This window comes from Pseudoalteromonas sp. SWYJ118, assembly GCF_015864505.1.
In the GTDB taxonomy this organism is placed as follows: domain Bacteria; phylum Pseudomonadota; class Gammaproteobacteria; order Enterobacterales; family Alteromonadaceae; genus Pseudoalteromonas; species Pseudoalteromonas arctica.
Genome location: NZ_JADYXC010000004.1, coordinates 173,014 through 230,684, shown reverse-complemented (window position 1 = coordinate 230,684; position 57,671 = coordinate 173,014). Strand labels below are relative to the sequence as shown.

The following is a 57,671-nucleotide window of genomic DNA, read 5'->3' as shown; positions in this document are numbered from 1 at the left end:
ACCTGTATCTGCCGCATAAATTCGGTCTATATATCCATCATAATCTGAGTCAAGCGTGGTTATATCTGCAGCAATACTATGCTTACCTTTAAAGCCATTAATATCGGGTGTTAATGCCCATACTCTTTTACCTGTTTCGGCTTCAACAATATAGATACCTCGCCCTGTACCATCTTCACTACGGATAGCTGCGTCTTTATTAGTATCATAACCAGCACCAAAAACTAATAAGGGTTTATCCCCAAATGCTTTAATGTAGGCTATTTGTGGCTTTGACCAGGTTTGTGCAAGCTCTTTAAAATCACCTTTACCACCTTCGATTGGAGCGTCCCATAATTTTTTCGGTATGTTCGGGTTTGTTATATCAAGTCCGTAGTAATTTTTACCACCGCGACGCATCCCCGCAAAAGCCCACACTTTATCGTCGCCACTCGCATCAATAATACCGTCATTTAAACCATCACTATTTAAGTTTTTATTATCAAAATAAATACTAATAGGACCATCCATACCATATACTTTCGTATCGGCTTGATTTTCACGTAGAGGTTCAATAATGTTGTATAAAGCAGACGGTATAAATGCCCAACTTTCACTTACACTATCATCTGAATCCTTAAACATATGTAAAAAGCCAGCATTAGTTCCTATCAAAACTCGAATATCATCATTACCATAATCGATTGCAACAGGTTTAGAATGCAGAGGGTCACCAAAAATATCTTTGCGCTGGTCAACCTTAGACCCATCGCCATCTTCATCATCAACGTCTATACCCATTGCCCATTTGATATCATTACTCGATAAGCTTAGCGGATTGTTATCGACTAAATTGAGAATATCACTCACAACTGAGGTATTAAAATTTACTATAGATCCCTGATTGTCAGTGTATAAATTACGGCTATCTGAATCTAATGTCGTTAAATGAAGGTTCACACCACCTTGTGCAACTAAGTTACCATCTGCTGGCTCCCCACTTGGCAACCAAAATGTTTCTGCATTTTCGTCAATTAAACCATTCTCATCAAGTGCCGACAATCCTTTTGAGTCAACAATTTGATTCCCTGATACTTTCAGTTTTTTTAAGTTTCCACGCCAGCGAGCACCGGTTTCAGGGTAAAACATGGCAAAATAAACAGCATCCCGGCTACGAGTTTGATCTACATTATTACTCGCAACTGAAGGCGATGAAAAACTATCATTTACTTCTCTAATTCTTGAAATAGTATTTTTTAATGCTTCTGAAAGCGCTTCTGCAGTTCTTGCTTCTATATACTGCCCTCCACCAACACTTGCCGCCTTGTCTAGTAGAGCAATTCCCCCTTGACTCATTCCTGTACCAAAACCTATTGTGTATACACGGCCTGTATCTAATACATCACTTGTTGGAGTGTATAAATCCACTTTCGTGTCCGAGGTACCATGTAATATTTTAGCCATTGCAACTAAATAGCTTCCGCTATAGCGACCACTGTCAAAAGGGATGGCATCAGTAAAAAGGTTGTTATGGACAGCTGCAATTGAAGCGTCCCTTCCATCATCATTAGTTGGATCACCATCTGTCATTAAAATAATATTAATTGAGTTATCACAGCGTAATGGTTCACCATTACTCTGCTCAAAAGGTGATCTATAAGTTACATTGTTATCGATACTTTTATCTCGATCATTATAGAATCGACCATAATCAAGGTTTTGCCCTGTTATATAGCGATAAGCCTCCCATAATGTCTCTGTTATTGGAGTTCCACCACTGGCAGGTAAATCATCAATGTCTTGTAAAATATTTGATTTATTAGCTCCAACCTTAGCTACTACATACCCTCCAGCACTATCCTTAAATCGCATCAAACCAAAATCAATATCATCATTATCATTGACTAATTGTGTCATCGCATTTTTAGCTACATCGATTCTTCGGTCATGGCAATCTGCAACTGCAACGCCATTTACACCTATATAGCATTGCTCATTGTATTCATTATATTCTGGCTTACTTGCAAAGCATGTAACCTGTTGGTAAGCATCATATGTAACAGTTTGACGATTTCTGCCACGTCCAGTTGTCTCTTCATATTGATACTTTGTGTAACAGACTTGATCATCACCATTGATAACGCTCCAATCCATACTGCCAGAGGTATCAAATATCATTAACACTCTTGGATTTTCGTCTGTCTCTACATCATGATTTACATAAAGCTCAATATCCTCAGCGAATACCGACATACTTATTGTTAAGCCAAGCAAAGAGGCTAACACTTTGTTTAATTTAAATTTCATCTTAAATCCCCTTGCTTACGCTGGCCATTTCTTGTGCTATACCTGTAACAATAGTTAGTTCATGTTTACTTTTAGATCCATATTCTATTGTTGTGGCAACCTGTAACATATTGCACGATATACCTGCAGTAAAATTAAAGCGTCGAGGACATTCTAAATCTAGCGCCCCCTTGTTCAGGTTAGTCATTTTGCTTTGCATATCTGCATGATTTGCAATCACCATACCTTTGTCATCACCATCCGCGATTGCAGTTACTTCATCGGGAGTCAGGAAGAACTGATTATTAGCGCCTTGATTTGCCTCATCAGAGATCATGCGCTGCACTTCACCAATGAGTTCATTCTCGGCCACTTCGCGCTCTTGTGCTGCATTGGTAATTTTAATATCAATACTACTACTGCTCATAAGTGTCACAGCAATACCGGTCACTGCAATAACCATTATTAAAGCTGTAATTAGAACTACACCTTGCTGTTTTTTTTGTGATTGTTTTAGATACGCCATAAATTTGATCCAACATTATTTAATCGAATAGTAGTAGTAAACACAGTACGTCTGAAATTATCGGTAAATGTTAATACACGCTTATCTTCATCCTCACCTAATGTATAAGTTTGGTTTTTAATTTTAACTCCTGGGTCTGGTTGTAATGCGCGTATTAATAAAAAAACCTGAACAGTTAAAATACCTTTACGATTTTCCCAATCTGTATACTTCATATCTTGAATACTTCGGTAGGTATCTACACGATTATCACTGTTAGTATCAAGACCAAAAACAAACCGCATGTTCTCAACACCTTCCATAATAGTTTCTGTGTTGATGCTTCCACCAACCAGGCGCTTTCTCATTAATGCAGGTACAGTTAAATTTTTATTATTAACTTTATAAGTTTGTTCTGATAGATAATAAACATGATGGCTGTATGGCCAAACGGTTGCATTAACATTAAGAGTCGCAGCGTTAACCGTTCCACGGAAAAATTGAGCTTTCTCTTGCTCAGCTACAAAGTAGTTTTCATCGGCCTGAGTCTCATTAGTTACTGTATTAACTGTTAAACTCTTACCTTGTAAAAATTTTAATTGAATAATGTCAGTGCTTTTAATTGGATTATTTAGGCAGTTAAGCTCTTTTGATTCTCCAGCAACCTTTGCGTAAATAGTTCTAAAATTACTAGCTGTAGCAAAATCAGGAAAACTCCCATTATTTAATCCTTCAAAGCAGTCTGTTCCAGGGTTTGCTAGTGTATCTGTATTTACTGCAGTGAACGAATCGTCATAATAAGTTCCCCAAAAGCCAATTTGTTCAATATCACGTTGCATTATGTTAATTGCAAGGCGCCCTGATTCTTGAAGTTCACCAATAGTCATCGTATCTTTAGTGGTTACTTTCATACCTATATAGGTGAACATAACGCCACCTAGTATTAATCCACCAATAAATAATGAAATCATCATTTCTACAAGTGTAAAACCTTTTTGCTTCATGTTAGCTCCTAAGGTAAATGTAACTAGTTAATACAACTAAGCGGCGCTTTTTGTCAGCCGTTCCACACTTTATTGCGCCAGTAGCATCATTTGCATTAAACTCTTGTCGACCTTGCCACGAAACAATTACTTCTAAATTAAATGCCTTACCACCCGAGCCAGCAACTACTGTAGGTGCAATACATACGGTAGCACCATCTAAAGACCCCGTATTTTCTCGAGCTCTTATAGCCCTTTTCCACTGCTCAAGATCTAAGGCCGCAACTTGCGCTGCGCTACAAGTGTTTGTGAAGCACGCCTGCGAGGTTGTCGTAGCAGTTTCACTATCAAATGTTTGTGTGTACAGCCCGGCTATTTGAGGGGTATCGTTAGCACGGATACGCTGCACAATATCATTACCAAGTGCAACTGCAGCAGCACGCTGCATAGAATCAAAGCTTGCTTGCTTTGCTTTTGCTTGCAGGGCAACTGCGCCTAGAAGGCCAAAACTAAGAATAATAAATGCAATTAACACTTCAATTAGAGTGAAGCCTCTTTGCACTTTTGTTTGAGATGACTGCATAGTAGAACCAAATAAAAATTATCTGATTATAAGTTTATGCTATTTATTTGAGGAATCAATGAGGACTAAGACAAGCGGTTATATTTGTTGATAAACGGTTAATTAAATCGGCTCATTCAACAAAACAGTAGTAATTAAGCGTAAATGCATTTAAGTCAGAGGCAACTTAATTGCGAAATAAGTCTAAAGCGTATTTTTAACTAATTTAAGCTCGCGGCGGCTCACTGGCAATAACTCACTGCACCCTTGTAGCTCAATCATATGATTGCCATTCCCTTTTGAATGCAAGGCTATTACTTTTTGTTTATTCACTAAAGTATTGCGGTGAATTCGTAAAACATATGCGGGATATTGCAGCTCTAATTGCTTTAGGCTTTGCTCCAGTAAAGCTTCTCCACCCGAGAATATCATTTTGGTATACTTTTCTTCGGCACTAAAATACAAAACATCATTTATATCAACACTACGTAGAGTACCCGCTAACTGATAAGATACTTTTACATTTTGTTGTTTTTGAATATGTACTTTATTTAAACGGCCTACTTGCTTAAGTACCTTCTGCAGTGATTGCTCTGAAATAGGTTTAACTAAATAACCTGCAGCGCTTAATTGTAAAGCATCGAAGGCATGCTCAGGGTGGGCAGTTATAAAAACAATAGCAGGAGGTAGAGTTAGACTATTGAGCTCATTAGCAACTTGTAAACCATTCATACCAGGCATATCTACATCTAAAAAAATCAAATCAGGTGTTTGCTTTTTAGCAAGTACTAGAGCTTCCTTACCATTACTTGCCTCACCTTGTACAACTATGCTTTTATCATGTGCCAACAAACGGATTAAGCGAGATCTCGCAAGAGGTTCATCATCAACAATGAGTACATTCATACACTGCCCTCAATTAGCTTAGGGATAACGACCTTGACCCTAAACACATCATTTTTATTAGTAATTGTTAGCTGCGCTTTATTTTTATAATAAATATTTAATCGCTGGCGAATATTTTCAAGCGCCATTCCGTTATTAGGCCTAGTTTGAGCATTAGAAATTGTTATAGGGTTAGAAACAATCATGGTTATATAGCCGGTAGTGATATGTAGCTCTACTTTTATTTCTGCACCATGCTCACTTGTTTCAACGCCGTGGCATACCGCATTTTCAATTAATGGCTGCAGGGTTAAGCAAGGAATACTCAATGCGGGTAGTTCATTAGGTATTTGCCAATCAACTCTTAAGCGATTACCAAAACGCCACGTTTCAAGTGCGATATATTGCTTACTCAGCGTTATTTCATCTTCAAGAGATACATTCTTCCCCGAGTGCATTGCAGCCTGCGATAATGCGGCTAATGCTAAAATAGCCTGTTCTGCCGCATCGGCATCATGATGAGTAAGTTCTGCAGCAGTGTTTAAACTATTATATAAAAAATGAGGACGTATTCTAGCTTGTAGGGCATCAAGCTCAGCACGAGAAAGAGCTTTAGTTTGCTGCTCTTTTTCAAAATGAATTAATAAAAACTGGACGAATAAAGCCGCCAGTAAAGCCACTATAATGCAATTGCGAAGTGTGAAATAAATTAGGTTATTTGTATCATCTATATCAAAAGCAAAATGAGAAAATAAAATACTAAAAATACAGGTAGATAATAAAAAAAAGGCAAAAAATAGACTTAATTGAAAAGTTTGAGTACGTTTTTGTAAGAAAAATCTACAAAAGTATAAAGAAGAAGTACCGACTAAAACAATTAAATGCATAAACAAACTAATGATCCCAAGTCGTAGCCAAATATCTCCTTCTACATTAGGTGCAAAAGCTAAAACAATAGCAATAACTTGAGAAACAATAAGCGTGGCTAATACGCCTCGCTCATTAAAAAGAGCCGAAAAAAGCAAACCATCATTTTGAAGTGACTTGCTCATAACGACTCTCCTTTAATCTAAATGTTTAATATATTTAAATTAACGTAGCTCTACAGGAACAGCAAATACTATATTTTCTACTTCACCTGGGTTCTCAACAACCTGTGTGCCACCAAGCTCTTTTAATCGGCTTATTACTTGTTGTACAAGTACTTCTGGCGCAGATGCTCCCGCAGTTACGCCAACTGATTTAGAGCCTGAAACCCACTGCTCTTGTACATCAGTTGCGTCATCAATTAAATAAGCAACTGTGCCCATTTTATCTGCAAGTTCACGTAAGCGATTAGAGTTAGAGCTATTTTTAGCGCCAACAACTAATAGCACATCAACTTTATCAGCTAAGTCACGAACAGCGTCTTGACGATTTTGCGTTGCATAACAAATGTCATCTTTACGAGGTCCGTCAATTGATGGAAACTTATTGCGTAGTGCATCAATAACATCTGCTGTGTCATCAACTGAGAGTGTTGTTTGGCTGCAATAAAAAAGATTTTCAGCATTTTTTACATTAAGCGCAACAACATCATCAACGGTTTCAACAAGATAAATGCCACCGGCTGAGTTATCATATTGTCCCATTGTTCCCTCTACTTCAGGGTGGCCATGGTGTCCAATTAAAATACACTCAATACCTTTACGACTCGCACGTGTAACTTCCATATGTACTTTAGTTACAAGCGGACACGTTGCATCAAATACTTTTAAATCACGACGTTTTGCTTCACTGCGAACAGCTTGCGAAACACCATGTGCACTAAAAATAACAATGCTGTCGTCAGGTACTTGATCAAGCTCTTCAACAAATACCGCACCACGACTTTTTAATCCATCAACCACATAGCGGTTATGTACTACTTCGTGGCGCACATAAATTGGCTTTTCAAAAATATCTAGGGCGCGCTCAACAATACTAATAGCACGGTCAACACCAGCGCAAAAGCCGCGTGGATTAGCTAGTAATATTTCCATTAACCTTCCACCTCAATAATATCAACTTCAAACGTTAAACGTTGGCCAGATAAAGGGTGATTAAAATCAATCGTTACCGACTCACCTTGCACTTCGCGAACTAATCCAGGAAGCTCAGTACCGTCAGGTTGAGTAAACGCAATAATTGCACCTACTTTGGCTGGTGTTTCTGGGCCAAATTTACTACGGTCAACGTAGTAAATATTATCTGGATTTGGCTGACCAAACGCATCTTCAGGTTCTAATTCAAACGTTTTACTTTCGCCTGCAGTTAAACCTAATAAACACTTTTCGAAGTTTGCCGTTAAGCTGCCATCGCCCATTGTTAATTTAGCAGGTTTGTTGTGCACCTTGGTAGAATCAGCGGCAGAGCCATCTTCTAATTTAATAGAAAAATGGAAAATAACTTGCGAGTTTTCACCAATTACAGATTGGCTCATGCTTTATGCTCCTTCGGACTCTCGCCGGTAAAGGCATCAAATAACAATAATGCTGCGCCAATACAAATAGCGCAATCAGCAATATTAAATACAGGAAAATGTGAGTCTTTATAAAATACGTGAATAAAGTCGATTACATAACCATACGCAATACGATCGTATAAATTACCAATAGCGCCTGCAAGTACCAGTGCATAAGCACCGCATAGTACTTTGTTTGTTGCAGGTAAGCGTTTTAGCCACCACACAAGTAAAGCACTAATAGCAATGGCAATCGCACTTAAAAACCAACGCTGCCAACCACCCGCTTCACTTAAAAAGCTATAAGCAGCACCATAGTTATGCACATAAGTAATACTAAAAACAGGGAGTAAGTTTATCGACTCTTGATAAGCCATAGTCCCTACAACAAGTGTTTTACTGGCAAAGTCTATTACTAATAGTAATAGACTCAACCAAAGCCACACTAAACCACTTTTTTGGGCTAGTTTGCTCACTAAGAATAACTCCTAAGCGAATTGACGCTTTTCGCCTTCGCCGTCAACATTACTTACACAACGACCACAAATTTCAGGATGAGCAGGGTTAACACCTACATCTTCACTGTAATGCCAACAACGCTCACATTTAGCAGCATCTGTTGCAGCAACACTAATGAATAAACCTTCAATTTCGGTAGCTTGTGTATCAGCTGGCTGACTATCAACTTCAGAAACATTTACGGCCGATGTTAATAATACAAAACGCAGTTCATCACCAAGCGCATTTAATTTAGCGGCAAGCTCTTTACCCGTAAATAAATTAACTGTTGCTTGAAGCGTTGCACCAATGACTTCTTCTTTACGTGCAGCTTCTAATAAACGGTTTACTTCGTCGCGTACTGTTAGAATTTCTAACCAGTCATCGTTACTAAATTGGCTATTTGTTGGCGCTTGTAAGCCATCATACCAAACAGATGTAAATACGTAGTTACTACGCTCACCCGGTAAAGCTTCCCAAATTTCTTGTGCGGTAAAGCTCATAATAGGTGCCATCCAGCGCGTCATTGCTTCTGCAATATGATAAAGCGCTGTTTGACAAGAACGACGTGCATGGCTGTCACTTTTAGCTGTGTACTGACGATCTTTAATGACGTCTAAATAGAACGAACCAAGCTCACCCGTACAGAAGTTCATTAGCTTTTGCGTTACTAATAGCATTTGGTAGCTATCGTATGCGGCTAAAATTTCGTCTTGCAACTGAGCAGCACGACCAACAATCCACTTATCAAGCTCAACCATATCATCAACAGCAACTTGATCAGTTTTTGGATCAAAACCATTTAGGTTAGCTAGTAAGTAACGGCTAGTGTTACGAATACGGCGGTAGCGATCGGCAGAGCGCTTAAATATTTCATCCGACACAGTCATTTCTGCCGTGTAATCGGTAGAGGCAACCCATAAACGTAGAATGTCGGCACCTAGTTTATTCATCACATTTTGTGGAGAAATAACATTGCCTAGCGACTTAGACATCTTGCGGCCGTTTTCATCAACGGTAAAACCATGAGTCAATACTTGGCGGTATGGCGCATGACCATTAATAGCCACTGATGTCATCATTGATGACATAAACCAACCACGGTGTTGATCAGAACCTTCAAGGTATAAATCAGCTGGACCAACTAGGTCTTCACGTGCGTCTACAACACATGCATGTGAAACACCTGAGTCAAACCATACATCAAGCGTATCTTGTACTTTCATGTATTGCTTGGCATCTTCTTCACCAAGTAATGTAGCAGGGTCTAAATCGTACCATGCCTGAATACCAGACTTTTCAACTAGCTGTGCAGCTTGCTCAATTAGCTCTTGAGTATTTGGATGAAGTGCACCGGTATCTTTATCTGCAAACAATGCAATTGGCACACCCCAAGTACGTTGGCGAGATATACACCAATCTGGGCGGCTTTCAACCATGTTCGAAATACGGCTTTCGCCCCACTCTGGCAACCACTGCGTGTTTTTAATTTCTTTTAAAGAATCTTCACGCAAGTTAGCCTGATCCATACTTACAAACCATTGTGGTGTAGCACGGAAAATAATCGGTGTTTTATGGCGCCAACAATGTGGGTAACTATGAGTTATAGCATGATGATGCATTAATGCACCGTGCTCTTTTAATACTTCAATTACGCTCGCATTTGCTTTAAATACATGCTGACCTGCAAAAAGTTCAGTATCTGGTAAATAAACGCCATTAGCGCCAACAGGGTTAGCTACTTCAAGGTTGTAATTTAAACCAGCCACGAAATCTTCTTGACCATGCCCTGGTGCTGTATGTACAACACCGGTACCTGAGTCAGTCGTTACGTGTTCTGCAACAATCACGGGTACATTAAAATCATAAAAAGGATGGGCTACTTGTAAGTTTTCAAGTGCAGCACCTTTTACATAACCTAATACGTGGAAGTGATTAAAACCAAAGCGGTCCATTGCATCTTTAACAAGCTCAGAGCCTAAAATTAGACGTTGTTGTACGCCTTCATCTTCAACCTGCACCAATGCATATTCTAAATCGGCATGCACAGCTACTGCGCGGTTTGCTGGAAGCGTCCACGGTGTTGTTGTCCAAATAACAGTACCAACACTGCCTTCACCTTTATGACCATCAGCCAAATCAAATGCACTAACAACAGCATCTTGATCAACAAATGTAAAACGTACATCAATCGCTGGTGATTGCTTGTCTTGGTACTCAACTTCAGCCTCTGCTAATGCAGAACCACAATCTGTACACCAATGAACAGGCTTAGCACCTTTATGCAAATGACCCTTTTCAATAATACGACCAAGTACACGAATTGCATTCGCTTCAAAGTCAAAGTTCATTGTTAAGTAAGGCTTATCCCAATCTGCAAATACGCCTAAACGTTTAAAATCAACTTTTTGACCTTCAACTTGTTTTTTAGCGTATGCACGGCATTTTTCACGAAACTCGCTCGCGGTTACTTTTACGCCCGGCTTGCCTACTTTTTTCTCAACCATTAATTCAATTGGTAAACCATGACAATCCCAACCTGGGACTAATGGTGAATCAAAGTCAGATAATGTTTTAGACTTAACAATAATGTCTTTTAATATTTTATTAACTGAGTGGCCTAAATGGATATCGCCATTTGCATACGGAGGGCCGTCATGCAAAATAAAGGTCTTTTTACCTTTCTTAGCGCTGCGAATTTGACCGTACAGGTCGTCTTCATACCATGCTTTAAGCATTTTTGGTTCACGTTGTGCCAAATTGCCACGCATTGGAAACGGTGTTTCCGGTAAGTTCAAAGTATGTTTATAGTCGCTCATTTATCCTACATTCCGTCTCTATCGGCTACCTGATTTAAACCAAAACACTGCTTAGCGGCAGCAACATCAGTTGCTATTTGCGCCGTTAATTGTGTTAATGTCTCGAATTTTTTTTCATTGCGAAGTTTTTTTATTAACTCCACATGCATAAATTGTCCGTAAATATCCTGTGCAAAATCAAAAAGGTGAACTTCTAATAATGCACGAGTTCCATTAAATGTCGGCTTATTGCCTACATTTGCAACTCCAAAAATCTGTTTTCCTGCAATCGTTGCTTGCACTGCAAACACCCCGTTGACAGGACATACTTGGCGTTTTAGGGCAATATTTGCCGTTCTAAAACCGAGTTCACGTCCTCTTTTCCAGCCGTGTATAACACGCCCAGAAATAGCATAATCGTGACCAAGCATTATTTTAGCACTTGCTAAGTCGCCAGATGCTAAAGCATCTCGTATTAAAGTGCTGCTTACTCTAGCATTTAATTGACGAAAACTCGCGGTGCTTTTTACGTCCATGCCCGCTTGCTTGCCCATGCTAGCAAGTAAGTCAAAGTTACCTTGGCGCTGCTTTCCAAACTTAAAATCATCGCCAACAGTGAGAGCTTTAACACCTAACTTTTTAATCAAAATATCATTAACAAATTGCTCAGCATGCATGTTTGCAAATTGCTGATTAAAGCTAATGCAAATAACTCGCTCAATACCTAAATCACTAAGCAAACGTAGCTTATCTCGTAAGCGCGTTAGCCGTGCTGGGGCATTGTTTTTAGCAAAAAATTCTTGTGGCTGGGGTTCAAATAGCATTACAGTGCTAGACAAACTATGCGCTTTAGCATCAGTAAGTAAGCCTTTTAGTACTTCTGCGTGGCCTAAATGAACACCGTCAAAATTACCAATAGTTAACACACAACCAAAGTGGTGTGGGCGAATATTGTGTATACCTCTAATTAACTCCATGCCACCTAATGCCTTGTTTAGCGAGCTATTAATTACGACTAAAAATTAATTAAAGCCGCAGAGTTGCCGATTATAATCTTTTTTTTAGTTTGATTCAGTAATTGCTACACTTTTTATCGTATTTAGTCTAACGCCCATCAAAAATAGCATTGCAAAGTAACTAATACCTGCCAAAGCCACGAGTGCTATTAATAAGACTACCTGCTGTGTAAAAGCCCATGTAGCCCAGTAATAGTAACTGCTCACAAACCATGTAACAGCTCCCATAACCATACTTGCAACAACACATTTAAGTGTAAAGCGCATACTCATTGATGAAAACTGATACACATTTTCTTTTTTAAGCTGCCTATACAGCAAAAATGCATTACAACTAGCCGATAGCGAAGTAGCGAGTGCTAACCCTAAATAACCAATGAAAGGAGCCAACATAATATTAAATACCATATTCAGTACCAAGGTAATAATACCAATACGCACCGGCGTTTTAGTGTCTTGACGAGCATAAAAGCCAGGAGCAAGTACTTTAATCAGCATAAAGCTTACAAGCCCTACTGAATATGCGACTACGCCTAAACTTACTGCTTTAACATGATCAACACTGTCTTCTTTAAACGCACCATGGTCGAACAATACGGTGATAATAAGCGGGCTGATGATCATTAGACCTATCATTGCTGGCAGGCCTAAAAATATAACAAAACGCACTCCCCAGTCGAGGGTATGCTGAAAGTCACTACTTTTTTTACTGCTATGTAACCTAGAGAGCGCCGGTAAAATAACTGTCGCAATACCAATACCAAATAAGCCCAATGGAAATTCAATTAAACGGTCTGAATAATAAAGCCATGCAATCGAGCCTGTCATCAGTAATGAAGCAATCATGGTATCAAGCAACAAATTAATTTGGCTAATAGATACGCCAAACAAAGCAGGAAGCATAAGTTTACGTACTTTTTTTACGTTTTCGTCTTGCCATGCCCAGCGTGGACGCGCCAACATTTTTGCACGGTATAAAAATGGAAGTTGAAACAATAACTGCACAACGCCACCAATAAATACGCCAATTGCGAGAGAATAAGCCCCGACACTAAATTTATCATGTAAAAAAATTGCACACGTAATAATAGAAACATTGAGTAAAACAGGTGTAAATGCAGCAACAGCAAAACGGTTATACACGTTCATTACCGCACCACTAAGCGCAACTAAGCTTACAAAAAACAAATAAGGGAATGTAAATTTAAGTAATGAACTTGCAAGTTCAAACTTTTCGGCATTGGGTCCGCCCTGCCACCAATCTATAAACCAACCGGTGCCAAACAATGCTGCAATAACGGGTGAAGCAACAACACCTATAATAGTGACAATCAGTAAAATGGTTCCTAATGTGCCTGCTGCTTGTGCAACAAAAAGTCTGACCTTGTCGTCGCCTTGCTGTTCTTTAATTTCACTCAGCACGGGTACAAATGCTTGTGCGAAGGCACCTTCTGCAAATAAACGACGTAAAAAATTAGGAATACGGTTAGCAAATAAAAAAACATCAGCCGCCGCACTTGCGCCTAATAAATTGGCAACAACAGCATCTCGAACGAGCCCTAAAATACGCGATATCATAGTCATACAACTAACAATCATACCGGAGCGAAATAAACCTTTTGACACCTTAAACCTACTCAAAAATCCTCAAGATAAGCGATTATGCCACAGTCTTTTTTATAAATCGCTTTAAAGCACTAGGCTGGGGGTCTGTGCTTTGTTACAATGTCGGTATTAACTGCTAAAGCGGCAAATTGATGCTCGTTATATGGTGCAGTTTTTCTTGGATTGTTAAATTTAAATTGACATCCATGATAGAAACAGGCATATTCCACGGCCTTTAATTTAAGCTTTATTTTAAGATTGTTAGGAGCAAACCTTGGCTAACATCAAGTCTGCAAAAAAACGCGCTATCACAAGCGAAAAAAACCGTCAGCACAACGCAAGCCGTCGTTCAATGATGCGCACTTACTTCAAAAAAGTAATTGTTGCTATTGAAGCGGGCGATAAAGAAGCTGCACAGCAAGCTTTTTCTGTTGCTACACCTATCCTAGACCGTTACGCAACTAAGGGTCTAATTCACAAAAACAAAGCAGCTCGTCATAAGAGCCGTATAGCAGCTAAGATTAAAGCTCTATAATTTGTTTTTGATAGAATATAAAAAACCGGCTTTTGCCGGTTTTTTTTTGTTTAAATTTTAAATGTACTTACTTTATTAGACATTTTCTAAATCTGGATAAAACTTCTTAAGCATTGCCGCTATTTTTTTAGGTGTAAATGGCTTTACTACAAACCCTTTAGCGCCTTTATCAATTGCATCCTTAACATTCTCAATACCTGAATGTGCAGATACCATAACCACATTTGTCTCTGGGCTTAATTCATTGATTTGTGCAATCAAATCTTTACCATCACCGTCTGGCAATTCAATGTCTAAAAAAATGATATTATAATTTGCAGCTTGGCACTCACTAATACATTGTGAGGCAGTAGATGCTTCCTTTACGTTATCTATCCCTAAGTGCATGAGCGTTTGGCTCAAAAAACTACGCACTGTGCTAACGTCATCTACAATTAAAATTGATAGCTGCGTATTCATCTTTATTCCTCGTAGGCTATAAGCTAACTTTAAGTTATCATAATAATTAGCTTAGTATATAAATTTACTCATTTAATTATAGAGACCTACGGAAAAAAGGCCAGATTTGCTTTATGTCTAAAACCCCAAATAAACAATCGTTGCTAGGTAAAGCACCGGCAAGAAAAAAAACAGCGCAAAAAAGAAAACCTCAGCGTTCTACTCAGCGCCCTTCACCTGGCGAGTTAAATTCCAGTGCAAAGAATGATATAAGCCAAAAAACAACGCAAAAAAAAGGACTGTTTATATCACTCGCTGTCGTTGCTGTAATAATTTTAGCTTTTCCAAAACCTACCTTACTCACCTATAAAAAATTAGGGATGGTAAGTGAGAGTGTTTACTGGCCCGGATTCTTTGGCAAGGGGGCTACTTTAATTGATTCAAACCTACACCCCACCTATGATTCTAGCCGTGAGTCCCTTTATTTATGCAGTGACTTACAAAAACCGCAGAGCTGCCAAAAGTATCAAGTAATTGCTGATAATGGTTTATTTTCAGCAATCGGTAGCTACTTTTAGCATTAAAAAAACTAATCTGAAAATTTAAAATTACTTGGTTGAAAGGTGCGCAAAAGATCAACATAATGGCGCTCCTTTTTTCAACAACTGAACTATTGAAACGACCATGCTAAACGAGCTAGATTGGCTTTTAAATACTACACTACTTGCACTAGGTTTAGGTGCATTCTTTATTAACCAGATAACACTGCTGCGCGTTGCCGCCATTAGTGCGTGTGGTTTATTATTCTTATCATTTAGCTTAGATCTTATGTCGTCGAGTGTTATTTCAAATATGAGTTTAGTGTTGATCAATACTTTTTACTTGTTTAAAGTTTATACATTTGGGCAATTTAATGTAACCCAAAGTTAACAACTTTTCCCTAGAATATTTAATAGCCCAGCATTACTGGGCTTTTTTTTGTTAAGAATTTAAAAATATTAAAAAGCACTTTCAATCAAGATGAAAATTAGAGCTTCAGGGGCACACAAGCACTACTGTGAAAATAATGCTTGTATACTGCTAAAAAGAGTCACGAGAAGAAACACGAAAAAAGAGGAATACATAGTAAGTAGGTTAGTCCGCTATTGTTAACTCGCTTTGGGTTTGTATTTTAGAAGGAGTATCCTCGGCATTAGCCTGATTAAACCAAGCTGAAACACCAAGTATAATAATTGAAATAATAACTAGGCTTAATTTAACGCCACTTTGACTCGATTTCATAACACCCTCTTTGTATTTTTTATTAGTGAGAATACCTTTTACACTAATGAAAATTACAAATGTTAACAAGCTGTTTTTTAAACTAATTAGCTATCAGCTAATAACCTTTAGTTCTATCTATTGGATTATTAAGTACTAACCCCTTATTCAAGCATTCAATATTATCGGCTATTTGCTCTATAACACTATTTAAATCAGAAATCGCCGCGCAATGTGGTGTAAGCGTTATTTTGGGGTTTCCCCAGTAAGGGTGATTCGACGCTAAAGGTTCTTGATCAAATACGTCGAGTGTAGCTGCGCGTAAGCTATCGTTATTTAATGCACTTAGTAAGTCTTGCTGAACAACATGAGCACCGCGTGCCACATTAATAACAACAGCATGTTTAGGTAGCTTTGCGAGCATTGAGTGATTAATAATGCCTGTCGTTGCTTGCGTAAGGGGTAATAGACATACAAGGTAGTCAACATCAGAAAGCATACTATTGAGGCCTTCCTCGCCATAAAAAATTTCGACATTAGTCGCGTTTTTATTACTTTGCGCCCAGGCACTTACCTTAAAGCCATTATTTATAAGCTTTTGCGCGCATGCTTTACCTAATTCACCAAACCCAAGTATGCCGACATGTTTATTACTATGCGCCCGCTTTGGCTTCCATGTTTGCTGTGTTTGTTTAATGTAATACTCTTTTAAACGTAACTTTTGAGCTAACACATGTGTCAGTACATATTCCGCCATATCTTCAGCTAGTTGCTTGTCAACAATACGTACTACTTCAACACTTTCGTCGAGTAATGTTAAATCGATACTGTCTACGCCAGCACCAAATGACGACACAGCCTTTAAGTTAGGTAGCTGTGGCCACATAGATTCTGGCGCTTTCCACGCAAGTACAAAATCCACATCATGTGCGTTTTTGCAATCAGGCCATTGCTCTATCAGCGTATTTGGTAATCGCTCTTGTAACTTCGTTATTAGTTTTGTGTTGTCACGCCCAGTTATAGCAACCAATACCGACATAAATTCTCCTAACAATACACAGTTTATAAGTTAGCACTTTAAAAAGTCACACTACTGCAAAGTAACTGTCACACCCTTTTTTTAATCTTACATGTATGGCGAATAGGCCAAACGGAATATGAGGTTAATATGATAAGTGTTGATAAAGTAATTGCTGCAAACTTACCACAACTAGAGAACTCTCCAAAAGTAAAAGGTTTAGTAAAAAAAGGCCTAGGCTACTTATTACATGAACAAGAGTTTGTTGCTTTTGGTGATGCCTACCCTCACCTACAAGGATTAGAATTTGTTGAACAAGTGCTCGATGAACTCAATTTTGATACGCGCTATAAACCTAAGCAGATAGAACATATTCCTAATGAGGGTAAACTTGTTATCGTTGCTAACCACCCTATTGGTTCATTAGATGCTTTAGCACTTATCAAAGTACTTTCAACTGTAAGACAGGATTTAAAAGTAGTGGCAAACCGCATGTTGATGTCGGTTACTCCAATGCACTCACTTTTACTCCCCGTAGATAACTTATCAGGCATGAGTAAAAAACAAGAGCTTAGTAATATACAAAACCATTTAAAAAATGATGGGGTATTACTTATATTTCCAGCAGGAGAAGTGTCACGATTAGGGCCAATGGGCATTAAAGACTGCAAATGGAATAGTGGCTTTTTACGTATGGCAAAAAAAGCTAATTGCCCTATTTTACCTATTTATATTAAAGCCAAAAACAGTCCGCTTTTTTATGGCACATCAATGATTTATAAGCCGCTAGCAAGTTTACTATTAGTGGCTGAAATGTTTAAGCAGCGCCAAAAATCTTTAGAGTTTGAAATTGGTGCATCTATCCCTCCTGAATCTTACTTAATAGAAAACCTTAAAGATAAAGAAGTTGTAAACCTTATACGAAAACAGCTTTATAGGCTTACCACTAAAAAAGCCTTGCCGCTTAAAACACAAACCCCTATTGCGGTTCCTGAGTGCAGAAAAGAGCTAAAAAAAGCAATTGAGCAATGCAAACTTCTTGGCAAAACACAAGACGGTATGCATATTCATCTCTATCAATATACAGGAAGCTCCCCTATTTTTAGAGAGCTTGGACGCCTTAGAGAAATTGCATTTAGAGCAGTCGGTGAAGGTAGTGGTAAGCGTCGTGATATAGATAAATACGATATGGATTACCAACACCTTGTACTGTGGGATCCTATGCAACTAGAACTAGTTGGTGCTTACCGATTAGCCTGTGCACAAGACATTATAAAAAAACATGGCCGCGAAGGCTTATATACCGACAGCTTATTTACTTACACCGATGCTATGACGCCCTATCTAAAACAAGGAATTGAGCTTGGTAGAAGCTTTGTACAACCTAAATACTGGGGACGTAAGAGCCTCGACTATTTATGGTATGGCATTGGGGCTTTTATAAAAAGCTATCCACAGTACAGATACTTGTTTGGCGCTGTAAGTGTATCAAATGCTCTGCCCGAGCAAGCAAAAGCCATGCTCGTTTATTACTATCAGCATTACTATAAAAGTGGTATTGAATTAGCAACACCTAATAATGAGTTTAAGTTAACTGAGCAACAGCTAACCCAGTGCCATGCTCTTTTTAACGGAGATGACGTTAAAGAGGATTTTGTAGAGTTAAAACATGTGTTAGCAAATATGAGTGCTCAAGTGCCTACTTTATTTAAGCAATACACTGAACTTTGTAAACCAGGTGGAGTGCAATTTTTAAGTTTTAGTATTGATCCCGATTTTAATAATTGTATTGATGGATTGGTATTAGTCGATCTTGAAAATATAAAAGAAAATAAAGCTAAACGTTATTTAGAATAACTATTAATAAGTAATAGCCAATTCACCGGGTACTTTCATAACTGATAAAGTACTCGGTTTATATTTAGGGTCTGTTGATCTTTGCGCATTAAAATTCGTTCAAATTAGGGGCTATTTAATTCCTAAAATTTATTAGGTATTATTACAGATTGGTATAAAAACCTGCTTAATAGCATTTTTAATCTTCTAAAGCTTTTTAAGTACCCATCGCTTTTAGTGCTTTTAAAATTCTGATAAAAAATACTTTGTTGTTTATTCAAGAGTCTTTGATAAAACGCGAGTTTATGACTAAGCAATGCCTGCCTTAATTTATTCGTGTGACTGTTAATCAAATAAATATGTCAATCTTTACAAAAGCAGAACGACACTAAAATTAATCTAAATCAATAAAACACTTCACAAGGTTCAAACATTTTTGAAACTTTGATCTAGAACAGGTTTTCATTTTTATTGCTCGGTAATAATAGCGCCAATCAAACAGTAGTTCTTGGAGAACAACATGAAAACTCAAATTAGCATCGCATTATTAACCTCTTTATTAGCACTCTCTCCAGCTGCACACGCTAACTTTAGCGTAAATGTTGGCGCCATTAACGTAAACCCTGATAACAGTAGCTCAGCTATTAATGAAGCACCTACGCTGGGCCTTAAAGGTGATTCTGATACTCAACTGGGTATCACCGTAGATTATGCATTTAACGATCAATGGGTGCTAGAGTTGATAGCAGCAACACCGTTTTCACACGATGTGAATGGCACAGGCGGTTTAGCCGGCAACAAAATTGCTGATATAAAACAACTTCCTCCTTCATTAGTTGCGCAATACCACTTTTTAGATACAAGTTATGCGCTAAGACCTTTTATAGGCGTAGGCATAAACTACACCGCATTTTTTGATGAGCAACCTTCTCAAGCACTTAAAGCGACGCTAGGTACAGACGATGTAGAAGTAAAATTAGATGATTCGTTTGGCTTTATGGCTCAGGTAGGTGCTAACTATAAGATTGATAAAAATTGGGGTCTACACGCCATGGTATCAATTATGGATATTGATACCGATGCCACCGTTTATGCTAATGGTGCAAAAGCCCTCACATCAACGGTTGAGCTTGACCCTGTTGTTGCTATGTTCGGTGTTAGATACAGCTTTTAAAGCATGTAACAAAGCCATGCGTAGTTAACCAGCTTATAATGTGTGTTGAAAGGCCGAAAGGCCTTTTTTTTCATTTGTAAAAACTATAAGTTACTTGGGTAAGTTACTTAACTTTTTCTGCTCTAGCATTTCTTTCCAGTGCATAACTTCACTTGGCAATATAGGTGTTTGTCCATCAAAACCAGCAACTTCAAGCATTTCTTCAATACTTATAATACCTTTTTTACTTTTAAATACACCGCGTACATAAGCTATAGCATGTAAGCCACGTTCTGAATGAAACTTTTGCTCAATATAAAAGTATTTATGATCCCAGCCAACTAACTTAGTACTTATTGTATATCGCTGCATAGGTTTAATATCGCGGATATAAGTAATGGCAGTCGCATTAACAATCGGAAACCAACGACGCTTCATTATTTGCTTTAGTAAGCCAACTCGTTCAGTCATCCACGTGCGAGATAAATCCATCATCGCGAGATAACGTGAATTAGTTAAATGTAGATTAATGTCGCAATCAGTAGGTAAAGCTTTGTAATCAATATCTACCGTATCAAGTAAATTTTGATATTGTGTGTTTCGTTTGATTTTAAAAAACAGTAATAAAAGTCGAATATATAAGTTCACAAAAAAGGTCTTACCAGTTAAATTTATTCGAGTGTAGCATAGCCCCTTGCTAAGACGAATATTCTACTTTAATCTTAAATCATTATTATAATAAAAAGATAACTCATGAAATTAAAACTAAAAATTATCACTGCGCTAGTTTTATTAATACCTAGTTACAGTGCATTTGCCGACTTTTCACTACCAGGTAAAGGCTCTGTTACTTACCCTACCGGTGTGGTAAAAGAGTTTAAATTTGGTTTTGAGTGGCAACAAAAAGCTGAAAAATTCACTATTGGCTCTAAGAGTTACAACATGGAGCAAATTCCTAGCTCATATTCAGTCGCTATCACCCTTTCAAAAGATGACAACCAAGTATGGGTGCAAGAATTTAACAATGGATTTATTAAAGAGTTTGAATGGCAAATTGGTGGGCATAAAGTCACTTTAAAAAAGCAGCAATTTAGCGACCCCGTAAAAGGCGATTATGTGATTGAGCTTAATGGCCGAAGCTATTTTTTCACTCGTAATAACGCCAGCATTGTAATGAACTTTAACGAAGAAGGTATCGAGACGATTGCTATTGATGGAGTAACAAAAAATATGGGCACTAAAAATTAGCCCCCATATTTTAATTACTTTATGTCAATTACACTTTTACTGTTTTTCGATTAATACCGTAATCACGTAGCTTGTTAGCTACAGCCGTGTGGCTTAGGCCTAATCGTTTAGCTAACTGGCGTGAACTTGGATACGCTGGATAAAGCTTACGAAGTAAAGTCGCTTCAAAACGTTTAACCGCTTGATCTAGTGAGCCTTCAAAATCAGACTCTAAATACCCTAAATCATGGGTGAAAGTGGGTAACTGTAAATGCTCTACGCGAAGTTCACTGTCATCTAATAAGGACACTGCACGGTAAATTGCATTTTCAAGCTGACGAACATTTCCAGGCCACGGATACGCTTGTAAAAAGCTTAAACACTCTTGTGATAAAACAGGAATTGCATGACCATTTTGTTGTGCATATTTTTGAATAAAATGCTCAGCCAGCGGTCCTACGTCTGCTTTTCTATCTCTTAGTGGCGCTATTTCTAAAGTAAGTACGTTTATACGGTAATATAAATCTTCTCTAAAAACCCCTTCTTGTACCATTGCAGGTAAGTCTTTTTGAGTAGCGGCAACAATACGTACATTTACTTTAACTTCGTTCTCATCGCCTACTTTTCTAAATGTGCCATCTTGTAAGAAGCGCAGTAACTTTGTTTGTAGTTGAGTCGACATTTCGCCAACTTCATCTAAAAACACAGTTCCACCATCAGCTTGCTCTAATACGCCACGTTTTGGTGCTGCATTTTCTTCGTATCCGGCATAACCAAATAACTCAGATTCAGCAACATCATCGGGAAGCGAAGCACACGACAGCGCAATAAAAGGTTTAACTGAGCGATTAGATGCGTAATGACACGCACGCGCGAGTAGTTCTTTACCTGTACCAGTTTCACCGGTAATCAAAATAGGGGCTTCTAGCTGCGCCATTTTGCGTGCTTCACGCACCACTCGGCGCATTGCCGTACTAAAGTTATGAATAGTAGCAAAGCTTTCTTGCCCGTAACGCCTAAATGCACTGACTTGCTGTCCTAACCGACTTTGCGATTTAATGTTAATAACCGCACCCGCAAGTACATCACCTTCACTACCTTGAGGCACTGCAATTGGCAAAATGTCTGCAATAAAATCCTCACCAGCTACTTCAACGCGTGTGGTTTGCCCAAGCACTTCTTTACCCTCTAACCAACGTGTAAAGTTAAAGCCTTTAAGTAAGTTATTAATATTTGCACCAATAACTTCTTTTTCAATTAATTGTAAGTCTTTACATGCTGCATCATTACATAAACGTACCCAGCCTTTAGCATCAATAGAGATGACTCCATCAGGCAATGCACGTAGTAAAGTATTTAATTCGTTGTGTTCACGCTCAGAGGGTAAAAATGCAGTAGTACGCACGTCATGTACACCGTCGATTAAACGTATCGATGGCATAATTTTTTGGAATTGTTCAAATTCAATTTCGGGAAAACTAACGTACATTCGACAATTAACGGAATCGACTTCAATTCCTTTTAAATCAACGCTGTAGTTAACTAATATATTAAGGATTTCTTGAGCAATACCAATTCGATCAGCACAGTGAATATCTAGACGCATACATCCTCAAAGAAGGAAAAACTATATTAGCCGAATAATACGCTAAGTCGCTTTGAGAAGGTAGTTTATTGTAAACATTTTTGGACGAAATAGCTTTTAGAGCCAAAGGGTGGGATGTAATTAAACGAAGAAAAACAGCACTGATATTTATATTTAACTATACCAGTGCTGTTTATTAAATCTTATTATGAGACTACTTACCTTGTGGGTAAGCTGACCAATCACCGCCATCTAACTGTATAAATGGTCGTTGATTAACATACATCATTATAGTGCCTTCATTTTCAGCCACTTTAGGCGCTATAGGTAAGTTTTCGAGTAAATTAGCAACACTGTTATTGCCACCAAACACATCAGTTTGCAGCGTCTTACTTACTAGCTCCGAAAGCGCAAAGTAACTTGTAGAATTATTAACAACAATTTGCGAGTAATTTTGCACGTCTGGGCCTATAAATTTAATCGCAACAGGTACAGACACAATAGCAGGGCTCGGAATTTCACGTAAACCTGCAAATTGTACTTTATCACCTTTTAAATTAGCGCCATGCTCAGGCACTATCATCAACATAACGTTGCGACCACGCTTTTCTAATTTTTTTACAAACTGGTTAATATCAGCAAACAAGTTTTTATGCCTGATTGGGTATGTATCTTTACTATTCACCCTTGGTTGATTCTCTAGCTGATTACCGTCATGTAAACTTGTGGTGTTGTAGTACATAGCACACGGCTTACAATCATCAGCTTGCTCTAACCAACCATCCAGCACAGCTTCATCTGAGTAAATAGGGCTATTATCAAATCCTCGAAGTGCCACTGGCATTGAATCAATATTAAATGGTGTGCTATCTAGGCCACCGTACTTATTAATTAAGCCTTTAAACTCATCAAAATGTCCGTCGTGATTCATCACAACATTGTTTTGATAACCTAGTTTTTCTAGGTTTTTAAATAAGTGACATTGTTCAGGTGCCTCTTTAAATAATGCGGTTTGGCTAGTTTGCCCACAACTAGCACGCAGTAGCCTTACCGCAGCTGGTCCGCTGTATGATGTAGCCGAGTTAAAGTCTGAAAACACCACATCAAAGTCTTTATACATATCAGTAACACTTACACCAATGGCATTTAAATCAGCAACAGCCATTGAGCATATGTTCAAAATAATTACATCAAACAGTTCACCATTTACCTGGCTTGGAAAGTGACTCATTAATAAGCTTTGTTGTTGATAAAAATCAGCTAATTTTTGATCAGGAGATTGCGCTGCCTGAGTGATCACTTGTGTTTGAGTATTATTTTGGCTTTGTGTAGCAGCGACAGGATTAGCCACATTATTAACGAATTGTGATTGAGAGCTATCGCCTTGCCATCCTACAACTAACAGCCCAACAATAGTGACTGTTGTAAAGCGTATCCATTGCGATGTGTACCAAAAACATACACTAATTACGAACAAAGCCAATACCATATCAGTATTAATAACACGGGTTAATAACTCAATAAAATAACCAAAACTAAAATCTTGAACGTTACCCGCTTGTTTAGTCAACCTGTTTATTGGTGGCAACCATGAGTCTTGATAAAGTAATACGACTGCAACGACTCCACCCAATAGGTGTTTTGCTTTTTCTATTAATGGCTGTTTAAATTTAATCGCAAGCAATGCAGCAAAGGCCGCATTACTAAGTACGTTAAAATCAATTGCACCGTAATAAAACAGAGCAAATTTAACTAAAAAATAAAGGTTCCAAACCCCTAAACCTGATAATTTCACTGCTTATCCTTTTTTACTGTATTTGGTGTATAAGGCTCTAGTACTTCATGTTTAAAAGTAAGCTTATAATAATATTTTGTTATTTGAGATAAAATGTATTTGCCTAGTACACAAAGCACCGCGCCAAGCAGCATTGCAAAAAACACGGTAATTAAGAGCTGATTCATACTCATAAGTTATCTCTTAATTTCATTATAAAGGGCTTAGCATCTGGACGACTTTTGCTAGAGAATTCTGGCGTTTTAATGTTTTCAGTAATACTGTTTGCTATATCAGGTGCAAATTTATAGCTATCATTCTCAGCAAGTTTTTGTGAGAAATCTACAACACTCTTACCTTTATAAAAACGCCTTAATTGCTTACATTCTTGTTGAATGTAAAAGTGATCAGAAATTACATTTTGCTGCACAAAAAAATCACTCGTTTTTAATTTAAACAAATGCTTAATTGCATTATCAACGTCATTCTCTCTACAAGCATGCAAATATAAATAAACTGTATTATCTGCAATACTAAATACATCACCTTCGCGCTTAATATGAAATAAATGCAAAGGGTGAATAGGGTCTATTCTTGGCAGTAGTTCAAGCTTCACTAGCACACCACTCACACCTAGATTAACGGCTGAGTCACTATGAATTTCTACTTGTTTTGTAAACTCAATGAAAGGTAAATACCCCTTTGAAAAGGTATTTTCAGTGTATTTTAACACATCTTCAACAGAGGGAGGTAAAGGTCTTGAAAACTGAAAACCTTGAATAGATTGAACTTGTGAGAGCAACCGAGAAGGCTCTGAAAAACTATATAAAATAAGGTTTACACCCAAGGTTAAAAATAAGCATTCATCTTGATGACGAATTACACCGTCTACATTTTGAATAACAAGTTTTAACCAGCGTCCACAGTTTTTTCTAAGCTCAAAACACTGCTTACCTAATAACGCTAAATCGGTATAACGCGTTACTGCAAAAATTAATGTAGCTGCCTCTACCTTTGGGCCTTTATTAAATAAGTCATTATTATCTTTCACACTTTTATAGTGCATCGGTAGTTTAGTACCTTCGGGCACCGCACCTTGCACTAGCCATACATCATCTTCATCAGAAAAATCTGAACTTTTAGCCGTTTTACTCTCGCTTATTATTCCCTTTTGAACAACAAACTGGTTTTTACTTAGCAATAACTGATAATGTTCACCAGCGATAACACCGGTACTATGACGCCAGTAGTCATATTCAAGTACTCGCACCGCAGCATCGTTATCAACAAAAACTAGTCCATCAAATACATTGTTTAATCGTCTAACTAAAAAACGATAATTAGCAATATCAGGTCCAGATATTAAGAGTAATAATGTAGCACCCGTCTTTTGAGTGAAATCTCTATACTCTTTCATCATCAGCTCTAAGCTTTTTTCGCTAGCACTGTTTAGCTGTGTTGTACTAAAGTGAACAAAAACAAGTGCCGTGTTTAGACGTTTATAAGCACTGATTTCTTTTATAATAGCTGAATTAATTTTCTCAATTGAATAATGCTGTGTTTGTGGGGCCAACGAAAAAGGGTGAACTCGATTATGTTTATAAGCATAGTTTAACGGTGCAGAAAAAGAAGAATCAAAAAATGACTCAATCTCTTGGGAAACTATATATATATCATTAGCCAAGCTTTGGTTAATTGAATGTAACGCCAATTCGATTGAAAAATTGTCTAAAGGGGCTAAAACAGCGTAACTTGAAGCCCATTTTAACTCTTTTGCAGCAGGCTCTAATCCCGTTATGTTAAAGTTATGCATTTAAAACGCCCTATAAAAAATACTTTTTTACTAGTTTTAACCGTTATTCTATATATAATAGCCAAATATTGTCCACATTTAATCAAAATAATTAACGTAACTGTTAAGGTAAAGATGAACAACTTAACATCTAAAAACTCACAAACGTTAACATCAAGCGACATAGAAAACCTTGCACTGCGTTTTGGTGGTAAAAGTGATGACTACATAGAAATTGTAAACAAGCAGCAAAATAATAATACAATTAATAAGTACGCATTACTTAAAGAAATAAACAACGAACTAAACATGTAAGCTAGTTCAATTAACAATAGGTAAAACATCAGTTGCAAAGAGTTTTCATTAAAGGTGTCAAAGGCGGTTTAGGCAGTACCTCTGTGGTTGCAAACCTAGCGTGCGTACTAAAAAAATCTGACGTTGATGTTATTGCAATCGATCTAGATGCAAAAAGTGACTTAGGTTTACATTTTGGTTTGCCATGGAAATACACCAAAGGCTGGAGTAATGAAGCAAGCTTTGAAGATGCAATTGCGCATTTTCACCAAGATAACGATGGCATTGTATTTTTACCATTTGGTGATAGTGATGACACGAGCACCAATAGCATCACTAAAATGGTCGATAAATGCAAAAACCTAAATTATAGTGACGAAGCTTGGGTGCTTTTTGACTGCCCTTCACATATTAGTATTTCTCATTATCCGTTAGAAAAAAAAGATATTGTTATTGAACTGGTAAATTGTGATGCTATTTGTCACAGCTTAATTTATAGGCGCCTACAAACACTCAAAAATTCAGATACCGACTGGAAGCATTACTTTTTAGTTAACCGATATAACTCTGCATCTACGCTAGAATTTGACTTGTTTTCTCTATGGCAATCAACGCTTCCGCTTATGGCTCCTTTTTTTATTAACAGTGACGAAGTTATTAAAGAGTCAACCGCATACAGAAATGTAGCGCTTAACTGCGCGCCATATAGTGTCGCAAATGATGACTTTGAAACGCTAGCTGGTTGGCTAGTTAGTAAAGTAGCCTTATAAAATGAGTATTACATTATTTTATCAGCGCCCTATCCACTGTACTTTATACTTGCTGCTGAGCATTTTATTTACTGATAAGTTAGTTCGGTACATATTATTTAAGTTTCACAGCTACTTTAATCAACATAAAGTAAATGTAATTGAAGCTTTCTTAATGCCTTTTATTACACTTTTAAGCTCGCTATTTATAAACATTAAACAGCATAAAATCAGCTTTGAGTTTACCCTTTATGACTACTACCCTCATTTAAGGTTGCCTTATCGAACCTATATTTACTCAAATATATTACGCTTTGTTATCCAAAGTATTTTTTTAGTATTTTTTAAAAACCAGCTTAAACCGAGTTCTGTAAAAGAAGATGCGGTTAATTATTTTTATGATGGCGTTAGTTACCTTTTAAGGCAATTACGTTGGTTTGATTTAAAGTTAGGTAAACTATTAAAGCGCCTACTATCAAAAAACAAAAAAGGTCCTAAAAAGAGTGCTTTTAAAGCGATGGCTGATGCACGTGTATGGCAAAATAAATTAGTTAAATACGTCATCCTCGCGTTTATTTTATTTTTATTAGCAATATTCATTACAATTCCTTTTAGCTTGGAAGCTCAAGCCGTTTTTATAAGTTTTATTTTATTAGTTGCGTATGCACTTAAGCGAGTAAAAGGCCAAATGGCAACCATTGTCATGATCACCTTGTCAGTAACTACGTCTTCTCGTTATTTATGGTGGCGTTACACTGAAACTTTAAACTGGGATGACCCGCTTGCACTTGCGCTAGGTGGGGGCTTATTACTTGCTGAAACGTATGCCTGGCTTGTGCTTATTTTAGGTTTTTTTCAAACAATTAATCCACTTGAACGAAAACCAGTTCCTTTGCCTAAAGACACTGACTTGTGGCCAACAGTTGATGTATATATTCCAACTTATAACGAGCCGTTAAGCGTTGTAAGGCCCACTACGCTCGCGGCTTTAAGTATCGATTGGCCAGCCGATAAACTAAATGTTTACATATTAGATGATGGTAAGCGCTCAGAGTTTAAAGATTTTGCAGCCGAAATTGGAGTGGGTTATTTAGCGCGTTCGGATAACAATCATGCTAAAGCCGGTAATATGAATAGCGCTATGCGCTATACCGATGGCGAATATATCGCAATTTTTGACTGTGACCACGTTCCTGCTCGCTCATTTTTACAAATGACAATGGGGCAGTTTTTAAAAGACAGTAAAGTGTGTTTAGTGCAAACACCGCATCACTTTTTCTCAGCCGATCCATTTGAGCGAAACCTTAATAACCACAGCCAAATTCCTAACGAAAATATGTTGTTTTATGGATTGATTCAAGATGGTAACGACATGTGGGATGCAACCTTCTTTTGTGGTTCTTGCGCCGTATTAAAACGAGAAGCGCTTGATAATATTGGTGGTTTTGCATTTGAAACAGTAACTGAGGATGCACATACGGCTCTTCGTATGCAACGCGCTGGTTATAAAACAGCTTATATAAACATTCCACAAGCCGCAGGCCTTGCTACCGACAGTTTATCAGCGCATATAGGTCAACGTATCCGCTGGGCGCGTGGTATGGCGCAAATATTTAGACTTGATAATCCGTTAATGGGTAAAGGTTTAAGTATTCCTCAACGATTATGTTATATAAATGCAATGCTGCATTTCCTATCGGGTATTCCTCGTATTGTATTTTTAACCGCTCCTTTAGCGTTGATATATTTTAATGCCTACATAATTTATGCCCCTTTTATCGCTATTTTTATCTATGTGGTACCGACACTAATTCAAATAAAAGCAACTAACTCACGCATTCAAGGTAAATACCGTTACTCCTTCTGGGGTGAAGTGTATGAGTCAGTACTTGCTTGGTACATATTAAAACCAACAACCGTTGCTTTATTTAATCCTAATAAGGGTAAATTTAACGTAACCGAAAAAGGCGGTTTAAATGATGAAGAGCATTACGACTGGGGTATTTCTAAACCGTATTTAATTCTCTTACTTATTAATTTACTAGGCATAATAGTCGGTATATTACGTCTGTTTTTAGGTGACTCAAGCCAGATTGGCGTACTGATAATAAGTATGGGTTGGGCTTTTTATAATATTATTATTTTAGGCGCTGCGGTTGCGGTTGCTGCCGAAGCACGCCAAGTTAGGCACTCGCATCGTATCAAAGCAAACTTCCCTGCCGGCGTTCGTTTAGCAAATGGTCATACTTTAAAAGTAAAAATAACGGATTATTCAGATAACGGTGTAGGTATAGAGACTGAACACGCACATTTATGCCGCGTTAACGATAAAATTGAATTATTAATGAGTCGCGGTAACAAGCAATTTTCGTTTACAACTTATGTATGTAATACCCGTAAAAAACAAATTGGCCTTACACTTAAAGATTTATCGCTAGAAAAACAAAGAGCTTTTATACAATGTACTTTTTCAAGAGCAGATGCATGGCTAGATTGGCAAAATAACTTTAGACATGACCGTCCATCGTATAGCTTTAAAGAAGTGCAAAAAACAAGTTTACGGGGCTTTAGTAATTTACTATTTCATGCTCCAAGAGCGTTACAACCAATAATTAAGTTTATGACTAATACCGTCATTTACATAAATTCATTTACTCCAAAAAAACCGATAGTGCATAATAATTATGATTAAAAAGTTACTTAATACATTTCTAACATTGTTGCTTATTAGTAGCGCATATCAAGTGCTCGCTATCGAGCCTATGCACGACAAAACTATGTTTGTAAATGGCTACCCTGAGAGCGCTCAGGTTTCTAGTTTACGTCTTAGCTTTGAAAAGTTAGGGTTTAACGACTATAAACTCGACGGCGTGAATAATAATTCTCGAGTCGATTTCACAAATAGAATTGATAAATTAAGCACTAATCTAAAGCTTAACTTTTCGTACACCAACTCACCTTCATTGCTGGCTAATGTATCGCATTTAAAAGTTTATTTTAACGATAACTTAGTTACTGTTTTACCTATTAATGAGCAATTAAGTATTGTAAAAAATACGGTAAGTCATAGCCTAGACCTAAATGCTAAATACATTCAAGACTACAACCAAATTCGCTTTGAACTAGTTGGCTACTACGACTTACGATGCCAAGATTACTTTAGCCGCTCAATTTGGACTGAAATAAACAAATCAAGCCATATCACGCTTGATCAAAAACAGTTAGCAATTGATAGCCGCCTTGAATATTTACCAGAACCATTTTTTGATGCTAAAGATTACAACAAATTAAACTTACCTTTTGTATTTGCAAGCACACCTAATACACAAGCAATAGAAGCTGCAGCCACTTTATCTAGTTGGTTTGGCGCACAAGCTGACTGGCGTGGCGCTAACTTTCCAGTAGTTTTAAATAAAGCACCAGAGCAGCACAGTGTGGTGTTTATTACTAATGACTCAAAACCTGATTTTTTAAAAGATTATCCAGATGTTGAAAAGCCAACCGTCGAGCTAATTTCAAGCCCTATTCACAGATACAATAAAATGCTGTTAATTTTGGGGCGTGACGAAAAAGACTTAAAAACAGCGGTCACTGGTCTTGTATTTGGTCATAAAATTATGACTGGCCGAAGTGCAAGCATCGAGGCTATTAACAAACTCCCACTGCGTAAAGCTTATGATGCGCCGAGATGGCTAAGAAACGATCGTCCCGTGCACTTTGACGAGCTTATTGACTACCCAACTCAGTTACAAGCTGAGGGTCTTAACAACGGCCCTATAAAATTAAATGTTCGTTTTGCACCTGATTTATTTACTTGGCGTGAAAAAGGTATTCCTATTACTTTGCAATACCGTAATACGCCAGAGAGCGAAACATTAAATTCACGTTTAAACATGCTAATAAACCAAGAATTTATAAGTGGTTTTTTACTTGATAAAAAAGACACATCGTTAACTACCGCTAAAACGTTGCTTCCTTTAATTGCTAATACAGACACAACGCAAAGCGCTGAAGACTTTTCATTAGACGGTATTAATCTTGCCAGCCGAAATGAGTTAAATTTTGACTTTAGATTTGCAGTACTTAAAAAAGGCGAATGTGCCATTGCTCCACCTGGTGGCGAATACGGAGTAATTGATGGAAACTCTAACATTGATGTAAGTGGGTTTGATCATTACATGGCTTTACCTGATTTAAATGTATTTGCAAACAGCGGATTCCCATTTACAAAATACGCAGACTTACAACAAACTTTAGTATTGATAGATGAAGTTCCATCACCTAAAGCACTATCTGTATTGTTTAATTTAACAGGCCACTTTGGTGCTATTACAGGCTACCCAGCTCATAGAATAAGTGTTGCTCATTTAAATGAAGATGCCAACTTAGATGATAAAGACATCTTAGTAATCGCAAAACCTAATAGCATTGCTAATAACTTAGATGAAGATGCGCAAACTAATATCCTGCTTGATAATAATCAGCGCGCTATAAAACAAGCCATATACAACGGTGCTTACGATGAGCAGACAACAGATAAAGTCCAAGTAAGTATAAAAAGTAGTGGTGATATGGCCGTTATTACTGGCTTTCAATCACCGTTTGATTCAGAGCGTTCAATTGTATCGCTTAGTGCAACATCACAAAAAGCCTTTACTCTACTAGATGATGCGTTAATGAGTTCAGAAGCTCTTGCGCAAATTAAAGGCAGTGCTGCGGTCATAAATTCTCAAGGCATTAAGACAATTAAAACTGATGAACAATATTTTGTTGGTCACATTCCTGTGCATACCCTAATTTGGTTCCATTTATCGGATCACCCATTTGTACTGGCACTATTGTCTATTTTAACACTACTGCTGATCTCATTTATTATATGGCGATTATTACAAGCATTAACATACAAGCGCTTAGCTGAAGGAGATAAGTAATGAAGTCACTCATTAATGTATTTTTTACCGTGATTGCATTATTTACCTTTAATGCCAATGCACAAATAGAGCAATGCCAACCATGGGATGCATGGCAAACGTTTAAAAGTAACTTTATAAGCCAAGATGGTCGCGTTATTGATTTGGGGAGTGAGCAAAAAATCACAACCTCTGAAGGCCAATCTTATGCCTTATTTTTTGCTGTCGTAGCAAACGATAAAGCAATGTTTGACCTAGTCCTGGATTGGACGCAAGAACATTTATCTGAGGGTGATTTAAGCACTCGTTTACCGGCATGGCAATGGGGTGTTAATAATCAAAATGTTGGCGGGATTTTAGATTCAAATCCAGCGTCTGATTCTGACCTATGGATAGCGTACAGCTTATCGCAAGCTGCTATTCTTTGGGATGACCGCCGCTACAGCATATTAGCCGCCGTACTTGCACAGCGAATCATGCGTGAAGAAACTGCCTATATTTCGGGTCTAGGTTTATCATTGCTACCCGCTCCTACCGGTTTTGAATTTGATAATGAACGTTTTAAATTAAACCCGAGTTACTCACCGTTATTTATTTATCAGCAGTTTAAAAAGCTTTATCCACACTCGCCTTGGCATCAATTGCACGAAGGGTCAGCAAAGTTAATTTTAGATACAGCAAAGCAAGGTGTTAGCCCTGACTGGGTAATGTATGATGCAAATAACGGTTTTTACTACGATAAAAAAACGAGCGACTTGGGCAGTTACAACGCTATTAGAGTATATTTATGGGCAAGCATGATGGCAGACAACGCACCTTATAAAAAAGAGCTATTAGCGCAATTTAATCCTTTTATAGAAACAATTAATAAACGTGGTTACGTGCCTTTAAATACCTTTGCTAAGTCAGGAAAATCTGAAAAAAGAGGCCCGCTAGGCTTTAACTCAGCTCTATTACCTTTACTAGCGACTAATAACGATAACTCTACAGTAATGGCAATTCAGCAAAAACTAATGATTGATAAATCATTTACCCAAACTCGTTACTACGACAGCGTACTTAACTTGTTTGGTGCAAGTGCTTTAAATAAACGTTTTTCAATTACAGCAGATGGGACGCTACAACCGGTATGGAGCACTGAATGCCGTTAAGGTTTGCCCTAGCTTGCACATTAGCGCTTAGTTCTGGATTAAGCGCTAACACAGTCAACGATATTGATACACAATCTGTTGATTGGTTACTAAGCCAAATAGGTATTGGTGAAGCACAGCAAAATAATAAACTAGTTGAAGATAGCTTACGAAAGTTAGTTGCTATTGCTCCTGCCCGCATAGAAACACAGTGTGCGGTAGCACGTTATGATTTTGCTAATGGCGAATCGGCGAAAGCCAACCAGTTATTAAGTAAAATAGATAATGGGCTTACCAAGCAGGCTCCGTGCGTTGAAAAGCTAAAAGTACTTTCTCGTACTGAAGGCAAAGACAAATCTTCAATTCAACAAGCTAGATTACTCGCTCGTGCCGGTCGTTATGAACAAGCTCGCGAAATCTATAATCAAATTTTTAAAAACGTCTACCCTACATTAGATTACGAGCTTGAGCATTTAAGCTGGTACGGACAAGACAGCGACCAATGGGAAAGTGTTAAGAAAGGCTACGATAAATTAGCTCAAAACTATCCAAGTATTGCGCAGGTAGAAGTCGCTTATGCACGCCACCTACTTAGGCGTAATCTTACAGATAAAAAAGCGATTAATATTTTAAGTAAATATGGCGCGGGCCCTACTTTTATAAATGAAGTTGAATACATTTGGCTTAGCGCTTTGTCAGAAATGCCTTTAACGAATGATACAGTTAAGCAGTATCAGCGCTATTTCACGCTTTATCCATTTAGTAGCAAAGGCGAATTACAATACCAAGATTTTCTAAAAGATTATAAAAAACGCCAAACACTGCTTGCCGACCCTGCTTATCAACAGTGGGTAAGAGGCGATAGATTACTTGAGAAAAATAAACTTGCCTCCGCAGAACCTCTACTTTTAAAAGCTTTAAGAGGCCGCCCGCAAGACGGCGCTATAATGCGAAGCCTTGGCACACTCTATTTACGCCTTGGTGAAAACCAAAAGTCGTATCAATATTTTACTCTTGCACAAAAGTACACAACTGAGTTCGCTGAACGTGAAACACTACAAGAATTAGCAAAAACAGCTAAGCTTTGGCTTTATATACGCGAAGCTAAAAATGCTATTAATAATAAAGAATTTAAAACGGCTAAGCTTAAGCTTGATTTAGCAGCCACCTTAGAACAAGAAACTAATACAGTAATATATAACAAAGGTTTATTACAATTTGCTCAAGGGCAATATTCACAAGCAGCTCTTACTTATCAAATTGTTTTAAAAAGTGTTCCACTTAATAACACCGCTTTAATTGGCCTGCTTGAAATAGCTGAATTAGAGCAAAATGAACAAGCCTTAACCTCTTTTTATAACAGCTTATCGTTTAATCAAAAGAAACTAATTAAAGAATCTTATTCTGTCTCTTTAAGCAGTCAGTACCGCGCAAAGGCAAATACGTTTGCACAGTCAGGCGATTTAGAGCAAGCCGAAAAAGTATTAAAAGACGCTATTGAAATAGCGCCAGAACAGCCTTGGTTATACTACGATTTAGCCTTTATATACCAACAAAAGGGGCTGACAGAAGAGGCCCGCGCTTTATTTAATAATGTGCTGTGGCAATTCCCGTTGAACCCTCAGATTCGTTACAGCCACGCGCTTTTTTTACGCTCCCTTGATGACTATCAAGGTGCTATTAAAACCTTGCAGTACATTCCATTTAAATCCAGAGATAAAGATATTATTGCGCTTGAACAACAGCTGCAACTTAATGAGTCTTTAACACAAAGTGAGCGCCACCTTGACGCTAAAGATAAAGCCACTGCGATTTATCATTTAAGTAACTTAGAAGCACAGAGCTTAACACCTGCTATGCAGGCTGAGTTATCACGAAGCTGGTATAGAATCGACGAAAAAAAGCACGCTATAAAACTTATAAACAAAGCACTGAAAGCTGAGCCTTCGCTTTCTGCTTATTGGCATACACTTTATGGTGAATGGCTTTTAGATCAGGGCGATGAGAGTAAAACGAAGCAATGGTTTGAAAAGTACGTTCTACCAGAGAGCGCCACTGAAAACGAAACAACTCAATATGTACAGCTACAAAATAGCTATATTACTCAGTATTACAATGGTAGTGATTTAATTGCTAAGCTTAACCAGCTGGATCAAAAATATAAAAATACTCCTGCAACAACTACAGCCCTTATTAATGCAAACTTAGTACTTGAACAGCGCGAAGCGGCTGTTATTTTGTATCAACAAAAAGTACAAAATAAACAAACCATAGAGCCTCAAGCACTACTCGCTATTGCTAATACATATCTAGAACTTGGGGACGACTTTCAAGCAAAAGAAGTAACGCAAAAAGCGATAACGCAAACCACGTCGCAAGAAGGTTATTTACAACGCCAAATCATGTCATCTCTTAATGAGTTTAATTACTCAGGGGATGCACTTTACTTAGCTAAGCAACTTGTTGAAAAGTCACCCAACGATCAAGAACTACGTTATTTAGGCGCTCAAGTAGCCAGCAAATTCAACGAAACCGAACAAGCACAATCTTGGTACGCGCAAACCCTATTTCCTAATCGTACATTAAATGAAAAAGAGCTTTACGGAGCGCTTTCAAAAATAGATGAAAACGATGAATGGTATGTAAACGGTGCTAAAAGAGAGCTAATAAACGAGCAAAACAAAAACCAAGCCTACATTGCTATTGGTGTTAACTTTAGTGGGCAAACAAGCACCGAAAGCGAAGCAACACTGGGTGCGGGCTTAGTCCCGATTGAAGCTTACTTTCCGCTTTGGCAAGGCCAAGGGTTTATTAAAGTAGACCCGACTACTATTAGCGCACAAACAACGCGCTTTGATGAGCAATTTGCTGGCAGCCGCTATGGACAAGGCGCACTGTGTATTTTTACCTGTTCAATCGATGAAGTGACACCACAGGAAAGTGGTGTAGATGTAGGTATTGGTTGGCAAAACGAAAACTGGCGTGTAGATGTAGGTACAACTCCACTTGGCTTTTTAATTGAAGACATTGTATGGGGTGTAAATTACGCAGACAGTTTTGCCGACTTTGGATACAGCCTAGAACTTGAAAAACGCCCAGTTACAAGCTCGGTACTTTCTTATGCAGGTCTTAAAGATGTAAAAACAGGTGAAGTTTGGGGTGGTGTACGCTCTACAGGCCTAACGGCTAACGTATCACACGACTTAGGCGGAAAATGGGGTTTTTGGTCAAGCGCCGACTTTACCCTATATAAAGGCCAAAATGTAAAAGACAACCAACGCTATCGAATGATGGGCGGTACTTATTACCGTGTAATTAGCAATCAAGAGCGTGAATTCACCGCAGGCGCTAGCTTATTACATTGGGCATACAAGTATAATTTAAGTGAAGAAACATGGGGCCATGGTGGTTATTACAGCCCACAAAACTATGTAGGTTTATCTGTGCCACTCACTTATGACGCGCGTTGGGGCGATGATTTTGTTTATCGATTAAAAACCGGTGTTTCGTACTCGCAAACAAAAACTCAATCTATTGATTTCTTCCCTAATGATGGCGATTTGCAAATAGCTGCATATGATAGAGAGTCAATAACAGGTGTTGATCCTGTATTTGAAGGTGAAACAAGTTCTGGTGTTTCATATAATCTTGAAGGTAGTTTTGAGTATAGAATAACGCCGAATTGGTTCTTTGGTGGTTACTTAGCCATCGATCGTTCTGACTTTTACGAACCAAATTTTGGTCAGCTTTATATACGTTACTACTTTAATCCTGTGTACGGAACACTTGAGTTTCCAGGCACCCCTATTGTTCCTTATGCTGAGTTTTAACTTGGCATAAGGTGATACACCGCGAACACTTCCCCTAGCACTAAGGTATATGTATACTTGAGCGCAATTGTAACTAGGATAAGGGTGTGTCTCTTACCTTGTGGTGTTACTGCCATATAGCAAATCATTATCTTAGCTACAAATAATATACTGATGGTCGAGCATTTTAGTGATTACAAATTCTAAAATAGCTAAAGCAAAAAATTATAAGGCCATCATAACAATACTTAAAGTTAGGAAGTAAATATGAGTTCAGCTCCAGATAGTGGCTGGTTTGGCCACCCTAAAGGACTTTCGACATTGTTCTTCACTGAAATGTGGGAACGAATGAGTTATTACGGTATGCGAGCTATGCTCGTATTATTCATGACAGCAAGCTTACAAGAAGAAGGTTTAGCCTTTACTGTTGCCTCAGCTGCTGCAATTTATGGTTTATACACAGGTGCGGTATACTTTTTAGGTTTACCAGGTGGCTGGCTAGCAGATAGATTGTTTGGTGGTCAAAAAGCAGTATGGTATGGCGGTATAATCATTATGATTGGCCATATTATTTTGGCTATTCCACATGATTATTCTTTCTTCATTGGCTTAATATTTGTAGCGACAGGTACTGGTTTGCTAAAACCAAATATCAGCGCAATGGTCGGCCAACTATACAGTGATGCTGATGAGCGTCGTGATGGCGGTTACGCTATTTACTACATGGGTATTAACTTAGGTTCTTTAATTGGTTACTACGTTTGTGGTTACTTTATGGAAAACGTAGGTTGGCACTGGGCGTTTGGTGCAGCAGCTGTTGGTATGGCTATTGGTTTGGTGCAATATAAGCGCTCACTTAATAACTTACCAGAGCATAGCGCTTTACCAGCAAATCCATTAGGTCCTAAAGGCACTTCTCGCGCATGGGTTGGTATTGCTGCGTTTGTAATTGCAGCGGCTGCAGTTACTACGGCTGCAATGACCGGCGCAATTGTAATCAATCCAACAGTGGTTGCAGGGTACGTAGCTGTTGTATTTACTATTATCTTTTTTGTTTATTTTGGTGTTATTTACTTTACAGGTAAATTAACCGATGCCGAAAAACAAAGAATGTGGGCACTATTTTTAGTCTGTATTGCATCTGCATGTTTTTGGTCTGGCTTTGAACAAGCAGGTTCGTCATTAAACTTATTTGCTCGCGATTATACTGACCGCCTTATTGGTACTTTTGAAATCCCTACAACGTGGTTTCAATCATTAAACTCACTGTTTATTATTGCTTTATCGCCATTTTTTGCAGCGCTTTGGATTAACTTATCTAAAAGCTTAGTATCACCTAGCTATAGCGTTAAGTGTGCAATTGGTTTAATTATCATGGCATCAGGCTTTTTAGTTATGTTTATGGCGGCTCATTACGCAGCTGAAGGCTTAAAAGTAGCGCCTTACTGGCTTGTTACTACGTACTTTTTACATACTGTGGGTGAGCTTTGTTTAAGCCCTGTAGCATTAAGTGCTGTAAGTAAGTTATCGCCTAAACGTTACACTGGTCAAATGATGGGTGTATTTGTATTAACTTACTCAATCGGTAATATTATTGCAGGTTTACTTGCTGGTAATTTCGATCCGAACAATGTTTCTGAAATTCCTAACTTATACTTACAAATTGCATTATTTAGCATTGGTGTTGGTGTTGTTTTAGTACTAATGACCTTTAAAGCTAAAGTATGGGAAAAACAAGGGTTAGAAGAGAAAGTCTCTTAATTGTTGTTTATTTTTAATATAACAACATAACCGATACATTCCTCCATAGCGTCTATGGGGGAATTTTTTATTCAACTTTGCCCTGCCCCCGTTAACTGATATTATATCCTGATTGATTATTGAATAGACTCAGGGACAGCAGTATATGCATTCATTAAGATTATTACGTGCCACTCTAATAGTATTTCTCCTTATTTTTTTATCTGCCTGTGGTGGCGGTGATGAAGTCACAGTAAATCCAAATGATCCTGTAGAACCCGAACCTAGCGGTTTAATTATTACCAATGCTAATGGCTTACAAACGTCATTAGATGAAGGTAACTTTGCTATCAATGCACCTGGGCAAATAGTGGCTAGCGATACTGAAATAACCTACGAAAAATTAGTTCTTGATGAGACTAATCAAGCAAAAAATATCATTTCAGATATACATACGCTTACCCCAGATACACTTCAACTTTCTAGCCCAATGACTGTCACTATAAAAATACCTGACGACTATGTATTAGGCGGCCAATTAACTATTGCTCGTTTAAGCGGAGACTCTTGGTCAAGCATTACTAATTCAACGGTATCGCAAGGCTTTGTTAGTGCACAAGTAAACCAACTAGGTAGCTATGCAATAGAAATGCAACGTACTGTCGCGTTTTCTGATGTTGGCCCTACATGTGATGCTAATGCAACAGAGCAATCTGTAAGGTTTGTTCATGTTGCCGACATGCATTCTCGCTTTGGGTATCAAGAACAATATTTTAGTCGCATTAAAGCTTATTATAAAAAAGCGCTAAGCGAATCACCGCATACATTATTCACCGATGGTGGCGATGACTACGAAAAAGGAACTGTAGCAGAGCAAATATCACAAGGGTTAGCCTCTGATGAAACCGTAAAGCTAATGGCTTTTGATTTACGTGTTTTAGGGAACCATGACTATGCGTGGGGTCCTGAAAAGCTACTTGAATTTTCACAAGACGATAATGCCATTGTACTTGCCAGTAATACCCGCTTTGAGGGAGAAAACAGTCAGAATTTTGGTGGTGTCGACTTTGCTAAGGTACAGGTTGGCTGCATAACATTGGGTGTGTTTGGGATGACGTCGGTACCATGGGATGAGCTTGACGAACCAATTGAAGATGACCCTATTCCTGACTTTATAAAACAATTTAAAATGAGTTGGAAATGGCAACAAATCGCACAAAGTATTGTAAGCCAATACCGCGATGACGTTGATTACATGATTATGCTAAGCCACTTGGGCAAAGGAACTGATGTTGAGATAGCAACCAATGTACCCGGTATAGATTTAGTACTTGGCGGGCATACTCATGGTGGTGAGGATTTTATAGAGCTTGATAATAACGCTTTAATCATTCAACCAGATTTTTATGCACGCGGTGTCACCGATTTAAATTTAGTATTTAATACTGCCAATAAAGCACTAAGTCGCTACGACTATCAACATGTAGATACACGAACATCTATAGAGCCCGACGAAGAAACCAAGCTAGCTATCGATGAAATAATGGGACGTTACGCACCCGATGCAGATACAGAAATTGCTATTTCAGAAAACTATCCAAGTGACTTTGAAGTTGCGGGTATTACTGCACTTGCAACTAAACATTCAAGCTCAATTAATGCAGCACTGCTTAACCCTGAGCTTGTGCAAAAAAGATGGACGCCAGGTACAGTTACACAAGAAGATTTTCACAAAGCATTTTATGTTGAAAGACAGCCTTCTAACACACCTGGCTTTAATTCACTGTATCAAGTAACTGTTACGGGCACTGATTTAAATACAATGATTGCCAGTCAGCCCGATTGGTTTGTGCTCAAACCAGAAGAAATTCAAGTAACGACAAATTATAATGTCGCTTTATTTAAAGGTGCGGCACTTAATCCAGATTTATTTTTTAGCAGTGTTACTTTTAATGATGTAAAACCAATTGCCGAAGCATGGTGGCTACTTGATCAATACGCGCGCTTTAGAACAACGCAATGTCTTCACCTTGATACAGACACACAACTTAATGCTTGCCAAGATGTTGCAAATATAACAATTTGGAACTTTGACGATCCAACAAACCCACTGGCCCCAGACTTTGGTCCATCGGTTTTAAACTACTTTGATCCAGAAAATGACGGTTGGGGCCCAGAAGATACCCGTTATGAGACAACCACTGCTCTTGATATTGCGGATTTAACTGATGGTCCTTCTGGTGTAATGGCTTTTACTGATCACTCACCTACAGAGGGTTTTAAAATTGAATTAAACACACCAGCAAATGGTGACTTTGCAAGTGACGGTATGGTATCTGACTACACTCTAATAATGGATTTATATTGGCCATCAAAAGATAGCGATTCTTATCGTGCAATAATCCAAACTGAAACAGTAGATTATTTAGAAGATGATGCAGATATATTTATTGATCCCAGTGGCGGTTATGGTGAAGCGACATTGAAAAGTGGATATTTTGGTGATACTAAACCAGAAACATGGCATCGTGTAGCGTTTGTGTTTTACACAGCGCCAAAAAATGGCGTGTTTGAAGTATATATTGATGGTGAGTTAGCGGGTGTAAAAGAGTTTGGAGAAATAGACCAACGTTGGGCTCTCAACAAAGCAGTGCTCTTATTTACTGATAATGGCTACGAAACAGTCCCTGGTTATTTAAATGCATTACTCTATGCTGGCCGTGCTATGACCCGTGGCGAAATTAAAAGTATGGGCGCTGCACAACAAAAATTAACCTTTGAACAACCAATGCGTGTGTTAAATCAAACGATTGAACGTCACTACAAAGCAGCTCCAGCAATAAAAACTAATTTATGGATAGAGCAGCGAAACAAGTTCTTTGGTAACGGCTCTCAAAGTGTAAACAATTAAATACAAACAGGCTTTGGCTTGTTCATTATAAAAGGAGGTTTAATGCAGGTTAAACCTCCTTTTTATTATTTAAAAACAACAGATTAATAATAAAAACTCACCATTCAATCCTATGGTATATTTCTTCATTTCACTTAACTGTATTACAAACGCGTAACTTTATAATAACCGTCCTATTAAATTTACACATACTACATTTACTAAATAGCGCTCCCCTCTTCCCCAAATCAAAAATCTGGTTGATTATCTACTCCAATATGACAACAACACATAATCGCAGTGCTTAATTGCGGGAGTAATAATGATGAGTGAAGTAAATAACTATTTAGGTTTAGTCGGTATTGAATTTACCGAATACGCAACACCTGATGCTGATTATATGGATAAAGTATTTACTGATTTTGGCTTCTCTAAGCTTAAAAAATTCAAAGGTAAAGACATTGTTTATTACAACCAAAACGATATTCATTTTTTACTGAATAACGAGCGTGAAGGTTTTTCTGCCGAATTTGCTAAAAGCCATGGCCCTGCTATTTGTTCAATGGGTTGGCGTGTTGAGAATGCGCAAAAAGCATTTGAAACTGCAGTAGAGCGTGGTGCAAAACCAGCCACTGATTCAACACATAAAAACATGCCTTACCCGGCAATTTATGGCATTGGCGACAGCCTAATTTACTTTATTGAAAATTTTGGCGACAAAGGCACTATTTACGAAAGTGATTTTGAAGATTTAGAAACGCAAAATGTTGTAGAAGATAAAGGCTTTATACGAATCGATCATTTAACTAATAACGTTTATAAAGGCACCATGGAAAAATGGGCTAACTTTTATAAAGACGTATTTGGTTTTACAGAGGTACGCTACTTTGACATTAAAGGTCAAAAAACAGCGCTTATTTCGTATGCACTTAAATCCCCTTGTGGCACCTTCTCTATTCCAATAAATGAAGGTAAAGGAAACGATAATAACCAAATTGACGAATACCTTGGCGAATACAACGGTCCTGGTGTTCAGCATTTAGCGTTTTTAACAGATGATTTAGTAAGCTCTCTTGATAAGCTTGATAAATCAACAATCGCTACTTTGGATATTATTCCAGAGTACTACGATACTATTTTTGACCGCGTACCTTGGGTTGCAGAAGACAAAGAAAAAATTCGTCAGCATCAGATACTCGTAGATAGCCAAAGTGAAAATTGTTACTTATTACAAATTTTCTCTAAAAACTTATTCGGTCCAATCTTTATAGAAATGATCCAACGTGTTGATGATGGTGGCTTTGGTGAAGGTAACTTCCAAGCATTATTTGAATCAATCGAACGCGACCAAGAGCGTCGCGGCGTTTTATAAAATATTTGAGTAAATTAAAAGCAGCGAACTTCGCTGCTTTTTGTCGTTTTAATATTTAAAAAGTATTGCGCCAAGTACAAGTATGATTAAATAAACTATACCTTGTCGCCATACAGTAAAATCCAAAGGAAATGTAATGAGCCTAATTAACGAAACCCATGATATTAATTTAACCAGCTGGGTAGAGTCAGCTAATGTTGATAATTGTGACTTCCCTATTCAAAACTTACCGTTTGCAGAGTTTCGTCGTAAAGGGTCTGATGAGGCCTTTCGTGGTGGTGTTGCAATTGGCGACCAAGTAATTGATTTAGCAAAACTGAGCAAATTAAACGTTTTAAAAGGTGACGCAAAAACAGCCGCTGATGCAGCAAGTGAAGCAACCCTAAATACATTTATGGGTTTAGGGGAGCAGTATTGGTCAGCACTTCGTTTAGCGCTTTCAAAAGCACTACGAGCAGGCTCTGAGCACCAACAAGCACTTAGCAATACACTTGTTGCACAATCTGATATAGAGTTTTCACTACCTTGTCGCATCGGTGATTACACCGATTTTTACACCTCTATTTACCATGCAACCGCCGTGGGCAGTTTATTTCGCCCTGATAACCCATTACTACCTAACTATAAATGGGTACCTATTGGTTATCATGGTCGCTCTTCTTCAATTGACGTATCGGGTCAAACATTTCATCGCCCTAAAGGTCAAACTAAAGCGCCAGATGCAGAAGTACCGTCATTTGGTCCGTGCAAGCGCCTTGATTACGAGCTAGAAGTAGGTATTTACTTAGGTAAAGGTAATGCACTGGGCGATGCTATTGCGATTGAAAATGCAGAAAACCACGTATTTGGCTTTTGTGTATTTAACGATTGGTCAGCACGCGATTTACAAGCATGGGAATACCAACCGCTTGGTCCATTTTTAGCTAAAAACTTTGCCTCAACTGTATCACCTTGGATTGTAACAACCGAAGCGTTAGCACCTTATAGAACAAGCTGGACACGTGATGAAAACGATCCACAGCCTATGGACTACTTAGAATCAAAAGCGAATCGCGACCAAGGTGCTTTTGATATTCAAATGGATGTTAAAATTCAAACGCAAAAAATGCGCAGCGAAGGCCACAACCCTACACGTGTATCAACATCTAGCTTTAAGCACTCTTACTGGACTGTGGCACAAATGGTTACTCACCACACAGTAAATGGCTGTAACTTTATGCCAGGTGACATGTTAGGCTCAGGCACTCAGTCTGGTCCAACGCACGAAGAAGCAGGCTCTTTACTTGAGCTTTCTCGTGGCGGCAAAGAAAAAATCACGTTAAGCAATGGCGAACAACGTAGCTTTTTAGAAGATGGCGATAACGTTATTATGCGTGGCTGGTGTGAAAAAGAAGGCTATGTACGTATAGGTTTTGGCTCAGTAGAGAGCACAGTACTGCCTACAAAATAATACATTTCTATAAATTAAACATAAAAGGGTCGCTTGTTAAAAGCAGCCCTTTTTTATTAATTTTTGAACGGTTACAATTTTTTTCTAGCTTTTTTAACTCAAATTGCTATCTTAATTCGGTTAATAGCCAGTGTTTATATGCCATGTCAGTATTTATAAAGTCTTTTTATCATAAATTTTTCCCAGCTCGACAGCTACTTATTCGTCAAAATGGCGAAGTTAAGCATGTTGTTTTAGCCTCTTGGTTTCAACTTCTTGTAGCATTGCTTATTTTAGTCACTTTCACTTGGCTGAGTATTTCTAGCTTTCGTGTTTACACACAAACAAATAAAATTTCTGACATAGAACAAAGTCAAATAAACGAGCAAACACTTTGGCAACAAAAAGTCAGTGAACAGCAAGCTCTTCAAGCAACGCAGTTAGAACAACTTGCAGTGCTTGAACAAAAGCAGGCACTACTGCAAAGCATGATAGAATCCCTTCCCGCTTCAATTAGCAAAGATGTCATTAAGCTTGATACAGAACTTGACGTACCAATCAATGAAAACAGCAATGAATTTCACGAACCATTAGTCGATGAAAACCTAAAAGATAAACAGGCTCAGTTAATAACTCCAATCACATTCGCAGCAAGAATTGCTAATTTGGATAAACATTATGAGCAAAGCTTTAACTTTTTAGATAACCAAATTAGCGAACGTCACCAAGCTATTTTAGCTATGGTCAAAGGCGCAGGAATTGAATCAGCGCTTGAGCAACATTTAATATTAAGCGCCCAAACAAACGCACAAGGTGGACCACTTGATACCTTTAACGAAACAAAAATACCAAGTCACTTTTTAGCTATCGTTGATAAGTTATTAATATTAAATAATTTAGAAAACTTTTTAACTGAGCTGCCAAACACCCTGCCTTTGGCTAAAGCTAAATATTATATTTCGAGCAACTTCGGCCTCAGAAAAGATCCAATGAATAGCAATCATGCCTTTCATAAAGGAATTGATTTAGCTGGGTGGCATAAAACCGAAATATTTGCCCCAGCAGACGCTGTAGTGCTTCGTGCAGGTCGTAATGGTGGTTATGGTAACTTTATCGAGCTTGAACATAAAAATGGCTTAGTGACACGGTTTGGACACTTAAATAAAATTAAAGTAAAAAAAGGTCAGCTGATCACTAAACACGACATAATTGGTTTAATGGGCAGCACAGGCAGAAGCACAGGCACTCATTTACACTACGAAGTATTACTTAACGGTAAACAAGTCAACCCTCTAAAAATAACAAAGGCGCTTTCTCGTGTTTGGTAGAAAAAAACAAAAAACAGTGAGCTCTAATCTAAAAAGAGTAAATCACACACCGTCTATTATTTCACAAGACGTACGCCTTACCGGCACTTTAGTTAGCCAAGGCGAAGTGCAGCTTGATGGCCAAATTGATGGCGACATAAAAGTTGAACATTTAGTTATTGGATCAACGGGTGTTGTTGAAGGTATTGTTGAAGCTAAAAGCGTTATTGTTAAAGGCAAAGTTATTGGCTCAATTAATGCCAGTGAAGTAAAAGTACAAAGCGGTGCGCATGTTCATGGCGATGTATTTCACGATACCTTGAGTATTGATGCAGGCGCAATCATTGAAGGCAGCTTAAAGCAACGCTTTGAAAAAGAAGAACCGGAGCTAATTTCGAAAGAACTTAAGCCCGCAAAAGAAGTTAAAGCGTTATTGAAAGAAGATGGCAGCGACTTATCGTTTGTAAATAAACAAGCCGCTGATAAAACTAAATCAAGTTAAGCGCTACTTTTTCTCAGTAATGTACATTGTAATATCTGCAGTGAAAACCAGTTCATTGCGGGTATTATAAAGCTTAACCGGTACTACTAAATCTTCTTTATCAATCCACTTATGCGGCAAATCAATTTCCGCAATTGCAGTCACATCAGTATCTACTTTTGCTAAGTAGCGAACAGTCATCCCTTTTGGGATCCAACGATGGGTTTTAACTGGTACTGTTGCATCAACCATTACGCCCGCACACAACTCCGCTAAGTTACACTGCGCAATAGCATGAATAGTTCCAATATGGTTATGAACACTACGACGATTTTTAACCACTGCGCTACAATGCCCTTCTCGAAGGTCAAGTACGTAAGGCTTCATCGAGCCAAAGTATGGCGCTTTAAAACAAACAGCTTTAGTAAAAAGCCAATTCCCAAAAGGTAGGCGCTTAAATTTATGCCATGTTTTTACAAGTGCAGATTTATTACTCATTATTATTTTTTCCATCAACAGTTACTTTTTTCAAATTAACACATCAGACCAGTTTTAAAAAGCGCATTTATACTGCCTTTTTAGCTTAATCTAATCAAATAATGAGAACGACAATCTATGTAGGGGCCATAAGCCCTTTCTTTTTTACGAGTGCCCACCTAAAATACTCGGCAAAAGGAGACTCAATGCAAACACAGCCCGCTAAACCAAATATGACTTTATTACTTATCTTAGCGTTACTCGTTATATTTTGCCCTATGGCAATCGATATTTACTTACCCGCTTTTCCAACTATTGCAGAACAATTTGCAGTAACAGAACAACAAGTACAGCAAACCGTTGCTATTTTTATGCTAACAGTGGGTTTAGGCCAGTTAATTGCGGGGCCTTTGGCTGATAAATTTGGCCGAAAACCAGTGGCTATAGTGGGTATAAGTTTATATGCAGGCTCAGCATTACTTGCCTATTACTCACCTTCTTTTGAAATATTGATGATTGCACGTGCGCTTCAAGGTTTTGGCGCTTGTGCCACATTTGTTGTTGCATTTGCGATAGTGCGTGACAAATATGGGAGCGAACGAAGCGGACAAATGATCACTTACCTTAACGGGATTGTGTGCTTTATTCCGGCAATGGCGCCTATTTTAGGGGCATGGCTTACCGTTCAATTTGGCTGGCGTATGAACTTTTTATTTTTAACCGCGTTTGCCATTTTGGGTCTTATTGTTACCCTATTCTTTTTTAGAGAAACTCGCCCTGCTGATAGCCATTACCAGGGTCATATTTTAGATTTACGTCGCTTTACACCGATTATTAAAACACCAATATTTTTGTTTAATAGTCTAATTTGTATGGTCGCCATGTCGGCTATATTAGTGTACGTAACGCTCGCACCAGGCTGGCTCATTACACATTTAGGCGGCACAGTAGCCGACTTTACTTTTTGGTTTACGCTAAATGCCGTAATAAGTATTGTCGCAAGTTTTATATTACCAACGTACATTAAACGAAATAGCCAGCGCGCTTTGCGTGTAGGCGTAAGTATACTGATTTTCTCAGGGTTATTAATGCTCGCGCTTAGCGGTATAGAAACTGCATTTGCGCTTATGTTACCTATTTTAATTGCAGCATTAGGCTTTGCTTTAAGTTTAGGGTCGGCTGCAGGTATGGCTCTATCTAGCTTTCCTAAACAAGCAGGCACAGCCTCTGCGCTACTCGGTGCAATGCAAATGAGTGGCGCTAGCATATTGGTAGTATTGACCCAGTATTTAGGGCTAAGCACACCATGGCTAATTGCTTTTCACTTATTATTACTAGCTCCGCTTTGGTTTATTTTAATGAGCAAAAAAGCCCATACTTTGCATCCAACTAACAGCACTCAATGATCAACCCTGACTTTTTAGCTTCTTTTTTATTGGCTAGTTTTTTAATGGCAGTAGCACCTGGGCCATCAAATGCATTTTTGATGGCACAAACCTTTGCTAATGGTCGCCGCGCTGGTATGCAAAGTGCTTTTGGTTTTGCATTAGGTGGCGTTGTTCATACTTTTTTTGCTGTTGTAGGCCTAAGCGCAGTCCTAAAAGCTTCCCCAAGTGCCTATGCCGTAGTGCAATATGCAGGCTCAGCATATTTATGTTACTTGGGGTTTATGATGATTAAAGGCACGCTAAAGCAGCCAGAGCCTATATCTGAGGGCAAGCAAACCGATAAACCGCATATAAGTACCAGTAAAAAAAGTAATGTCATGTTTCAAGCCATGATGACTGAAGTACTAAACCCTAAAGTAGCGTTATTTTTTATTGCATTTATTCCGCAATTTGTAGATCCAACGCTTTCATCGGCTACTTTCCAGCTCGCCTTTTTTGGTTTGCTTTACCCTATTTTTGCTTTTCCGATTGACTGCACGTATATTTATTTTGGCGACAAAATTGCACAGTTTTTTAGACGTAACCCAAACAGCCAACTTTGGATTGATAGGATCACCGGTATTGTTTTTATTGCCCTTGCTATCAATCTATTATTTTAACTAACCTGCACTTTGGTTAAGAGATTTATTACCCAGAGTTTAAGCTAACTAATAAAAAAGAATCAGCATGGAACAAAAAACACAATCTCTTCCCGCACAAAAAAATATTGCTTTAGTTGCCCACGACGGTAAAAAAGCAGCATTAAAATTTTGGTGTGAAAAGCACAAAGAAATACTAAGTAAGCACACTTTATATGGCACAGGTACTACCGGGCATTTAATTCAAAAAACCACGGGACTTGATGTAGTTCAGCTATTAAGTGGCCCTATGGGCGGCGATCAACAACTTGGCGCTAAAATAGCTGAACATGAGATACATGTTTTAATATTTTTTTGGGACCCATTAGCATCACAGCCTCATGACCCTGATGTTAAAGCACTGCTGCGTTTAGCCGCTGTTTGGAATATTCCCGTGGCATGTAATGAAGTGAGTGCAGATATGTTATTAAGCTCACCGCTTATGGATGTAGAGCTTGAACGTACATTGCCAGATTACGAAAAATACCTCGCAACCCGACAAATAGATCTTTAAACCTCAATTGTAATCTAGGTTATTTATAAAGCATGCTGGCCCATTTAGTCAGGCCAGCAGTTACACTACCAAAGTGATCCCCGTTAACCATTTTTATATTGCCTAAGTGCTCACTTAAAGCCGCTTTAATCAATGGTGATTGTGCACTACCGCCTGTTAAGTAAATAATATCTGGCGTGGTTGCAGCGTCGCTGATTGCTTGTTTTGCTAAAGTAACTATTTGGCTAATACTACTCTCAACGGCAACAGCTAAATCGCTTACCGATACATTTTTATTCAGCCCACTATCTAAAAAGCTTAAATCACAATCAAACGCACTAGCTGATGAAAGTGCTATTTTAGCCGCTTCACCTTGTTGTACTAACTGATGACCTTGCTTGTTTTGCTGTAAATGTATTAAACGCTTATAAAGCTCAGGTGCACTTACATCACGTAATTGTGCATTTAGCTCTCGGGTATGGCTTTCACTATAAAACTGGCTTTGTAAGTTTACATCGTTAATTTTACACGCTTGCCAAAACGCTTGATTAGGCAAAGGTAGACCTGATTTAAACGTACTGCCTAAACCCAATAACGGCATTAAACCATGAAAGCTCAAAGCAATATCTAAATCGTTTCCGCCAACACGTTTACCACTGTGTGATAAAAAATCGCTATCGCGTTGACTACTTCCTCTAAAGCTTGGGCCCATTTGTACAAACGAGCAGTCACTTGTACCACCACCAATATCAATAACGAGTACTTTTTGATCGTGTGTTAAATCACTCTCGTAATCGATACCCGCAGCAAGTGGCTCATATAAAAACTCTACGTCTTTAAAACCAGCGCGTTTAGCTGCGCGTTCTAAAATACCTACCGCTTGTTGGTTTGATTGCTCGCCACCCACAGCCTGAAAGTTTACTGGGCGGCCAATCACTGTTTGTGTGAGGGTTTTACCTAAAGAGAGCTCAGCGCGTTGCTTTATTTTTAGAATCATCGCTGTTGCGATATCTTCAAAAAAGTTGATTTGACCTTGTTTAAGGCCCGTTGCGCCAAAAAATGATTTAGGGGACTTAACAAAGTACCCTTCTTCAGGAAACTGTACATACTCGCTAATTGCCTCACGGCCAATAAACAAGGTTTCATCTGAAGGTTGTAAATCAAGGTCTGATTTAATACGAGGCAAGGTATTTAATAATGCTTGGCGCTGCGTTAAAAACTCATGCTCATAAGCTGTGCCATTTAAATGCTTAGCAACAAAGTCAACAACCAAGGCGCTGTGATGAGTGTAAAGTGTAGATGGTAAGTAATGTTTTCCTTGCTCTAGCGGTACTAATTGAACATTACCCTCGCTCATTACACCCATAGCACAATTAGAACTACCGTAATCAAAACCTACAAACATACTTCACCACACATTACCAAAAAGGCCGCGCAATTTAGCACACTTTGTAAAAATTATAAATGCTATAAACTCTCTCTTACCCGTAAAAAACTAGCAAAACGCGGTAAACCATTTTTTGTTAAACCATGAAATCGGTACGTGACAATACTTCCTATGGCTGGTGGATTTTTACGTTCCTCATCACTAAACCCTGTACCAATAGAAAATACCTGCTCTTGTGCTGTTTTTACTCTTAATGCACCTAACATACCTTGGTATTTACCTTTACCTGGTAAGTGCGTAATTACAATCGCTTCTGCATCTAAATAAGGCTTTAATTTTAGTAAGGCATTGCTTCGCCCATCACTGTGCTTAGCACTAGCCAAATGAAGCATTACGCCCTCGCCGCCCTGCTTAGTTATTTTTTTAAAGTAACCAGTGAGCTGTTCGTTATTAGTAAAACTGTATTGCGCCACAGCGCTAATATGCGGCGAGTTTAGGCTAGTAATAAGTTCATTATAGTTTTTATAACGAGTGTTAAAAGGTAGGTTTTCATCTGGCATATCAAATACTTTATAAGTGATAGTTTGCCAATCATGATTGTTAGGGATTTTAGTTCTGACTATGCCACTAAGCTCAGAAAAGTGCTGACGTTTGGTCCACAACTCACCATCAAGCCATATATTTGGCAATGGCGCTGTAAACCAAGTTGGTGCATTAATAATATTTCCTTTGCGAGTAACAAACTGCGTGCCGGTCCATATGGCTCTTACACCATCATATTTCTCGCTGACTAAATACTTACTTACATCGTAATGTTTAGTTTCATCATATACTTTCGCTAATAAAACAGACGGCTGTGCTGCACTTATACATTGCGTAAAAAGTATTACAGTAATAAAAAGTAGATGTTTGATAGTGAACATTAGCGCATCCAAGCAAGTCAAAGTTGGCTTAAACTATAGTTGAGATTGCACCCATTGCCAAAACTCATCTAAGTTGCTCATTTGATACGTCGCTTTGCTAAAGTCATGCCCTTGAGTATGGCTATTAGCAATGGCTACAACACGTAACAAGGCGTTGTTGGCTGCCGTAACGCCGGTAAATGTATCCTCAACGGCTATTGCATTGCCAGCTTGTATATTTATCTGCTCAAGCGCCAATAAATATGGGTCTCCTGCTGGTTTAGGATTAGTTACATCGTCTTTTGTTACCACTGTGTCAAACAGCTCATAAAATCCTAAACCTTTAAGTATTGGCATGGCTTCACTTTTAGCACTGCCTGTTACTAGCGCCATTTTTAAGCCACTCGCCTTTACAGCTTTCAACGTTTGCTCTGTAAATGGCATCAGGGGCGGTAAATGTGTTATTACAAATTCGCCAAACAAACGGTATTTTTCATCCGCTAAAAACTGTGCGCTTACTGATAAGTTATGCTCTTGCTTAATCTCTATTGCAGCTTCTAAAGTGGGTCGTCCTGAAAAGCGCTGACAAAAATCATTTTCTAAATAACTAACACCATAAGGCTTAAGTAATTGACTCCAACATACAAAGTGCATGCTTTCTGAATCAACTAATGTGCCATCCATATCAAATAATACTGCTTCTAATGTCATCCTCATCCCTTATTTAACCTAAGCTAAATTTTGACAATAAAAAAGGCGCCTAAGCGCCTTTATTAATACTATTACTGAGTCAAACCTGCTGGTGGCTCACCCGTTGCTTCTTCACCTGTTTCAACATCAACAAGCTCATAACCACGTGTTTTACGCATAACTTTAAGTACTGGTTTTTCAAATGCTGTTTTTAAACGATCTGAGTCATCTTTCAACTCATCAAGTGTTGTACCAAAAGGGGCTGCGCCTGTTTCTGACCAGTTAGTCACTTTACCGTTCAGGTTATATTCTACTTCGTGTATTTGATATTGTGCTGCTTCGTCTTTCGTTGCTTCACAAAAAATTACACGGTAATTCCAAAATCCAGCCATTTTCTTATCTCTTTAAATTAATTAACGCTACTTTACCAGCTTTATAAAAACATAAAAGCCTGCACAAGGCAGGCTTTCAAAATTAATACAATTTAGGTTAACGTTTAGAAAAAGTTAACTTTAAATTCAGCACCAACATAGCGTTCTTCATTAACAATACCCGTATTGTTATTAAAGTCTACTGCACCAATAACTTGTTGCTCATCAAATAAGTTACGAACAAATGCGGCTACTTCGTATTCGTAATCGCCTTCAGACCATGTGTAACCTGTACGCAAACCTGTTTCAATAAGCTCTTTACCTTCAAACTCTACTGATTCGTAAAGGAACATATTGATTTTACTACGGTAAGAAATATCACCGCTAGCAAAGAAGTTACCATCGGCAAGTTCTTTAGTGTAGCGAAGCGTAAAGTTAGAGATCCACTCAGGTGCATGCGGTAAGCTATTGCCGTCAAGCACAGCAAGTCCTGAACCATTAATTGGGTCAGTTACAGTACACTGTGCACAAACAGCCACAGCTAAGTTTTTATCTTTAATTTCAGTTTTGTTATAACTTAAATTAAATGTCGCATTAAACTCATCGCTTAATACCCACTGCGTATCTAACTCAAAACCATAGCCAGTCGTTTTATCAGCATTAACTAAACGGTTAAAGTTAGCACCACCACCTACAGCAGTAAGTTGCTGGTCATCCATTGTGTAGTAAAATACCGTAGCGTTAACACGGCCTTGGCCGTCTAGCACGTCTGATTTAATACCTGTTTCGTACGATGTTACCGTTTCTGACTCAGCTGTAGTTACCTCATCACCAAACAAAATACGGCCTTGTAAACTCGGAGCGCGGAAGCTATTTGCTACACGACCATACCAGTTAACATCATCGTTTACTTTATAATTTGCAGATAAGTCCCAGCTAACATGGTCGTCACTAACATCACGCTCTACTAGTAATGCACCACCGCCAATTGGGCTAAGTGTACGGTCTGCTACAAAATCTTTATCATCGTCAGAATAGCGAAGGCCGGCTGTTACTTTTAAATCATCTGAAAAAGTATAATCTACAGAACCAAATACAGCCCAAGCAGTTGTATCTTGTTGTTGACGTACAAAACCATTTAAAACACCAGCATCGGGGGTTGAGAATGTATCGTAGCTGTAGTTTTCAATAGTTAGCTCTTCATCGAAGTAAAAAACACCTACTTGATAATTTAAATCGCCATCAAAGTTACTAGATAAGCGTAGTTCTTGCGTCAACTGGTCGTGATCTGGAATGCCATCAGCACTTTCTGAAGAGAAAGGGATAAAACCAGGCCCCATATCATCTGTGTATGAAGCGCCGTAACCACCATCGATGTCAGCACGCGAATATATTTCAGCACTTTCCCATGCAGAAATTGAAGTGATTGTGTGGTTTTTAAGTTCCCACTCAAGCTTTAAGCTTGCACCTTCAGATTCTACTTGTTGAGTAGAGCGAGATGCCGCATCTTGATAAACAACATCACTTTCGTAGTTGTCTACTAGCTCATTAGTACCTGCTTTAATTACGTTTGCACGAAAAGCAATTGGCGAGCCATCTAAGTCACGTGTGTGATAGTTTAATAAAGCAGTAAAATCATCGCCTTCATATAAAAACTGAACGCGTGCCGCTTTTTCAGTGTAACCACCTTGCTCGTCTTTAGCTTCAAAGCCTGGAGCTTGGTTATCAATGTAATCGTCTTTGTCTTGCCATAATAATGAAACACGAGCAGATAAACGGTCAGTTAAAGCACCACCTACAGCACCACTTGTGTCTACAGCGCCACGGCTACCGTATGAAACAGAGCCATAACCATCAAATTCTTGGCTTGGTTTAACAGAGTCAAACTTAACAAGTCCAGCTGGCGTATTACGCCCAAATAAAGTTCCCTGTGGTCCACGTAATACTTCTACGCGTTCAACATCAAATACTGGGAAGCCTTTTAAAATTGCATTTTCTTGAACTACTTCATCAACAACAAGCGATACTGGTTGTGATGCATTCAAATCGAAATCGGTATTACCTAAACCACGAACGTAAAAGCGTGGGAATGAACGACCAAATGAAGATTCAATAGATAAACTTGGAATTTTCGCATTTAAAAAACGAATGTCCATACCAGCTGAGCTATACGCATCAAGGTTATCACCTTGAAGTGCAGAGACAGCTACAGGTACTTCTTGAGCGTTTTCTACACGTTTACGAGCTGTTACTTGAATAACTTCTAGTTGATTACTTTTTTTAGCTGTTTTTTCTTCAGCAGCTAAAGAAGAAAATGAAGTACCTGCTACTGCAGAGAACAACGTTGCATTGATTAGGGTAGCTAACGTAGATCTTTTCATTGCTTTCATGTTGGGTTTAACCTTTTTTGTGCACTCTTGTTCAACGGTTTTTTGTGTTGCGCAATGTATTCATTGCGGGCTCGTTCAATTTTTCGCGACTTGCGTCATGCGCGCGGACCTTATTACCGAGAGTACAAAAACGATGTTATAAGGCTGAACGAACGATGAAGATTATACCATTGTGTGACAATTTTACTGCATAAATACAGACATAATCAGAAACTTTTTTGCAACATTTAACTACAAAATCACGTGTTTTTACCACTATTTAGATGCAAAACCCTAATAATGCGGACATATGTCCTTTATTGAATTTAATAAAATGGAGTAGGAAGAAGGGATTGTTTTACATGTTAACCTAAAATAGAAACACCTACTTTTTTATAAAAAGTCGCACGCGAGCGACTTCCAATAGTGACTGTATTTGGATTATGGGCGCTTAATTGCAATTTCACCGTCGATATGAATATCACGCTGCGGGAAAGCAATAACAACATCATGCTCTTCAAATACAGCGTAAATATTAAATCGAATATCACTGCGCACTTTTCTAAGCATGGTTTCTGACTCGGCGCACACCCAAAAAACAGCATTAAATACCAGTGAGCTATCTGCAAAGTCATCAAACAACACCGACGACTTTGGATTAGCCAAAATAGCCTCATGGTCATCAAGTACTTGCTGAATTAACTTTTTAACCAGCAGCACGTCTGATCCGTATGCAACGCCTACACTTACCGATGATCGTGCATTACCATCAATCAGTGTCCAATTTGTTACTGTATTCTCCAATAACTGACTATTTGGGATAAGCATATGAACGCCATCGTTACGGCGAATACGTGTAGAGCGTGTATTAATCGTCTCTACCACGCCTTTTGCATTGCCCACTTCTAAAAAGTCGCCAATACGTATTGGTCTCTCCCACATTAATATCCAGCCACTAATGAAGTTATTAATTATATTTTGCGCACCAAAGCCTACGCCAATAGCTATCGCACCTGATACAAAAGCAAATGCAGTCAGCGGTATGCTTAATACCTCTAAGGATGTAAAAATTAAAATTGCGATACTTAAAATAAAGTAGATACGTGTGAATAAATGCACGGCATCTTGGCTTAATTTTTTTGCCAATAACGTTTTTGTTATTAGCTTGCCAACGCGTGTAACAATAAACCAAATAGCAAAAAGTATTAAAGGCACTTGAATAATTTTTGCTACGGTAATGTGTACATCGCTGTAACTAAATACAACAAAGGCAAGAATTTGGTTTATGTGTTCTAAGGTCATTTATTTTCCAAAACAAGCAAAGGAGCGCTTTAAATTTAAATCACTGTAAAGTAAAAGCGGTTCAGTGTTGGGTAAGTTTAGCAGTCATAATATAACTAAAACGCCAAGTTAATAAGTTCAAAATGCTTTTTATGAACAATTTATTAACTCTTTATTGCACCGAGTGCTATATAAATAGTGTACAAGCATTGGAGATCACTATGTCACAACTAACTTTAAATCAAAGGCTGGCAACTTTGCAGCCACAGGTAGACTTACATTTATTTGAGAGCAGCCTAGATTATCGAAATAAAATTTTGTGCCTTCTTGCAGAGCAAGAGCAAACACTGGCATCTATTAACAAAGAGTTTGGCCAACAACAACCAAGCAGTTTTGGCTCTGAGAGAAAATTTGTACTTGGATATAACTAGGCAATTATGAATCTACGACCTATATAAGTAGCTCAGGTGTTTACTTTTAGAGCTACTTTTACCTCCCTTAAAGCTAAATATTAGCTAATTTGCGTTCAAATCCCGCTTAATACCGATAAACTTTATTGTATAAACCCCAAAATTTGATAAGTTAACTAGGTTTTTCGACTCGCAAAGCCTATTCCGGCTAATCTTTCTATGGAGTTATTATGCGTAAAACCCTGATCGCCACTACTATTGCTAGTGCTTTAATATTATCTGCCTGTTCATCTAACGATACACAAAACATGGCAAAAGAAGGCGCAGCACAAGTGCAAGACATGAACGCAAACAATGTTTTATTTAAGCCTAGCCCATTGCAATATATGGCACCAGAATTTGATAAGTTTGGTACAAAAGATTACGAAGCTGCATTTGATGCAGGTATCGCTCAGCACACAGCACAAGTACAAGCTATTGCTAACAACCCTGCTCCTGCTACATTTGAAAACACATTAGTTAAAATGGAGTTGTCAGGTGAGCTATTAAATCGCGTATCAGCTGCTTTTTATAACTTATCTGGTTTAATTTCAGATGCTGAATACCAGCGTATTGATGAAAAAATGGCGCCTGTATTATCTGCTCACTCAGATGATATTTACTTAAACGGTGAATTATTTAAGCGCGTACAAACAATTTACGACAATCAAGATAAATTAAACGCAGAAGATAAACGCCTAGTTGATTTTTACTACAAGCAGTTTGTAAAAGCAGGTGCTAAATTAAACGACGCTGAAAAAGCTAAAATGCGTGAAATTAACTCAGAGCTAGCTCAGCTGTCTACTGCGTTTTCACAAAACATTTTAAAATCGTTTAAAGAAGACGTTATTGTAGTTAC

49 protein-coding genes (2 of these 49 only partly in view) are annotated in these 57,671 nt (G+C 38.2%); 23 read left to right on the top strand and 26 right to left on the bottom strand.

Going from position 1 to position 57,671, the window contains the following annotated elements; translation table 11 throughout:
• The 12 genes from I6F48_RS07035 to murJ all read right to left on the bottom strand — a co-directional run.
• A protein-coding gene (locus I6F48_RS07035; RefSeq protein ID WP_165740230.1) for a pilus assembly protein crosses the window boundary here: on the bottom strand, nt 1–2,286 show its 5' portion. The gene continues 951 nt to the left of window position 1, outside the view; 2,286 of the gene's 3,237 nt are visible here — the first part of the coding sequence; the start codon lies at nt 2,284–2,286; its stop codon lies off the left edge, out of view.
• Between the two features lies 1 nt (nt 2,287).
• Nucleotides 2,288–2,791, bottom strand: coding sequence for a hypothetical protein (locus tag I6F48_RS07030; protein WP_024589418.1), 504 nt, complete (start codon nt 2,789–2,791; stop codon nt 2,288–2,290).
• The gene (locus I6F48_RS07025) at nt 2,779–3,774 is read right to left on the bottom strand and encodes a PilW family protein (protein ID WP_007581375.1); all 996 of its coding nucleotides are present in this window, start codon (nt 3,772–3,774) and stop codon (nt 2,779–2,781) included. The genes I6F48_RS07030 and I6F48_RS07025 overlap by 13 nt, the downstream gene beginning before the upstream one ends.
• 1 nt (nt 3,775) lies before the next feature.
• Nucleotides 3,776–4,336 (bottom strand): type IV pilus modification protein PilV, encoded by a 561-nt coding sequence (gene pilV, locus I6F48_RS07020; protein ID WP_101164149.1) that lies wholly within the window; start codon nt 4,334–4,336, stop codon nt 3,776–3,778.
• Nucleotides 4,337–4,519: 183 nt separating this feature from the next.
• Nucleotides 4,520–5,221: a LytR/AlgR family response regulator transcription factor gene (locus I6F48_RS07015; RefSeq protein ID WP_024607278.1), complete on the bottom strand. Its 702-nt coding sequence runs from the start codon at nt 5,219–5,221 to the stop codon at nt 4,520–4,522.
• Nucleotides 5,218–6,252 carry a sensor histidine kinase gene (locus I6F48_RS07010; protein WP_010555108.1) on the bottom strand — a complete coding sequence of 345 codons (1,035 nt, stop codon included), beginning with the start codon at nt 6,250–6,252 and terminating at the stop codon, nt 5,218–5,220. Before I6F48_RS07010 ends, I6F48_RS07015 begins: the two co-directional genes overlap by 4 nt.
• Nucleotides 6,253–6,291: 39 nt before the next feature.
• Nucleotides 6,292–7,221 carry a 4-hydroxy-3-methylbut-2-enyl diphosphate reductase gene (gene ispH, locus I6F48_RS07005; protein WP_007581370.1) on the bottom strand — a complete coding sequence of 310 codons (930 nt, stop codon included), beginning with the start codon at nt 7,219–7,221 and terminating at the stop codon, nt 6,292–6,294.
• Nucleotides 7,221–7,661 (bottom strand): FKBP-type peptidyl-prolyl cis-trans isomerase, encoded by a 441-nt coding sequence (gene fkpB, locus I6F48_RS07000; RefSeq protein ID WP_165721324.1) that lies wholly within the window; start codon nt 7,659–7,661, stop codon nt 7,221–7,223. The genes ispH and fkpB overlap by 1 nt, the downstream gene beginning before the upstream one ends.
• The gene (gene lspA, locus I6F48_RS06995) at nt 7,658–8,158 is read right to left on the bottom strand and encodes a signal peptidase II (RefSeq protein ID WP_007376920.1); all 501 of its coding nucleotides are present in this window, start codon (nt 8,156–8,158) and stop codon (nt 7,658–7,660) included. The genes fkpB and lspA overlap by 4 nt, the downstream gene beginning before the upstream one ends.
• 12 nt (nt 8,159–8,170) lie before the next feature.
• On the bottom strand, nt 8,171–10,999 hold the full coding sequence (ileS, locus tag I6F48_RS06990; protein ID WP_197119130.1) for an isoleucine--tRNA ligase: 2,829 nt from the start codon (nt 10,997–10,999) through the stop codon (nt 8,171–8,173).
• Between the two features lie 5 nt (nt 11,000–11,004).
• Nucleotides 11,005–11,955, bottom strand: coding sequence for a bifunctional riboflavin kinase/FAD synthetase (gene ribF / locus I6F48_RS06985; protein ID WP_007581368.1), 951 nt, complete (start codon nt 11,953–11,955; stop codon nt 11,005–11,007).
• Between the two features lie 84 nt (nt 11,956–12,039).
• The gene (murJ, locus tag I6F48_RS06980) at nt 12,040–13,578 is read right to left on the bottom strand and encodes a murein biosynthesis integral membrane protein MurJ (RefSeq protein WP_033012718.1); all 1,539 of its coding nucleotides are present in this window, start codon (nt 13,576–13,578) and stop codon (nt 12,040–12,042) included.
• Nucleotides 13,579–13,873: 295 nt separating this feature from the next.
• Between murJ and rpsT the strand changes: the two genes are divergently transcribed.
• Nucleotides 13,874–14,134 carry a 30S ribosomal protein S20 gene (rpsT, locus tag I6F48_RS06975; RefSeq protein ID WP_002958225.1) on the top strand — a complete coding sequence of 87 codons (261 nt, stop codon included), beginning with the start codon at nt 13,874–13,876 and terminating at the stop codon, nt 14,132–14,134.
• Nucleotides 14,135–14,209: 75 nt separating this feature from the next.
• Here rpsT and I6F48_RS06970 read toward each other — a convergent pair whose 3' ends face one another.
• Nucleotides 14,210–14,593, bottom strand: a complete 384-nt coding sequence (locus I6F48_RS06970; protein ID WP_002958224.1) for a response regulator — start codon at nt 14,591–14,593, stop codon at nt 14,210–14,212.
• 113 nt (nt 14,594–14,706) lie between these two features.
• Here I6F48_RS06970 and I6F48_RS06965 point away from each other — a divergent pair, with 113 nt between their 5' ends.
• Nucleotides 14,707–15,150 carry a hypothetical protein gene (locus I6F48_RS06965; protein WP_101217800.1) on the top strand — a complete coding sequence of 148 codons (444 nt, stop codon included), beginning with the start codon at nt 14,707–14,709 and terminating at the stop codon, nt 15,148–15,150.
• A 106-nt stretch (nt 15,151–15,256) separates the two neighbouring features.
• On the top strand, nt 15,257–15,502 hold the full coding sequence (locus tag I6F48_RS06960) for a hypothetical protein (protein ID WP_002958222.1): 246 nt from the start codon (nt 15,257–15,259) through the stop codon (nt 15,500–15,502).
• A gap of 204 nt (nt 15,503–15,706) precedes the next feature.
• Here I6F48_RS06960 and I6F48_RS06955 read toward each other — a convergent pair whose 3' ends face one another.
• A complete protein-coding gene (locus I6F48_RS06955) occupies nt 15,707–15,853 on the bottom strand; it encodes a hypothetical protein (RefSeq protein ID WP_010555113.1) in 147 nt (48 codons plus the stop codon).
• Between the two features lie 97 nt (nt 15,854–15,950).
• Nucleotides 15,951–16,871, bottom strand: coding sequence for a 2-hydroxyacid dehydrogenase (locus I6F48_RS06950; protein ID WP_197119129.1), 921 nt, complete (start codon nt 16,869–16,871; stop codon nt 15,951–15,953).
• Between the two features lie 129 nt (nt 16,872–17,000).
• Between I6F48_RS06950 and I6F48_RS06945 the strand changes: the two genes are divergently transcribed.
• Both I6F48_RS06945 and I6F48_RS06940 read left to right on the top strand, forming a co-directional pair.
• Entirely contained in the window at nt 17,001–18,707 is a 1,707-nt protein-coding gene (locus I6F48_RS06945; protein WP_197119128.1) for a lysophospholipid acyltransferase family protein, read from the top strand.
• Between the two features lie 499 nt (nt 18,708–19,206).
• Nucleotides 19,207–19,860, top strand: coding sequence for an OmpW/AlkL family protein (locus tag I6F48_RS06940; protein ID WP_166419990.1), 654 nt, complete (start codon nt 19,207–19,209; stop codon nt 19,858–19,860).
• Nucleotides 19,861–19,950: 90 nt separating this feature from the next.
• On the opposite strand, the gene I6F48_RS06935 is transcribed toward I6F48_RS06940, so the two are convergent.
• Complete coding sequence (locus I6F48_RS06935; RefSeq protein ID WP_166419989.1) at nt 19,951–20,487, bottom strand: thioesterase family protein; 537 nt, start codon at nt 20,485–20,487, stop codon at nt 19,951–19,953.
• Between the two features lie 105 nt (nt 20,488–20,592).
• Here I6F48_RS06935 and I6F48_RS06930 point away from each other — a divergent pair, with 105 nt between their 5' ends.
• Complete coding sequence (locus I6F48_RS06930; RefSeq protein ID WP_197119127.1) at nt 20,593–21,087, top strand: hypothetical protein; 495 nt, start codon at nt 20,593–20,595, stop codon at nt 21,085–21,087.
• Between the two features lie 28 nt (nt 21,088–21,115).
• On the opposite strand, the gene tyrR is transcribed toward I6F48_RS06930, so the two are convergent.
• The 3 genes from tyrR to bcsE form a co-directional block, all read right to left on the bottom strand.
• On the bottom strand, nt 21,116–22,672 hold the full coding sequence (gene tyrR, locus I6F48_RS06925) for a transcriptional regulator TyrR (protein ID WP_165739461.1): 1,557 nt from the start codon (nt 22,670–22,672) through the stop codon (nt 21,116–21,118).
• A 193-nt stretch (nt 22,673–22,865) separates the two neighbouring features.
• A complete protein-coding gene (gene bcsG, locus I6F48_RS06920) occupies nt 22,866–24,446 on the bottom strand; it encodes a cellulose biosynthesis protein BcsG (protein WP_197119126.1) in 1,581 nt (526 codons plus the stop codon).
• 169 nt (nt 24,447–24,615) lie between these two features.
• Complete coding sequence (gene bcsE / locus I6F48_RS06915; protein WP_197119125.1) at nt 24,616–26,238, bottom strand: cellulose biosynthesis protein BcsE; 1,623 nt, start codon at nt 26,236–26,238, stop codon at nt 24,616–24,618.
• A 114-nt stretch (nt 26,239–26,352) separates the two neighbouring features.
• Between bcsE and bcsR the strand changes: the two genes are divergently transcribed.
• The 12 genes from bcsR to I6F48_RS06855 all read left to right on the top strand — a co-directional run bounded on the left by bcsR (nt 26,353) and on the right by I6F48_RS06855 (nt 46,349).
• Nucleotides 26,353–26,532, top strand: a complete 180-nt coding sequence (gene bcsR, locus I6F48_RS06910) for a BcsR/BcsP family cellulose biosynthesis protein (protein WP_165729048.1) — start codon at nt 26,353–26,355, stop codon at nt 26,530–26,532.
• A gap of 32 nt (nt 26,533–26,564) precedes the next feature.
• Complete coding sequence (gene bcsQ, locus I6F48_RS06905; protein WP_197119124.1) at nt 26,565–27,281, top strand: cellulose biosynthesis protein BcsQ; 717 nt, start codon at nt 26,565–26,567, stop codon at nt 27,279–27,281.
• A 1-nt stretch (nt 27,282) separates the two neighbouring features.
• A complete protein-coding gene (gene bcsA, locus I6F48_RS06900; RefSeq protein ID WP_197119123.1) occupies nt 27,283–29,952 on the top strand; it encodes a UDP-forming cellulose synthase catalytic subunit in 2,670 nt (889 codons plus the stop codon).
• Complete coding sequence (gene bcsB / locus I6F48_RS06895) at nt 29,945–32,191, top strand: cellulose biosynthesis cyclic di-GMP-binding regulatory protein BcsB (protein ID WP_197119122.1); 2,247 nt, start codon at nt 29,945–29,947, stop codon at nt 32,189–32,191. Before bcsA ends, bcsB begins: the two co-directional genes overlap by 8 nt.
• Nucleotides 32,191–33,321 carry a cellulose synthase complex periplasmic endoglucanase BcsZ gene (gene bcsZ / locus I6F48_RS06890; protein WP_197119121.1) on the top strand — a complete coding sequence of 377 codons (1,131 nt, stop codon included), beginning with the start codon at nt 32,191–32,193 and terminating at the stop codon, nt 33,319–33,321. Before bcsB ends, bcsZ begins: the two co-directional genes overlap by 1 nt.
• Entirely contained in the window at nt 33,312–37,130 is a 3,819-nt protein-coding gene (locus I6F48_RS06885) for a cellulose synthase subunit BcsC-related outer membrane protein (RefSeq protein ID WP_197119120.1), read from the top strand. Before bcsZ ends, I6F48_RS06885 begins: the two co-directional genes overlap by 10 nt.
• A gap of 246 nt (nt 37,131–37,376) precedes the next feature.
• The gene (locus I6F48_RS06880) at nt 37,377–38,870 is read left to right on the top strand and encodes a peptide MFS transporter (protein ID WP_024593567.1); all 1,494 of its coding nucleotides are present in this window, start codon (nt 37,377–37,379) and stop codon (nt 38,868–38,870) included.
• Between the two features lie 145 nt (nt 38,871–39,015).
• Nucleotides 39,016–41,760 (top strand): metallophosphoesterase, encoded by a 2,745-nt coding sequence (locus tag I6F48_RS06875; protein ID WP_197119119.1) that lies wholly within the window; start codon nt 39,016–39,018, stop codon nt 41,758–41,760.
• A gap of 304 nt (nt 41,761–42,064) precedes the next feature.
• Nucleotides 42,065–43,111, top strand: a complete 1,047-nt coding sequence (gene hppD, locus I6F48_RS06870) for a 4-hydroxyphenylpyruvate dioxygenase (RefSeq protein ID WP_024589439.1) — start codon at nt 42,065–42,067, stop codon at nt 43,109–43,111.
• Between the two features lie 136 nt (nt 43,112–43,247).
• Nucleotides 43,248–44,561, top strand: coding sequence for a fumarylacetoacetase (gene fahA / locus I6F48_RS06865; protein ID WP_197119118.1), 1,314 nt, complete (start codon nt 43,248–43,250; stop codon nt 44,559–44,561).
• 143 nt (nt 44,562–44,704) lie between these two features.
• Entirely contained in the window at nt 44,705–45,868 is a 1,164-nt protein-coding gene (locus tag I6F48_RS06860) for a M23 family metallopeptidase (RefSeq protein ID WP_197119117.1), read from the top strand.
• Nucleotides 45,858–46,349 carry a bactofilin family protein gene (locus I6F48_RS06855; protein WP_197119116.1) on the top strand — a complete coding sequence of 164 codons (492 nt, stop codon included), beginning with the start codon at nt 45,858–45,860 and terminating at the stop codon, nt 46,347–46,349. Before I6F48_RS06860 ends, I6F48_RS06855 begins: the two co-directional genes overlap by 11 nt.
• A 3-nt stretch (nt 46,350–46,352) precedes the next feature.
• Here the strand turns inward: I6F48_RS06855 and I6F48_RS06850 are convergent, their stop codons facing one another.
• Nucleotides 46,353–46,826 carry a hotdog fold domain-containing protein gene (locus I6F48_RS06850; protein ID WP_166419973.1) on the bottom strand — a complete coding sequence of 158 codons (474 nt, stop codon included), beginning with the start codon at nt 46,824–46,826 and terminating at the stop codon, nt 46,353–46,355.
• A gap of 185 nt (nt 46,827–47,011) precedes the next feature.
• Between I6F48_RS06850 and I6F48_RS06845 the strand changes: the two genes are divergently transcribed.
• From I6F48_RS06845 to I6F48_RS06835, 3 genes are all read left to right on the top strand, one after another.
• Nucleotides 47,012–48,211, top strand: coding sequence for a multidrug effflux MFS transporter (locus I6F48_RS06845; RefSeq protein WP_197119115.1), 1,200 nt, complete (start codon nt 47,012–47,014; stop codon nt 48,209–48,211).
• Nucleotides 48,208–48,852 carry a LysE family translocator gene (locus tag I6F48_RS06840; RefSeq protein WP_197119114.1) on the top strand — a complete coding sequence of 215 codons (645 nt, stop codon included), beginning with the start codon at nt 48,208–48,210 and terminating at the stop codon, nt 48,850–48,852. The genes I6F48_RS06845 and I6F48_RS06840 overlap by 4 nt, the downstream gene beginning before the upstream one ends.
• 67 nt (nt 48,853–48,919) lie before the next feature.
• Nucleotides 48,920–49,384, top strand: a complete 465-nt coding sequence (locus I6F48_RS06835) for a methylglyoxal synthase (RefSeq protein WP_197119113.1) — start codon at nt 48,920–48,922, stop codon at nt 49,382–49,384.
• Nucleotides 49,385–49,403: 19 nt separating this feature from the next.
• On the opposite strand, the gene yegD is transcribed toward I6F48_RS06835, so the two are convergent.
• From yegD to I6F48_RS06805, 6 genes are all read right to left on the bottom strand, one after another.
• A complete protein-coding gene (yegD, locus tag I6F48_RS06830; RefSeq protein WP_197119112.1) occupies nt 49,404–50,768 on the bottom strand; it encodes a molecular chaperone in 1,365 nt (454 codons plus the stop codon).
• Nucleotides 50,769–50,830: 62 nt separating this feature from the next.
• A complete protein-coding gene (locus tag I6F48_RS06825; RefSeq protein WP_197119111.1) occupies nt 50,831–51,673 on the bottom strand; it encodes a DNA ligase in 843 nt (280 codons plus the stop codon).
• Nucleotides 51,674–51,706: 33 nt separating this feature from the next.
• Nucleotides 51,707–52,363, bottom strand: coding sequence for an HAD family hydrolase (locus I6F48_RS06820; RefSeq protein ID WP_197119110.1), 657 nt, complete (start codon nt 52,361–52,363; stop codon nt 51,707–51,709).
• A 71-nt stretch (nt 52,364–52,434) separates the two neighbouring features.
• Nucleotides 52,435–52,734 carry a hypothetical protein gene (locus tag I6F48_RS06815; protein ID WP_101217785.1) on the bottom strand — a complete coding sequence of 100 codons (300 nt, stop codon included), beginning with the start codon at nt 52,732–52,734 and terminating at the stop codon, nt 52,435–52,437.
• 104 nt (nt 52,735–52,838) lie between these two features.
• Nucleotides 52,839–55,103 carry a TonB-dependent receptor gene (locus I6F48_RS06810; protein ID WP_165740498.1) on the bottom strand — a complete coding sequence of 755 codons (2,265 nt, stop codon included), beginning with the start codon at nt 55,101–55,103 and terminating at the stop codon, nt 52,839–52,841.
• A gap of 420 nt (nt 55,104–55,523) precedes the next feature.
• On the bottom strand, nt 55,524–56,384 hold the full coding sequence (locus I6F48_RS06805) for a mechanosensitive ion channel family protein (protein ID WP_165740496.1): 861 nt from the start codon (nt 56,382–56,384) through the stop codon (nt 55,524–55,526).
• A 200-nt stretch (nt 56,385–56,584) separates the two neighbouring features.
• Here I6F48_RS06805 and I6F48_RS06800 point away from each other — a divergent pair, with 200 nt between their 5' ends.
• Nucleotides 56,585–56,794, top strand: coding sequence for a hypothetical protein (locus I6F48_RS06800; protein ID WP_165740494.1), 210 nt, complete (start codon nt 56,585–56,587; stop codon nt 56,792–56,794).
• A gap of 209 nt (nt 56,795–57,003) precedes the next feature.
• Nucleotides 57,004–57,671, top strand: partial view of a M3 family metallopeptidase gene (locus I6F48_RS06795; protein WP_197119109.1) — the beginning only. Its footprint extends 1,468 nt past the window's final position; 668 of the gene's 2,136 nt are visible here — the first part of the coding sequence; the start codon lies at nt 57,004–57,006; the stop codon falls past the right edge of the window.

Coding starts and splice junctions, on each gene's coding strand:
- I6F48_RS06875 (WP_197119119.1), top strand. CDS start 39,016: ATGCATTCATTAAGATTATTACGTGCCACTCTAATAGTATTTCTCCTT.
- ribF (WP_007581368.1), bottom strand. CDS start 11,955: ATGGAGTTAATTAGAGGTATACACAATATTCGCCCACACCACTTTGGT.
- bcsZ (WP_197119121.1), top strand. CDS start 32,191: ATGAAGTCACTCATTAATGTATTTTTTACCGTGATTGCATTATTTACC.
- bcsB (WP_197119122.1), top strand. CDS start 29,945: ATGATTAAAAAGTTACTTAATACATTTCTAACATTGTTGCTTATTAGT.
- I6F48_RS06805 (WP_165740496.1), bottom strand. CDS start 56,384: ATGACCTTAGAACACATAAACCAAATTCTTGCCTTTGTTGTATTTAGT.
- I6F48_RS06965 (WP_101217800.1), top strand. CDS start 14,707: ATGTCTAAAACCCCAAATAAACAATCGTTGCTAGGTAAAGCACCGGCA.
- murJ (WP_033012718.1), bottom strand. CDS start 13,578: ATGACTATGATATCGCGTATTTTAGGGCTCGTTCGAGATGCTGTTGTT.
- I6F48_RS07025 (WP_007581375.1), bottom strand. CDS start 3,774: ATGAAGCAAAAAGGTTTTACACTTGTAGAAATGATGATTTCATTATTT.
- I6F48_RS06800 (WP_165740494.1), top strand. CDS start 56,585: ATGTCACAACTAACTTTAAATCAAAGGCTGGCAACTTTGCAGCCACAG.
- I6F48_RS06835 (WP_197119113.1), top strand. CDS start 48,920: ATGGAACAAAAAACACAATCTCTTCCCGCACAAAAAAATATTGCTTTA.
- I6F48_RS06840 (WP_197119114.1), top strand. CDS start 48,208: ATGATCAACCCTGACTTTTTAGCTTCTTTTTTATTGGCTAGTTTTTTA.
- pilV (WP_101164149.1), bottom strand. CDS start 4,336: ATGCAGTCATCTCAAACAAAAGTGCAAAGAGGCTTCACTCTAATTGAA.
- ispH (WP_007581370.1), bottom strand. CDS start 7,221: ATGGAAATATTACTAGCTAATCCACGCGGCTTTTGCGCTGGTGTTGAC.
- I6F48_RS06930 (WP_197119127.1), top strand. CDS start 20,593: ATGAAATTAAAACTAAAAATTATCACTGCGCTAGTTTTATTAATACCT.
- fahA (WP_197119118.1), top strand. CDS start 43,248: ATGAGCCTAATTAACGAAACCCATGATATTAATTTAACCAGCTGGGTA.
- fkpB (WP_165721324.1), bottom strand. CDS start 7,661: ATGAGCCAATCTGTAATTGGTGAAAACTCGCAAGTTATTTTCCATTTT.
- I6F48_RS06970 (WP_002958224.1), bottom strand. CDS start 14,593: ATGAATACGCAGCTATCAATTTTAATTGTAGATGACGTTAGCACAGTG.
- I6F48_RS06845 (WP_197119115.1), top strand. CDS start 47,012: ATGCAAACACAGCCCGCTAAACCAAATATGACTTTATTACTTATCTTA.
- I6F48_RS06810 (WP_165740498.1), bottom strand. CDS start 55,103: ATGAAAGCAATGAAAAGATCTACGTTAGCTACCCTAATCAATGCAACG.
- I6F48_RS07015 (WP_024607278.1), bottom strand. CDS start 5,221: ATGAATGTACTCATTGTTGATGATGAACCTCTTGCGAGATCTCGCTTA.
- I6F48_RS06815 (WP_101217785.1), bottom strand. CDS start 52,734: ATGGCTGGATTTTGGAATTACCGTGTAATTTTTTGTGAAGCAACGAAA.
- I6F48_RS06820 (WP_197119110.1), bottom strand. CDS start 52,363: ATGACATTAGAAGCAGTATTATTTGATATGGATGGCACATTAGTTGAT.
- tyrR (WP_165739461.1), bottom strand. CDS start 22,672: ATGCGTCTAGATATTCACTGTGCTGATCGAATTGGTATTGCTCAAGAA.
- hppD (WP_024589439.1), top strand. CDS start 42,065: ATGAGTGAAGTAAATAACTATTTAGGTTTAGTCGGTATTGAATTTACC.
- I6F48_RS06825 (WP_197119111.1), bottom strand. CDS start 51,673: ATGTTCACTATCAAACATCTACTTTTTATTACTGTAATACTTTTTACG.
- ileS (WP_197119130.1), bottom strand. CDS start 10,999: ATGAGCGACTATAAACATACTTTGAACTTACCGGAAACACCGTTTCCA.
- bcsR (WP_165729048.1), top strand. CDS start 26,353: ATGAACAACTTAACATCTAAAAACTCACAAACGTTAACATCAAGCGAC.
- yegD (WP_197119112.1), bottom strand. CDS start 50,768: ATGTTTGTAGGTTTTGATTACGGTAGTTCTAATTGTGCTATGGGTGTA.
- I6F48_RS06860 (WP_197119117.1), top strand. CDS start 44,705: ATGTCAGTATTTATAAAGTCTTTTTATCATAAATTTTTCCCAGCTCGA.
- I6F48_RS06955 (WP_010555113.1), bottom strand. CDS start 15,853: ATGAAATCGAGTCAAAGTGGCGTTAAATTAAGCCTAGTTATTATTTCA.
- I6F48_RS06945 (WP_197119128.1), top strand. CDS start 17,001: ATGATAAGTGTTGATAAAGTAATTGCTGCAAACTTACCACAACTAGAG.
- bcsE (WP_197119125.1), bottom strand. CDS start 26,238: ATGCATAACTTTAACATAACGGGATTAGAGCCTGCTGCAAAAGAGTTA.
- I6F48_RS06885 (WP_197119120.1), top strand. CDS start 33,312: ATGCCGTTAAGGTTTGCCCTAGCTTGCACATTAGCGCTTAGTTCTGGA.
- bcsA (WP_197119123.1), top strand. CDS start 27,283: ATGAGTATTACATTATTTTATCAGCGCCCTATCCACTGTACTTTATAC.
- I6F48_RS06940 (WP_166419990.1), top strand. CDS start 19,207: ATGAAAACTCAAATTAGCATCGCATTATTAACCTCTTTATTAGCACTC.
- I6F48_RS06850 (WP_166419973.1), bottom strand. CDS start 46,826: ATGAGTAATAAATCTGCACTTGTAAAAACATGGCATAAATTTAAGCGC.
- I6F48_RS06960 (WP_002958222.1), top strand. CDS start 15,257: ATGCTAAACGAGCTAGATTGGCTTTTAAATACTACACTACTTGCACTA.
- I6F48_RS07030 (WP_024589418.1), bottom strand. CDS start 2,791: ATGGCGTATCTAAAACAATCACAAAAAAAACAGCAAGGTGTAGTTCTA.
- I6F48_RS06950 (WP_197119129.1), bottom strand. CDS start 16,871: ATGTCGGTATTGGTTGCTATAACTGGGCGTGACAACACAAAACTAATA.
- I6F48_RS07010 (WP_010555108.1), bottom strand. CDS start 6,252: ATGAGCAAGTCACTTCAAAATGATGGTTTGCTTTTTTCGGCTCTTTTT.
- I6F48_RS06880 (WP_024593567.1), top strand. CDS start 37,377: ATGAGTTCAGCTCCAGATAGTGGCTGGTTTGGCCACCCTAAAGGACTT.